Origin of the sequence: Massilia sp. UYP11 (assembly GCF_050434805.1) — a bacterium.
Taxonomy (GTDB): domain Bacteria; phylum Pseudomonadota; class Gammaproteobacteria; order Burkholderiales; family Burkholderiaceae_D; genus Telluria.
This window is the reverse complement of sequence record NZ_JBNDJE010000005.1, coordinates 1-57,671: the sequence shown is the minus strand read 5'-3', so window position 1 is coordinate 57,671 and position 57,671 is coordinate 1. Positions and strand designations below refer to the sequence as shown.

Genomic DNA, 57,671 nt, shown 5'->3' with positions numbered 1-57,671 from the left:
ACACCAGCACGTCGGCCTGCCCGCCGATCCTGGCCGCGCGCAGCTGCGCGTGTTCGGAAGGGTCGAACTCCACGGCGACCGGGAAGCGCTGCGCCTGACGCAGCCAGTCGCGGCTGTTGTCGATCTCGGGCAAGGTGCCGGCCTGGGGCTGCCGGCCCGCATTGACCCCGCTGCCCACGCTGCGCACCCGGCCCTTCAATACCCTGCCCGGCAAGACGTCGAGCACGATGGCGACCTCGTCGCCCGGCGCGATATTGCCGAGGTTATTCTCGGTCATGTCGGCGCTGATCCAGAGGTCGTGGACGGCGATCAGCGTCATCGCCGCCGCACCGGCCTGCAAGACCTGGCCGACATCGGTGCGCAAGTCGGTCACCAGGCCGCGCGCGGGCGCGGTCACGGCCGTACGCTGCAGATCGAGCACGGCCTTCTCGACCGCCGAGCGGGCGCTGAGCAGCTGCGCATTGCGCTCTCCGGGCTCGCCGGCCGCCTCTTCGGCGCGGCGCAGTTCCGCCTCGGCGGCGATTTCCTGGCTGCGCGCCGTGGCCAGCGAAGCGCGCGCATTCTGGACCCGGCGGATCGACAGCGCGCCGGGGTCTTCGGCAAAGATCTGTTCCATCCGGCCCGCATCCTGGCGAGCGAACACATGCACGGCCCTGGCGGCCTGCAGCGCCGCCTCGGCCGCCTTGACCGCCAGCGCCGAGGCATTCACCGAACGCCGCACCGATTCATAGTCCGCCAGGCTGCGCCGCAGGGCGATGTGGTAGGTGCTGGGGTCGATATGGAACAGGAGTTGCCCTTCCTCCACTTCGTCGTTGTTCTTGACGTAGACCTCGTGCACCATGCCCGTCACCTCGGACGCCACCGGCACCACGAAGGCTTGCACCCGGGCCTGCGAGGTGTACGGCGTCAGGCGATCCGCCACCAGATACCAGCCCAGGCTGACCGCGATCAGCACCAGCACGACGATCAACCCCAGCCGGCTTTTCCTGCCCGTCCGCGCCGGCGCCGGCGCGGATGCCGGAACGGGCGCCGGCGCCGCGTCGCCGGGCGGCGCCGCCTGTTCCAGCTTGACCGGATCAAGGTTCATGGCCGGTGCTCCCCGCCCGGCGCGCCCTCGGCGCCGGGCGCCGGCAAGGGCGCGCGCAGGATGTCCTTCCAGTCGCTGCGCCGTTCCATGACGGCGCGGGTCGCCTCATCCACGGGCGGGCGGCGCCTGCCCTGCTCCCAGCCGCCGCCCATGGCTTTATAGAGGGCGATCAGGTTCTGCGCCAGACTGCCCTGGGTCGTGACCAGGAGCTCCTGCTGGCTATACAGGACGCGCTGGGAATCGAGCACGCGCTGGAAATCGGTCAGGCCCTCGCGATACTGAAAGCTGGCGATATCGAGCGAACGCCGGGCGGCCTTGACGCCATCGGCCAGCAGCACGATCTGCGCGCCCGTCCGGACAAAGCCGGCGGCCGTATCGTCGACCTCGCGCGCCGCATTCAGCACCGCTCCCTGGTATTGCTCGTAGAGCTGCTGGAAGCGGGCATCCTGCACCAGCACGCCGTTGCTCAGCCGGCCGTGATCGAACACATTCCACAGCAGGCCCGACCCGAGCGCCCAGTTCAGCACCCGCGGCGCCCCATCCAGCGAGGTGGCCGACAGGCCCACCGATCCCAGCAGCGAGATCGAGGGATAGAGCTCGGCCGCGCTCACGCCGATCAGGGCCGACTGGGCGGCAAGCTGCATCTCCACCGCCCGCACATCCGGCCGGCGCCGCAGCAGATCGGCCGGCAGCTCGGTGATCAGCTCGGCCGCCAGGTCCACGGGCAGCCGGATCATCGTGTGCTGCTCGCCCTGCGCCATCCCGTCTGCGCTCGCGCTCATCTCGGGCAGGGGGCCGGGCGCGCGCGCCAGCAGCGTGCTCAAGGCATTCTGCGCCTGGCGCTGGGCGATCTCGAGCGGCGGGATCGTGGCGAGGGTGCCCAGGTACAAGGTCCGGGCCTGTTGCACATCGAGCTCGGCTTCGTTTCCGCCTCGGAACAGCAGCTCGGTGATCTGCAGGCTGCGCAATTGCAGGGCCGCATTGTCGCGCGCGACCGCCAGCCGCGCCTCGGTGGTGCGGATCGTGCAATACAGGCTGGCCACCTGGGCCGCCATCAAGACCTGCACGTCGTCGTAGCGGGCGATGCTGGCCAGGTAGCCGGCGTCGACCGCCTCGATGCCGCGTTTGAACTTGCCCCAGAAATCGATCTCCCAACTGATGTCGAGATGGGTGTCGAAGTTGCTCAGGCTGCTGTCCGGCCCGCCTGCCCGCCGCTGTCCCGCGCGCAGCAGCTCGCTCCTGAGCTGTTGGCCCTGCGGATAGCGTGTGCTGCCGGCGATCCCGAGCTCGGCGCGTGCTTCCATGATGCGCAGGCCAGCGGCGCGCACCGTCGGGTTCACGCGCTGCGCCTCGGCGATCAGCGCGTCGAGCACGGCGTCATCGAAGCCGCGCCACCATTGCTGGATCGATGCGCTTTCCTGCGCGCCGGCGCGCGGCTTCAGGGAAGCCAGCGAACCGCCGTCCCAGCCAGCCAGCGCGGCCGGCATGGCGGGACGTTCGAAGTCGGGCCCGACCGTCGTGCAAGCACCCAGCAGGGCCGCGCCCGCCAGCGCCAGCGCGCCCCTGCCCGACCGCTTTCCGAGCGCGCCGCACACAATTACTCCGGCGGCGGCGCCGGCGCGGGCGCCGCCACCGCATCGGGGCTGTTCGCCACCCACCACATGAAGGCCTGGTAGCTCAGGGCAAGGAAGACCGCGCCGACGAACATGCCCACCAGGCCGGCGCTGGCCAGGCCGCCCAGGGCGCCGAGCAGGATCACCGGCATCGGGGCATTCACGCCGCGTCCCAGCAGGAGCGGCTTGAGCACATTGTCGAGCGAGCCGGCGAGCAACAGCAGCACGGAATACGTGATCGCCTGCGTGTTGCCGTAGTCCCCGCTGGTCCAGATATAGACAATCACCGGCAAGGTCGCCAGGATGGCCGGCACCTGCACGATGCCCAGCACCAGGACGAGCAGGGACAGCAGGCCGGCAAACGGCACGTCGGCGACGATGAACACCAGGCCGACCACGATGGCCTGGATCAGGGCCACGCCCAGCACGCCCAGGGCCACCGCGCGGATGGTCGCCGTGCACAGCACGACGAACTCTTCGCCGCGCTCGAAGCCCACCATGCGCACGAAGATGGCCCGGATGCCGTTGGCGCTGGCCCGGCCCCAGGCCATGATGATGCCGGCGACGATGAACGAGAACAGCAGCAGCAGCATCGCGCCGGCGATGCTGGCCACCGCCTGCAGCGCCCTCCTGGCCAGGTCGGCCACCTGCTCATGCCTGCTGCGCAGCAGCGCCGGCAAGTCGGCGGAGGCCTCAGCCCACACGTCGTGGATGCGCTTGCCGATCAACGGCCATTCGGCCACGTTGGGTGACGGCGCGGGAATCTTCAGGGTGCCGGCGCGGACGCTGTCGACGGTGTTCTGCAGCGATTCACCGAGCGAGGTCATCAGGATCGCCGTGGGCACCCCGATCGCGACGACGACGACCAGCACCAGCAGGGTCGCCGCCAGTCCCTGCTTGCCCCACAGGCGCTGCGCCAGCTTCTGGTGCGCCGGGTACAAGGTCACCGCCAGGATCACCGACCAGGCCATCAGCGACAGGAAGGGAGAAAAGATGCGGTAGCTCAGCAGCGCCAGCCCGAACACGATGCCGGCCCGGATGAACACATCCAGCAGTTTTCTCGACAGGCGTTCTTCGAGCTGGCTATCGAGCTCGTAGGGTGCGTTCACGGGGCAATCCCTTTCTATCGTGGTCTACTCCATGAACCACCCATGGCTCACGATCAGCGACTGGCCGGTGAGCGCATTCGAGGGGAACGTGGCGAAGAACAGCGCGACCCGGGCAACGTCCTGGACCGTCGTGAACTCGCCATCGACGGTTTCCTTGAGCATCACGTTCCGGATGACCTCTTCCTCGGAAATGCCCAGCTCGCGCGCCTGCTCGGGAATCTGCTTGTCGACCAGCGGCGTGCGCACGAAACCCGGCGCGATCAGGTTGGCGCGCACCCCATGCTTGGCGCCTTCCTTGGCCATGACCTTGGTCAGGCCTTCCAGGCCGTGCTTGGCCGTGACATAGGCCGACTTGAGCACCGACGCTTCTTTCGAGTGCACCGAGCCGATATAGATGATGCTGCCGCCACGGCCGCCCGCGTACATGTGCCGCACGCAGGCGCGCGTGGAGAGGAAGGCGCCGTCGAGGTGAATCGCCAGCATCTTGCGCCAGTCGGCATACGGAAACGCCTCGATCGGATGCACGATCTGGATGCCCGCATTGCTCACCAGGATATCGATGCCGCCCCATTGCGCGACGACCGCGTTGATGCCGGCATCGACCTGCGCCTCATTGGCGACGTCCATGCCCACGCCCAGCGCATCGTGGCCGGCGGCGCGGATCCCGGCCGCGGCCAGCTCGGCGGCATCGAGGTTCAGGTCGGCGATGGCGACGCGCGCGCCTTCGCGCGCATAGGTGAGCGCGATTTCCTTGCCGATGCCGCTGGCGGCGCCGGTGATGACAGCAACTTTTCCTTCGAGCTTCATGACACCTCCCTGGACTATCTGCCAGATGCTCGACCGCCCGCACGGTTCGGACAATTGGACCTTGGTCGCATCAGGCGACGAGACCGGCGCCGCGCGGTGTTCGGCGCCGTGTTCAGCGCCTTGTTTATTGACCGACTGGCGCCATCTGCATGGTTTGCCCCATGTGGGCGCACGATGACCACCGAACACGGAGGCGCCATGGATGACGACATTCTGGTCAGCAAGGCCGGCACCATCGAACGCTGCTGCCGGCGTGCCCGCGACGAGTATGAAAAAGATCCGAATACTTTCTCTGAAGACATCACGCGCCAGGACGCCGCCACCCTGAACGTGATCCGCGCCTGGGAAGCGGCGATCGAGATGGGCGACTATGTGATCGGCAACGCCCGCCTGGGCCTGCCGCGCGACGAACGCGAAGTCATTACCCTGCTGGCCGAACACGGCTGGATCGCGCCCGCCCTGGCCGAAGACCTCAAGCGCACCGGCGAGTTCTGCCGCGCCGAATGGGATCATCAGGCGTCGCCGCTGCCGGCGCTGGTGACCATCGTCAAGCGCGGCCTCGACGATTTCACCGATTATGCGGCGGCCTTGCTGGGCGGCGTACATATCATCGAATAAACTTTTGCCCCGGTTGCCAGCGCGAAAAACAGGCGCCAACTGGTATGATTCGCCTTTTCCCGGGTGGTCCTCTGTTGTCTGACATGACAGGCAGCCATCCCGCACCTGATGATCAAGAAAAAATGAACACACCTTCCAATCTGCCCGGCTTCTTCAGCCGTCTGTCGATCGCCTTCGGCGCCCTGTTCAAGTCGCTCGGCGACGCCGAGTTCGCCGCGCGCGTGCGCGATGACGGCGTCGGCCCTACCGCTGCGCCTGCGCCTGCGCCCGTCCCGACTCCGGCTCCGGCTCCAGCGCCAGCTCCGGCCCCGACGCCACTGCGCGCCCCGACCCCGGATTCGGCCCTGCAACTGCTGAGCCTATTCCAGCGCGAAGCGCGCCTGATCGACTTCGCCCACGAAAACCTCGCCGCCTATTCGGATGCCGATATCGGCGCCGCCGCCCGCGTCGTGCACGAAGGCTGCGCGCGCGTGCTGCGCGAGCATTTCGCCATCGAGCCGGTGCGCCCTGAGTCCGAAGGCAGCCGCGTCACCCTGAACGAAGGCTTCGACGCCGCCAGCGTGCGCCTGACCGGCAACGTGGTCGGCAAGGCGCCGTTCACCGGCACCTTGAGCCATCGCGGCTGGCGCGCGGCCAAGGTCACGCTGCCGCAACTGGCCGAGCGCCACGACGCGCGCGTGCTGGCCCCGGCGGAGGTGGAACTGTGAGCCAGCCGGAAAACCCACGCTACGCCATCGGCATCGACCTGGGCACCACCCACAGCGCCCTTTCGTATGTGGACCTGCAGGCCAGCGACGGCGAGAAGGCCGTCGAGTCGGTGCTGCCTATCCCGCAGCTGACCGCGCCCGGCACGATCGAGGCGCTGCCGCTGCTGCCGTCCTTCCTCTACCTGCCGCACCCGGACGAGATGCCGGCCGGCGACCGCGCCCTGCCCTGGAGCCAGGGCGAGGAAAACGCGGTGGCCGGCGAGATGGCGCGCAGCCGCGGCGCCACGACGCCGATCCGCCTGGTGTCGTCGGCCAAGAGCTGGCTGTGCCACCCAGGCGTGGACCGCCGCGCCGCGATCCTGCCGCAGGATGCGCCGGACGAAGTGCCGCGCGTGTCCCCGCTGGCCGCCTCCGCCCGCTACCTCGAACACCTGCGCCAGGCCTGGAACGCGGCGCACCCGGAAGCGCCGTTCGACCAGCAATCGGTCACGGTCACCATCCCGGCCTCGTTCGATCCCAACGCGCGCGAACTCACTCTTGATGCGGCGCGCCAGGCCGGCTTCGCGCCCACCCTGCTGGAAGAGCCGCAGGCGGCCCTGTACAGCTGGATCCAGGGCAGCGGCGGCCGCTGGCGCAAGCAGGTCCAGCCGGGCGACATCATCCTGGTGGTCGACGTCGGCGGCGGCACCAGCGACTTCTCGCTGATCGCGATCCTGGAACGCGACGGCAAGCTCGAACCGCACCGCGTGGCCGTGGGCGACCACATCCTGCTGGGCGGCGACAATATGGACCTGGCGCTGGCCCACTTCGTGGCGCGCAAGCTCGCCGCCAACGGGACGCAGCTGGACGCCTGGCAGATGCGCGCCCTCACCTACGGCTGCCGCAGCGCCAAGGAAGAACTGCTGGCCAATCCCCATGCCGCCACGCATCCGATCGTGGTGCCGAGCCGCGGCTCGAAGCTGATCGGCGGCTCGATCCGCACCGAACTCACGCGCGAGGAAGTCACGTCGTTCATCACCGACGGCTTCTTCCCGCGCGTGGAAGCTTCCGCCCGTCCGGCCGTGCGCACCCGCGCCGGCCTGACCCAGCTCGGCCTGCCGTATGCGCAGGACGCCGCGATCACGCGCCACCTGGCCGCCTTCCTGGCGCGCCAGGCCGGCGCCACCGCCGACCTCGAAGGTTTCAGCGGCCGCGTGACTGCGGAACATACTTTCCTGCATCCGAGCGCGGTGCTGTTCAACGGCGGCGTGTTCAAGTCCGGCATCCTGGCCCAGCGCGTGATGGACACCATCAACGACTGGCTGTACATGGAAGGCGCAGAGCCCGCGCGCATGCTCGAAGGCGCCGACCTGGACCTGGCGGTGGCGCGCGGCGCGGCCTATTTCAGCTACGCGCGGCGCGGCGGCGGCGTGCGCATCCGCGGCGGCACGGCGCGCTCCTACTACGTCGGCGTCGAATCGTCGATGCCGGCGATTCCCGGCATGGAGCCGCCGCTGGAAGCCCTGTGCGTGGCGCCGTTCGGCATGGAAGAAGGCAGCGAGCTCGAATTGCCCGGCCAGGAGTTCGGCCTGGTGATCGGCGAGCCGGTGACCTTCCGCTTCTTCGGCTCCACCGTGCGCCGCCAGGACCGCATCGGCGACGTGCTCGAATTCTGGGGCCCGGACGAGCTGCAGGAACTGAACGAGATCCAGGCCACCTTGCCGGCCGAAGGCCATGCGGCCGGCGACGTCGTGCAGGTCAAGCTGCATGCGCTGGCCCTCGACACCGGCACGCTGGAACTGGCGGCCGTCGCCCGTGACGGCCAGCGCTGGAAGGTCGAGTTCGACGTTCGCACCGCACCCGACGCACAGTGACGGCGCCAGGCGCTTACCTCGTCGGCATCGACCTCGGCACCACGAATACGGTGCTGGCCTATTCAATGCCGAGCGACAACGGCAAGGGCGCGATCGAGCTGATGTCGATCGACCAGCTGGTGGCGCCCGGCGAAGTCGCCGGCGCTCCGCTGCTGCCGTCGATGCGCTACCACCCGGGCGCGGACGAACTCGCGCCCGGCGAACTGCAACTCCCCTGGAACGTCGCGGACGTGGCCGGCGTCGAACGCGTCGCGCTCGGGCGCCTGGCGCGCGCGCTCGGCGCGGCCACGCCGGGGCGCCTGGTGGCCAGCGCCAAGAGCTGGCTGTCGCATCCCGGCGTCGACCGCATGGCGCCCATCCTGCCCTGGGGTGCCGATGCCGACGTGCCCAGGGTGTCGCCGGTGGCGGCCAGCGCCAGCTACCTGGCCCACCTGCGCGCCGCATGGAACACGCGCTTTCCCAGGCAGCCCCTCGAGCGCCAGCAGATCGTGCTCACGGTGCCCGCCTCGTTCGACGAAGGCGCCCGTGCGCTGACCCTGGAGGCGGCCCGGCAGGCCGGCCTGCCGGACGTGCGCCTGCTGGAAGAACCGCAGGCCGCGCTGTATGACTGGCTGTACCGGCATCGCGCCGACCTCGGCGCGCAGCTTTCCGATACCCGCCTGGTGCTGGTGGCCGACGTCGGCGGCGGCACCACCGACTTCAGCCTGGTCAAGGTCGAGACCAGGGATGGCGAACCATCGCTCACCCGCATCGGCGTGGGCAACCACCTGATCCTGGGCGGCGACAATATGGACCTGGCGCTGGCCCGCCTGGTCGAGGCGCGCATGGCGGAACAGGCCGGCGAAGACGCCGCGCGCACCCGCCTGTCGAGCGCGCGCCTGGCCCAGCTCACCGAACGCTGCCGCGCCGCGAAAGAACGGCTGCTGGCCGACGATGCACCCAGCCACGTCACCGTCACCCTGCTCGGCGCCGGCAGCCGCCTGATCGGCGCCAGCCGCAAGGCGAACCTGGAGCGCGCGGACATCGAGCGCATCGTTCTCGATGGCTTCTTCCCGCTCAACGCGACGCAAGAGGACGCGAAGCGCGCACGCGCCGGCATCGTCGAATTCGGCCTGCCGTATGCGAGCGACCCGGCCATCACGCGCCACCTGGCGGGCTTCCTGCGCCAGCACGCGGCCGCCGCGCGCGAGGCGCTTGGCCTGCCCGACGATGGCGCGCTGCCGGTGCCCGTGCCGGTGCCGGACACCGTGCTGCTCAACGGCGGCGTGTTTCGCGGCGCGGCGCTGGCACAGCGCCTGGTCGACACCCTGGCGGCATGGCGCGGCGCGCCGATGCGCGTGCTGCACAACGACAACCCCGACATCGCCGTCGCCCGCGGCGCCGTGGCCTATACGCTGGCGCGCCAGGGCCTGGCCCCAGGCATCGAAAGCGGCGCCGCGCGCAGTTACTACCTGCTGCTCGACGGCGAAGCGCAAGGCGACAGGCTGCGCACCGTCTGCCTGCTCCCGCGCGGCACGCCGGCAGCGCTCGAGGTGGCGCTGGCGGACCGCAGCTTCGCGCTGCGGGTCGGACGCCCGGTGCGCTTCCACCTGGTCTCGACGGTCGCCGACAGTGGCGCGCCGCCGCAGGCGGGCGACCTGGTCGACCTGGATCCGTCAGGGGTGGTGCGCCTGCCGGCGATCGCCACCGTGCTGCGCGCCGCGCGCGGCGCGCCCGCCGAGATCCCGGTGCGGCTGGTGACGACGCTGAGCGAAGTCGGCACGCTCGACGTGCATTGCGTGGCCGAGGATGGCGGCCAGCGCTGGCAGCTCGCCTTCCAGCTTCGAAGCAACGACAGCGATGACGGCGGCAGCGGTGACGATGGGCAGGAAGAAGCGCTGCCTCTGGAGCTCGATGCCGCCGTCGACAAGATCGAGCGCGTCTTCGGCGCCCGCTCGAAACAGGTCGACCCGAAGGAAGTGAAACAGTTGCGCGCCGGCCTGGAGCACCTGCTGGGCGCGCGCGAGCGCTGGACCACGCCCCTGCTGCGGCGCCTGTTCGACGCCCTGCTGGCGCGCGCGAAGGGTCGACGGCGATCCAGCGAGCACGAGCGCGCCTGGCTGAATCTGGCCGGTTACTGCCTGCGCCCCGGCTTCGGCCATCCGCTCGACGAATGGCGCATGGAACAGCTGTGGGCGATGTTCGAGGGCGGCGTCCAGCACCCAAGGGACAGCCAGGTGCGCGCCGAATGGTGGACGCTGTGGCGCCGGGTGGCGGGCGGCCTCTCGACCGAGTCTCAACTGCGCGTGCTGGACGATTTCGCCTTCAACCTGCAGGCCGACGCCTCGGAGCGCGGACGCCGGCCGCTCACCCTGGTCGACGGCAGCGAGGAAGACATGCTGCGCGTCGGCGCCTCGCTCGAACGCATCCCGTCGGCCTATAAAGCCGAGATCGGCGAATGGCTGCTGGGCCAGATCGACGCCATCCCGTCCGGTGGCAAGCCCGATGCCCGCGCCAGCGCGCGTTACGGCCGCTATCTATGGGCCCTGGGCCGGGTCGGCGCGCGCCAGTCGTTCCAGTCGAGCGCCCACGAAGTGGCGCCGCCCGACGTGGCCGAACGCTGGCTGGAAAAACTGCTGCAACTGGACTGGCGCAAGGTGGAGCCGGCCGGCTTCGCCGCCGCCCACATCGCGCGCATGACGGGCGACCGCTCGCGTGACATCGACGAAGCGGTGCGCGCGGACGTGCTGCGGCGCCTGGCGTCCAGCGGCGCGCCGCCGATGTGGACGGCGATGGTGCGCGAGGTGGTGGAGCTGGACCAGGCCGTCGAGACGCGCTTGCTGGGCGACGCCCTGCCGCCAGGGCTGAAACTGCTGCGCTGAAGGACGGTTGGGGTCGCTTGATGACAACGGCTTGCCATGGTAACTTTTTGGCATCATGTGTTTGTCATCATGCACCGGGAAGCGATTCCAGCATCGACAATGAACCAGCCCATCTCCCCCGACCGGCTGGCGGCGGGAGCCGACGACTGGCACGCCCTGCCGGCCGGCGAAGCACTGGCCAGGCTCGCCTCCTCGCCCGAAGGACTCGCACCGGAAGACGCGGCGCGGCGCCTGGCGCTGCACGGACCCAACACGCTGCCGTCGCCCCCGCGCACGCCCGCCCTCCTGCGCTTTCAGCTGCAATTCAATAACGCGCTGATCCTGTTCCTGCTCGCCGCCGCGGCGCTGGCCGCCGCCCTCGGGCACTGGGTCGACGCGGCCGTGATCGTCGGGGTGGTGACGGTCAACGCCATCGTCGGCTTCGTCCAGGAAGGCAAGGCCGAGCAAGCCCTCGGCGCCCTGCGGGCCATGCTGGCGCCCACTGCGCGCGTGGTGCGCGCCGGCAAGCACGCGACCGTCCCGGTGGCCACGCTGGCGCCGGGCGACGTGGTGCTGCTGGAGGCGGGCGACCGCGTCCCCGCCGACCTGCGGCTGCTGCGTGCCCGCGCCCTGCTGGTCGACGAAGCGATCCTCACCGGCGAATCGGTGGCCAGCGTCAAGACCGGCGACAAGGTCGACGCCGGCGCGGCCCTGGGCGAGCGCGAGGGCATGGCGTATTCCGGCACCCTGGTCGCCGCCGGCCAGGGCCTCGGCCTGGTGGTCGCCACCGGCAGCCACACCGAGATCGGCCGCATCGGCGCCATGCTCGGCAAGGTCGAGCCGCTCACCACGCCCCTGCTGCGCCAGGTCAACGGCTTCGGGCGGCGCCTCACGGTGCTGTCGATCGCCGTCGCCGCCCTGCTGTTCGCCTATGCGGTCGGCCTGAAAGGGATGGACTGGGTCGCGGCGCTGATGGTGGTGGTGGCGATCGCGGTGGCGCTGGTGCCCGAAGGCCTGCCGGCGGTGATCACCATCACCCTCGCCATCGGCGTGCAGCGCATGGCCGCGCGCCACGCCATCGTGCGCCGCCTGCCGGCGGTGGAGACGCTGGGCGCGACCACCGTGATCTGTTCCGACAAGACCGGCACCCTGACCCGCAACGAAATGACGGCCTGCCGCGTGGTGACCGCGACGGGCGGCATCGGCGTGAGCGGCGCCGGCTATGCGCCGCTGGGCGCGTTCGCGCTGCCCGAGGGCGGCGCCGGCCTGCCGGCCAATGCGCGCCGCCTGATCGAAGCCGGGCTGCTGTGCAACGACGCTCACCTGCGCCAGGGCGCGGGCGGCTGGCATGTGGACGGCGATCCGATGGAGGGCGCGCTGGTGACGCTGGCGATGAAGGCCGGGCTCGAGCCGGGCGCCTTGCGCGCCGGCCACCCGCGCGCCGACGAGATCCCGTTCGACGCCCGGCACCGCTTCATGGCCACCCTGCACGGCCTGGCCGACGGCGGCGCCGAGCTGGTCGTCAAGGGCGCGCCGGAGCGCGTGCTGGCCATGAGCGGCAGCCAGCTCGACGCGTCCGGGACCAGCATGCCGCTGGACGCCTCTTACTGGGAAGGCCAGGTCGCCGCGGCAGCCGCCAGCGGCGAGCGCGTGCTGGGCTTCGCCCTGCGCCGCTTTGCGCTCGCGCCGCCGCAGCTGGACTTCGATGCCGTGGACGAGCTGGTGTTCCTGGGCCTGATCGGCTTCATCGACCCGCCCCGTCCCGAGGCGCTGGCCGCGATCGCCGACTGCCGCAGCGCCGGCATCGCGGTCAAGATGATCACCGGCGACCACGGCGCCACCGCCGCCGCCATCGCCGCGCAGCTTGGCCTGGCCGAGCAGCCGGTGGTGGCCACCGGCCAGGACGTCGACGCCGTCTCCGACGCCGGGCTGCGGGCCCTGGCGCGCCGCACCCACGTCTTCGCCCGCACCAATCCCTCCCACAAGCTGCGCGTGGTGCGCGCGCTGCAGGCCGAGGGCGAGGTGGTCGCGATGACGGGCGACGGCGTCAACGACGCCCCGTCGCTCAAGCAGGCCGACGTCGGCATCGCCATGGGCAACAAGGGCACCGAGGCGGCCAAGGAAGCGGCGCAAATCGTGCTGGCCGACGACAACTTCGCGTCCATCGTGGCGGCGGTGAGCGAGGGCCGCACCGTCTACGACAACATCCGCAAGGTCATCGCCTGGACCCTGCCCACCAATGGCGGCGAGGTGCTGGCCATCGTCGCGGCGCTGGCGCTGGGCCTGACCCTGCCGATGACGCCGCCGCAGATCCTGTGGATCAACATGATCCTGACCATCACGCTCGGCCTGGTGCTGGCCTTCGAGCCGGCCGAACCGGGCGTGATGGCGCGCCGGCCGCGCGACCCGCGCTCGCCGCTGCTGTCGCCCTTCATGCTGTGGCGGGCGGCATTCGTGTCGGTGCTGTTTACCGCCTGCGTGTTCGCCGTGATGGCCTGGGCCGAACGGCGCGGCCTGGCCACCGAGGCGGCGCGCACGATGGTGGTCAACGTGCTGTGCGTGCTGGAGATCTTCTACCTGTTCAACGTGCGTTACCTGCACATGCGCTCGTTCACCTGGCGCGGCGCGCGCGGCACGCCGGCGGTGCTGTGGGCGATCGCCGGCGTGGTGGCGGCGCAGCTCGCGTTCACCTACCTGCCGTGGATGCAGGCGCTGTTCGATACCCGCGCCGTGGCGTTGGTGGACGGCGTGGCGATCATCGGCATCGGGCTGGCGTTCATGGCGGTGCTCGAAGCCGAAAAAGCGGTGCTGCGGCGCTGGGGCGTGTTCGTCGACCTGCGCTGAACGCCGGCCCGATGCCCGCGGCGCGCGGCGCGCGAGTCCATGCGCAGCGGATGGCGGTGACAATCGGTGCATCTTTGCCGCGAACCGCTCTCTATGCTCATCTGTTTCAACCGGGAGACACGATGAGAACCCTGCTAGCCGCAATCTGCCTGGCCCTTGGCCTGTTCCTTTCCGCGCCGCAGGCGCAGGCGCAGAACCCTGCCGCCGACAAGCAGCAGATCGAAGCCATCGTCGAGGCCTTCCGCGTGGCGATCATCGACAAGGACGTCGACAGCTTCATGAAGCTGTTCCTGCACGAGGACATCACCTGGGCCGGCGTCACGACCGACGGCAGCCTGGCCCGCATCAATGCCGAGATCAAGGATCCCAACGCGCCGCGGCCCATGAAATACTTCAACAGCAAGCCCCGCAAGTTCATCGAAGGCATCGCCAAGAGCCCGAGCCGGAAAGAAGAGACCTTCGACAGCGTCCACATCGACAGCGATGGCGACGTGGCCCAGGTCTGGTTCGACTACACCTTCGTGGAGAACGGCCACAAGAACAACTGGGGCAAGGAGAGCTGGCAGATGGTGCGCACGGCCAGCGGCTGGAAGATCGCCGCCGTGATCTGGTCGATGGAGCTCAATCCGGTCCCGCCGCCCGCGCGCGCGCAATGAAGGCCGCAATGAAGACTTATCCCGGCAGCCGCCCTGCCAGGATCAGCGACACCGGCTTGCCGGTGCGCGGATCCAGCGGTTCGCGCATCTCGACCACGCGCAGGCCGTGCCGCTCGAACAGCGCGATCCAGCTCGAGATCGTGCGGAAGTACCACGGCGGCGCGTCCTGGAAATCATCGCTGAAGCCGGCCCAGCTGCCGGTGCGCCAGCCGTCGGCGTAGGGCGCGTCGCCGCAGGCCGTCACCGGATGCACGGTCTGCACGACCAGCGTCCCGCCCTTGCGCAGATAGGTGGGCGCGGCGGCCAGCAGGCCATCGACCGCTTCATGCCCGATCAGCGAGAAATTGGCGACCGCGACGTCGGCCGCCAGCGCCAGCGCGCCGGCCGCGATCCGTTCATACGACAGCACGCGAAAGTCGCCGCCGCCGGCGGCGCGCGCCCGTTCGACGAGGCCGTCGATCGCGTCCACGCCGACCATCGTCACTTCGGGCAGCGCGCGTACCAGCCAGCCTTCGCCGCAGCCAAGGTCGACGCCAGTGCGCGGCGCATGCGCACGGACGGCATCGACGATGGCGGCGTTGGTCACCAGCGTGCGGCTCTCGATTTCTCCGCTACGCACTGCGCTGGTCCAGGCAGCCGCATTGCGCGACCAGGACGCGAGGATTGCTGCATCGGTCTGACTCGACATATTCCCTCCTTGACGCCGATTATGCACCAATCGGGGCGCACCGTCCCGGCATGGCGGCCGTGGTTTTCAGTGAGCCTTTTTCGGCTCCGGCACGACATAATGCAGGATCGATTCCGGATGACGCCTGCCCCATGCCCCGATCACGATACGCTTGCCTGCTTGCCCTGCCCTTCTTCACCTTCTGCGCCGCCACCGCGGCCAGCGCCGCCGACGCCACCCGGGTGTTCGTCGAGAACGGCGAGCTGCATTATTCGGGCTACCTGGACGACGACGCCAACCGCCGCCTGTTCTCTTTGTACGACAGCCTGGCCATCAAGCCGACGGTGCTCGCCATCGAGAGCAAGGGCGGCATCGTCGACTTCGGCCTCGACCTGGGTGACTGGGTGTACCGCAAGGGCATGGACGTGAAGGTCAGCGGATACTGCCTGTCTTCCTGCGCGAACTATGTGTTTACCGCCGCGCCGCGCAGGACCGTCGGCAACGTGGCGGTCATTGGCTTTCACGGCGGTATCAGCAGCGCGACGTTCAACCTCGGGGGCGAGCGCAAAGCCGCCTACGATGCCATGACCCCGGAGCAGCAGCACGCATTCCGGGCCGACCAACGGAAGCACATCCAGCCGCTGCTTCAGCGCGAGACCGATTTCTTCAGGAAGATCGGCGTCAGGCAGGACATCACGACCTATGGGCAGGCGAGCCGCTTCGCCCTGCCCGACACGGACGGATGGACCTTCACCAGGGAAGACTTCGCCCGCTTCGGCGTCGATCGCATCGAGGTGATCGATGGACCATGGCGGCCGGCGATGCCCGGCAACGCCATCACGATCACCACGATCGAGGTCGACTAAGCGCCGGCGCTGGGCGGCGTCGGCCATCGGCGGGATCGGTTAGACTGGCCGCCGTCGATTCCACGCACCTGCCAGCGCCCATGAAATCACCGCAACGCCTGCCGATCCTGCTCGTCGCCGTCACGGCCGCCGCCATCACCTTCGCCTTCATCAAGAAGCCGCCCGGCCAGGAGGCGCCGCCACCGCCGCTGGTGGCGCTGGAAAAAATGGGCCACCTGGTCTCGCTCAGGATGAATTATTCGGACGTCATCGAGTTCACGCAGCCGAACGCGGTCGACATCCCCTGGTCGCAATGGGAAGTACGGCTGGGCAGCACCCGCGTGCTGCTGGTCGCGCGCGGCGACTGCACGGTGGCGACCGACCTGCGCCAGGCGCGCTACGAAGACATCGACGAGCGCGCGCGCACCCTCACCGTGGTGCTGCCGCCGCCCGCCCCGCTGCAGGCGCGCATCAGCCACGAGGCGCGCAACCGGGGCGGCTCCTATTTCTATGCGGTCACCGAACAGGGCCTGCAAGCCTTCATCCCTTCCGCCCAGACCCGCACCAATGCGATGAACAATGCGCTGCAGACGGCGCAGAAGGCGGTGCAGGCGGCCTGCCGCCAGAGCGCCGTGCTCGATACGGCGAAGGAAAATGCCGCCAACGTCATGCAGGCCACCCTGGCGGCCACCGGATGGATGCCGACCGTCCTCTGGGAGCCGCCGGCGCCTGCGCGGCCCTGAGCGAGCCGGCCCACGGCGAGAGAGCGCCGCCGAAGGCCGCGCCGCCGCGCCGTAAAGACAACACCCGCGCCAGGCCCGTACCACTACTTACGCAATCCGCATGGGCATTCGTGTAAAATTGTTTCAGCAGGTTATCAAAACAACTGCGCAAAACAACTGCGCAAAGCAACCGCGCAAAGCAACCGTGCAGAACAACTGCGCGACACAACCGCGAAATAATTCAACTATATAGGTGACAAAACCATGCGAGTCTTCCCGTCCAAAGGAAAATCCCTCGTGTTCGCTCTCGCAGCAACCGTCCTTTCCGCCAGCGCCGTCGCCCAGAACTGGCCGACCGGCACCGTGACCGTGGTCGTGCCATGGCCGGCCGGCGGCCCGTCCGACATCGCGGCGCGTCCGCTGGCGAAAGGCCTGACCGAGAGCCTGAAACAGTCCTTCGTCATCGATAACCGCGGCGGCGGCGGCGGCAACATCGGCAGCGCGGCCGTGACCCGCTCGAAGCCGGACGGCCAGACCCTCCTGATCACCTCGAGCGCGCCGATCGTGATCAACCCGAGCCTGTACAAGAAGATGGCGTTCGATCCGGCCAAGGACCTGACCCCGGTCACCAACCTGCTGCGCGCGCCGCTGGTGCTGGTCGCCCACCCATCGGTGCCGGCCAAGAACGTCAAGGAACTGCTGGCCCACATCCAGTCGAAGAAAGGCCAGTTCTCGTACGCGTCGGCCGGCAACGGCACCCCGCAGCACCTGACCGGTGAACTGTTCCGCGGCGTGACCAAGCTCGACATGGTGCACGTGCCGTACAAGGGCTCGGCGCCGGCGATTTCCGACCTGCTGGGCGGCCACATCCCGATCATGTTCGACTCGACCATCGCGATCATGCCGCACATCAAGAGCGGCAAGGTCAAGCCGATCGCCATCTCGGGCAACAAGCGCTCGCCGCTGCTGCCGGACGTGCCGACCTTCGCCGAAGCGGGCCTGAACATCGAGTCCTACGCCTGGTATGGCCTGTTCGTGCCGGCCAAGACCCCGAAAGCCATCGTCGACAAGATCAACGCCGAGTCGCAGAAAGTCATGAAGCATCCCGACTTCCAGCGCGTGCTGGCCGACACCGGCACCGAGTACGTGGGCGATACGCCGGAGAACTTCGCCAAGTTCGTGCAGGCGGAAAGCGCGAAATGGTCGAAGATCGTGAAGGACAGCGGCGCGACCGTCGACTGATCCACACGATCCTGTAGTACCCGCTGAAACGGGTGACGCGGCAATGCCGGGTCACCCGTTTTTTTATGGCGCTGTACCCATTAGCTGTTGATGACCCCGAATGCAATGCGCAGCAATTGCTCGATAGATGGTACCCGCCCGCCATCGAGCGCCCAATGCCAGCCCAGGTAGTTGGGCAGCCAGCGCGACGCCACGCCATGAAAGCGCGACAGCCATTCCTTGAAGCGCCGGTGATAGGCGTTGACATGTTGAACATCGATGGCGCCCTCGGCACCCTTGCGCACCCGTTCGCCGGCACTGACATTGACCGCTTGATGCGCGACGCCGTGGGCGCGGGCGAAGGCGGCATAGGCGGCGTTGGCGTCCGTGACCAGCAGCGCCTGCGGGTCGAGTTTCGGCCGCAGGTGCCTGACCAGCTGCGCCGCTTTCAGGGCGCCGCGTCCGGTCAAGGCGTCGACGGTCTGGCCGCCGCGGTCGCGCGCCACCAGGATGCAGTCGAGGTGGTGCGAGATTCCGCGCAGGGCGGCCCTGCCGCCGCGCTTGCGCGGTTGGCGATCGAGCTTGCGCGAACCCTTTTGCGATTCGAGCAGGAACATTTCGTCGGCCTCGACAATGCCTGAGAGACGCGCCGGTCGGTCGTCCTTGACCCGATCGAGAAAGCGATGACGCCAGCGAAAGGCCGTATTGCGGTGCACGCCGACACGCTTGGCCGCAGAGCGGACCGAGCGGGAATCGAGCACCACTTCCAGATAGGCGAGCCACTTGCCCTTGAGCCTGAGCCGCGCCAGCGGCGTGCCGGTCAGGTCGTTGAAGGTGCGGCCGCACGCGCAGCAGCGGTAGCGTTGCAGGCCGTTGGCCTGGCCATGCCGGTGGCAGCGCTCGCAGGCGCAGTGCGGGCAGCGCCGCCCTGTTGACCGGATCTCGCCGATGAGGGCGATCACCCGGTCCAGCCCGGCTGCCGGATGCAGGGCCGCGAGCACCTTCTGACGCTGCGGCTGGTTCAGCTTTGGCAGCTGGGCGAACAGCTGCGCAAACTGCGGCGCTTTCATCCTACGCTCCCGATCGATGACGACCGGGATTGGACCCCGGGTCAGCTCAGCAGTTCAATGCTCATCCACAGCTAGCGATGACAGCGCCTTTTTTATTGGGCCGCCAAAAGCTGATGCCCCCTGGTCCGCGCCGGTTCTTGCCCACGAGCTACCGTGTTCCGTATCTTTTCGATAACGACTAACATCTTCGTCACTACTTGGCTGCGGTTGCAGCCCCACCCCATCAAGGAGCAAGCATGAGTTCGGAAGACCAGAAGCCAGAAGGCGTGACGCCGTCGCGTCGCCGCTTCGTCAGCACCATGAGCACCGTTGCCGCGGGCGTGGCCGCGTCGGCCGCCGCCGTCCCGGCCCTGGCCCAGCAGGCGGGCGGCGCCAACCAGCCGGCGCCGGGCGCGGCGCGCGAAGCGGCCAAGCGCTATCCGCGTCCGCCCTTCCCCAAGCAGGACCAGCCGTGGCCGGCCCTGGCGAGCAAGATGACGCCGCGTCCCGACCACGGTGAAACCACGTATCGCGGCAGCGGCCGCCTGGCGGGACGCAAGGCCCTGATCACCGGCGGCGACTCGGGCATCGGCCGCGCCGCCGCGATCGCCTACGCACGCGAAGGCGCCGACGTCGCCATCGGCTATCTGCCGGCCGAGGAACCGGATGCGCGCGAAGTCATGCAGCTGATCCGCGACGCCGGCCGCAAGGCGGTCGCCATTCCCGGCGACATCCGCGACGAAGCCTTCTGCAAGAAACTGGTGGAAACGGCGGTGCGCGAGCTGGGCGGCCTGGACATCCTGGTCAACAATGCCGCGCGCCAGCAGAACAACGCGTCGATCCTCGACATCACCAGCGAGCAGTTCGACTGGACCGTCAAGACCAATGTCTACGCGGTGTTCTGGATCACCAAGGCGGCGATTCCGCACATGTCGGCCGGCAGCGTCATCATCAATACCTCGTCGCAGACGGCGTACGACCCGCCGGAAAAACTGCTCGACTATGCAGCCACCAAGGCCTTCGAGGTGGCGTTCACGAAGTCGCTGGCCAAGCAGATGGCGTCGAAGGGAATCCGCGTGAATGCGGTGGCGCCGGGGCCGGTGTGGACGCCACTGCAACTGGCGGGCGGCAATTCGCCGGAAGGGCGCGAACAGTTCGGGGCAAATACGCCGATGAAGCGTCCGGGCCAGCCGGCCGAACTGGCGACGATCTATGTCACGCTGGCGTCGGACGAGGCCAGCTATACCACCGGCCACGTGTATGGCGCGGCGGGCGGCGGCGGGCAGCCGTAAGTGCTTGCCATGAGCGCTTGCCGGGAGCGCTTGCTGTAAGCGGCCATCTTGCGCTCACTGCGCTCCGCCCGGCGTTGCCGGGCGGGACAGTGATTGCCGTCAGCCGCGGCGCAGCAGACGCGCCAGCAGCGAGCCGAAAGAACGGGTACGAATCAGTTGGCCCAGGGGGCCGGCGTTGGTGCAGCGCGAAATGACGGTCATTTCTTTTTCCTCCTAGACATAACTTGGCAGATTAGTCATACCACGCGTCCTCATCTGTGCGCTGGTTCGCATAACGCTGCAGCCTGTCCGGCCCTAGCGCGCGCGCCCCGATTCCGTAGCGTTCTATCATGCACCCTTCGTAGGGCGAGGGTCTGCTCCAATCGGAGTGACCGTCGCATGTTCGCAACGTCAATAGACAAGGAGGAACATATGGGCTACGCAGACCGCGATAAATACGGCATGTACAAGGACAGCGAGAACCTGGGTCCGGGACCGTCGCTGATGGGCGCTGACACCTTGATTGGCGACAGCGTCGTCAATTCCGCCGAGGAAGACCTGGGCGACATCAAGGAAATCATGCTCGACATGCAGACCGGCCAGGTGGCCTACGCCGTGCTGGCCTTCGGCGGCTTCCTGGGCATGGGAGAAAAACTGTTCGCCGTGCCCTGGCAGGCGCTGCACCTCGACACCGTCAATAAACGCTTCGTCCTCAACGTCGACAAGGACCGCCTCAAGACCGCACCGGGCTTCGACAAGGATGCCTGGCCGGACATGAGCGACCTGAGCTGGGCCAGCGGCATCCACAGCTTCTATGGCACCGACCCGAACCGTTCGGGCGCACCGACCATGGGGCCGGGCGTGACGATGGGCGGCCTGGTCGGCGGCGCCGGCAGCGCAAGCGGCGCCCATGCGGGCGGCGCGATGGGTTCCAGCGTGGGCGCCGGCCACGCCGGTTCGAGCAGCCTGGGCAGCGCGGGCGCCGGCATGGGCGATTCGCGGGCGAACCAGGGGCCGGGCCACAGCATCGATCCGCGCTCCGGCAACCAGGGCGACGACAAGGATATCAGCCGCATCCGCGGCAGCAATATCGGCTGAGGCCGGCCCGTCATGGCGGGCTGAGGCAGGAGGGACGGCGGCTTGTCCGCCGTCCTTTCTGTCTACGCCACAACGCCGCTTCGTCAGCAGAACACGAAATCCTCGTTCGACCGGGGAAGCCCACGCAGCACGTCGCGCACCACATACCCTGCCAGTCCGGCCAGGGACATCACCAGCAACCACCATCCAGACATGATCGACTCCTTATGCACAGCACGCTTTCGCACAGTCATGCGAAATTAGTGCAAAAAAAGGGAGGATGAGGCCCTCCCGGCCCGACCTCAGGGCGCCTCGAAAAACCGTCGCGAGCGGCAGCAGTTTCGGTCGAGAAGCGCAGCTGTACCTGCGTACAGCGAGCATCGCAGACCGAAAATGCAACGCGCAGCAGGTTTTTCGAGGTGCCCCTCATTCGAGGTCACTGAAGCTCCTGTAGGTGGAGATCAGGCGGTTGAACGCCCGCTGCGCCCGCCTGGGCGCGTCTGCGTCGTGCAGGAAGCGCGCGTCGTGCATCACGCCGATCACGAGACTGTAGATCTCGAACACCAGCTGTTCGGGTTCGGTGTCGGGCCGCAGATGCCCTGCATCCATCGCCTGCAGCACCGTCTTGCGCAGCGTTGCGCGCCAGCGCAGTACGCCCGCCTCGATGCGCTCGCGCAGCGGATGCGGCACGGGAATGTCGTCGAATTCGAAAGCGCCCGCAGTGTAGAGACACGCGCCGCGCGCGGTTTCGCCGGCGATCTTCCTGAGCCACAGATTGACCATCAGGGACAGGCGCGGCAAGCCGCGCGGCGCGGCCAGCGCCGGCAAAAAGATCTCTTCGGAAAAGCGGCGATCGTATTCGTCCAGCACGGCCGCCTGCAGGGCCTCGAGCGAGCCGACGCGCGAGAAGACGCCGCTCTTGCTGATGCCGGTACGCTTGGACAGCTCGCCCAGCGACAGCTGGCCGATGCCCTCGGTCGACGCCATCCCGACCGCCGCATCGAGGATGGTGGCGTAGGTGGCTTCGCTTTTGGCCGTGGTGTTCATGCACCCACTTTAGCACAGGTGTGCGAAAGAACAAGGGATTTGTGCTGGCCGCGGCAATGCGACCGGGCTGGCCGACGACGATCATTTCAGCCCGCAGCCCCAATACGTCATTCCCGCGCAGGCGGGAATCCAAGTCTCATGCGCTGCCACTAAAGGTAAATCTTGTGGTTTGGCACGCAAACCTGGATTCCCGCCTGCGCGGGAATGACGTGACCTTAACAGGGTACGGGGCGAAGTAGAAAGTAGCGAGGCGATACCGCTTTACCGCTTACCGCTTATCGCTTACCGCAGCATCGACTCCCACACCTTCTGCAGCCGCTTGGCCGACACCGGCATCGGCGTCCTCAGCTCCTGCGCGAACAGCGACACCCGCAGCTCTTCGAGCATCCACCTGAACTCGACCATGCGCGGGTCGTTGTTCTTGCCCGCCATATTCTTGAGCGTGCGCTGGAACTGGCTGGCCGCGGTCTGCCACTCGGCCATCAGCTGCGCATCGCGCGTGGGATTGCCGCGCAGCTTCTCGAGACGCACATTGATCGCCTTCAGGTAGCGCGGGAAGTGCGCCAGCTGGCTGTATTCGTTGTCCGCGATGAAGCGCTTGTGCACCAGCGCCTGCAGCTGCGCCTGGATGTCGGACGCCACGGCCGGCGGCAGGCCCTGTACGCGCTTGGGCAGGCCGTGGTACTCGCCCAGCACCTGTCCGGCCAGGCGCGCCACCTCGTTGATGAGCAGGCCAATGCGGCCCTTGCCCTGGTCACGGCGCTGGTTGAACGAGGCGGCGTCGACCGGCAGCGGATCCTGCAGGCAGGCGATGTCGATCGCCTTGGCCACGATCTGGTCGCGCAAGTCTTCCTGCGAGCCGATGTTCATGAACTGCATGCCCATGCCCTGCAGGCCGGGAATATTCTTCTCGGCGAACTTGAGCTGCTCCTTGAACTGCAGCGCGAACAGCCGGCGCAGGCCCACGCGGTGGGTGCGCGCCGCCACGTTCGGATCGTCGAACACTTCCAGGTCGCAGTAGGCGCCCTTGTCGACCAGCGCCGGGAAGCCGATCAGGGTCAGCTTGCCCTGGTTGATCTCCAGCAGTTCGGGCAGCTCGCCGAAGGTCCAGCCGGTCAGATTCGTGTGCTGGCGGCCCGATGCCGCTTCTTGCGCCGCTTCTTGCGCCGCTGCTTGCGCCCCATCTTTCCCTACCGCGGCGGCCGGCGCGGTCTGCGGCGCGCCCCCCTTGCCTTTGCCGGCAGGCGCGGACGGCGCCGTCGGCGCAGGCGCCACCGGCCGCGCCGCCTGCGCACGCGCATTGGCCGCGGCGGGCGTCGCTTCGGCCATCTTCTGGAAGCTCTGGCGCGCCTGTCCGCCCAGCTCGGCCTGGAGCGTCGAGAGATTGCGCCCCATGTCCAGCTGGCGGCCATGCTCGTCGATGACCTTGAAGTTCATGAACATGTGCGCCGGCAGGGTCTCGAGCTTGAAGTCGGCGGTCTTCACCGCCACGCTGGTCTGCGCGCGCACGTCCATGATCAGGACGTCGACCAGGTCGCCGCGCCCGAAGGCGTTCGCCGCATGGATGCGGTCCACGAACCTGGCCGCGTATTCCGGCAACGGCACGCAGTGGCGGCGCAGCTTCTGCGGCAGCGATTTGAGCAGCAGGTGCACCTTTTCCTTGATCATGCCCGGCACCAGCCAGGCCGGACGCTCCTGCGGAATCTGGTTCAGCGCGAACAGCGGCACGGCGAGCGTGACGCCGTCGCGCACGCTGCCCGGCTCGAAGTGATACGTCAGGCCCATCTCGATGCCGGTGACGACCATCGTCTTCGGGAACAGCTCGGTGGTGACGCCGGCCGCCTCGTGCCGCATCAGCTCTTCGCGGTTCAGGTAGAGCAGCTTCGGATTGTCGCTTGCCTCGTCCTTGTACCACTTCTCGAAACCGGCGCCATTGACGACGTCGCGCGGGATCTCCTTGTCGTAGAAGGCCGCGATCAGCTGGTCGTCCACCAGCACGTCCTGGCGGCGCGACTTGTGCTCGAGGTTCTCGATGTCCTTGACCAGCTTGTGGTTGTGGATGTAGAACGGCAGGCGCGTCTCGTAGTCGCCCGCCACCAGCGCGTCGCGGATGAAGATCTCGCGCGCTTCGACCGGATTGCGCTGGCCGTAGTTGATGCGCCGGCCGCCGTAGATGACGATGCCGTACAGGGTCGCGCGCTCGAGCGCCGTGACCTGCGCCTGTTTCTTTTCCCAGCGCGGCTCGCCCCAGGATTTCTTGAGCAGGTGGCCGCCGATCTTCTCCACCCACTCGGGCTGGATCTGGGCGATGGTGCGCGCGTACAGGCGCGTGGTCTCGACCAGCTCGGCCGCCATCACCCAGCGCCCCGCCTTCTTGCCGAGCGTCGAGCCGGGCCAGATATGGAACTTGATGCCGCGCGCGCCAAGATACACGCCGCCCTGCTCGTCCTCGGACTTGAAGCCGATATTGCCGAGTAAACCTGTGAGCAGCGCCAGGTGCAGCTGTTCATAGGTGGCGGGGCTGTCGTTCAGGCGCCAGCCCTGCTCGCGCACGATCGTCAAAAGCTGTGAGTGAACATCGCGCCACTCGCGCAACCGCAGCTGCGACAGGAAGTTGGCGCGGCAGTTGTCCTGCAACTGGCGATTGGTCTTCTTGTGCGCGATCGCGTCCTCGAACCAGGCCCAGATCTTCAGGTAACTGAGGAATTCGGATTTCTCGTCCGCGAACTTCTTGTGCTTCTCGTCGGCCTGCTGCTGGTATTCGATCGGCCGGTCGCGCGGGTCTTGCGTCGACAGGGCCGAGGCCACGATCAGCATCTCGGTCAGGCAGTGATTGTCGAGCGCGGCCAGGATCATGCGGCCCACGCGCGGGTCGAGCGGCAGCTTGGCCAGCTTGCGGCCCAGCGGGGTCAGCTCGTTGCTGTCGTCGACCGCGCCGACTTCCTGCAGCAGCTGGTAGCCGTCGGCGATCGCGCGGCCCTGCGGCGCCTCGATGAAGGGGAAGGTCTCGACGTCGGCCAGGCGCAGGGACTTCATGCGCAGGATGACGGCCGCCAGCGACGAACGCAGGATCTCCGGCTCGGTGAACCTGGGGCGCTTGAGGAAATCGTCTTCCTCGAACAATCGGATGCAGACGCCGTCGGCCACGCGGCCGCAACGGCCGGCGCGCTGGTTGGCCGCCGATTGCGCGATCGGCTCGACCTGCAGCTGTTCGACCTTGTTCCTGAAGCTATAACGTTTGACCCGCGCCAGGCCGGTATCGACCACGTAGCGGATGCCCGGCACGGTCAGCGACGTCTCGGCCACGTTGGTGGCCAGGACGATGCGGCGCGCGTTGCCGCTCGGGCGGAACACGCGGTCCTGCTCCTCGACCGACAGGCGCGCGAACAACGGCAGGATGTCGACGTGCGGCGGATGGTGCTTGCGCAGCGCCTCGGCGCAATCGCGGATCTCGCGCTCGCCCGGCAGGAACACCAGCACGTCGCCCGAGCCGATGCGGCACAGCTCATCGACCGCGTCGACCACGCCATCCATCAGGTCGCGCTTCTCGCGCGCGGCCTGGGCCTTCGGCAGCGGCTTGGTCGGATCGACGGCGGCGGCGCCCGCGACGGGATCGCGGTCGATCGGGCGGTAACGCACCTCGACCTGGTACAGGCGGCCCGAGACCTCGATCACCGGCGCCGGCTTGTCGTTGGCGGCGAAGTGCCGCGCGAAGCGCTCGGCGTCGATCGTCGCCGAGGTGATGATCACTTTCAGATCGGGCCGGCGCGGCAGCAGCTGCTTGAGGTAGCCGAGCAGGAAGTCGATGTTCAGGCTGCGCTCGTGCGCCTCGTCGATGATGATCGTGTCGTAGTTGCGCAGCAGCGGATCGGTCTGGGTCTCGGCCAGCAGGATACCGTCGGTCATCAGCTTGACCGAGGCGCCCTTTTGCAGGGTGTCGTTGAAGCGCACCTTGAAGCCCACGTGCTCGCCCAGCGGCGAACCGAGTTCCTGCGCGATGCGCTTGGCGGTCGACGAGGCCGCGATCCGGCGCGGCTGCGTGTGGCCGATCAGGCCACTGCTTCCCCGCCCCAGTTCCAGGCAGATCTTCGGCAGCTGCGTCGTCTTGCCCGAACCGGTCTCGCCCGAGACGATGACCACCTGGTTCTCGAGAATGGCTTGCGCGATCTCGGCGCGCCGGCCCGACACCGGCAGGTCTTCGGGAAAGGTAATCGGGGGCAGCGGATTGCGTGGCACAAGCCGCGCCACCGGCGCTTCTTCGCGCGGCGCACGCTCCTGGCGTGGACGCGGTTCACCGCGCTCGCCCGGCGCACGACGGGGACGACGGAGGGCGGAGGTGGCATTGGCGCTGGGCGCCGGCTGTGGCGAAGGCTTGTTACTCTGATCAGACATTGATTTTTACAAGGATTTGGTGCGCACAACGCGCAGCGAATTATAATGCGGCAAATGGAAACTCCTACCCAATTCGTCCAGTGGCTGCGCTCGGTCGCGCCGTATATTCACGCCTTCGGAGGCAAGACCTTCGTGGTCGCCTTCCCGGGCGAACTGGTTGCTTCGGGCGCCCTGCCGGTGCTGGCGCAAGACTTGTCGCTGCTGGTCGGCCTTGGCATCCGCATCGTGCTGGTGCACGGATCGCGACCGCAGGTGGCCGAGCAGCTGGCGCTGCGCAACGTCGAGGGCCGTTTCCACAATGGCGTGCGCATCACCGACACCGCCGCGCTGGAATGCGCGAAGGAAGCCGCCGGCGAACTGCGCCTCGATATCGAGGCCGCCTTCAGCCAGGGCCTGCCCAACACGCCGATGTCGAACGCCCAGATCAGCATCGTCTCGGGCAACTTCGTGGTGGCCCGCCCGCTGGGCGTGATCGACGGCATCGACTTCGAACTCACCGGCGTCACCCGCAAGATCGCCGCCGAAAAAATCCACCCGATCCTGCAGACCGAGGACAACCTGGTGCTGCTGTCGCCGCTGGGCTTCTCGCCGACCGGCGAGATCTTCAACCTGACCATGGAAGACGTGGCCGCGTCGGCCGCGATCGCCCTGCACGCCGACAAGCTGATCTTCATCACCGAATCGCCGATGATGAAGGATGCCGGCGGCGCCGAACTGCGCGAATTGTCGTCGCATATGGCCGAAGCCGTGCTGCAGGCGGGCTTCCTGTCCGACTCCGCCGCTTTCTACCTGCAGCACGCGATCAAGGCCTGCAACGCCGGCGTCGACCGCGCCCACATCATCCCCTACGAGATGGACGGTTCGGCCCTGCTCGAGGTGTTCACCCACGACGGCGTGGGCACCATGATCAGCCACGAGAACCTGGAAAGCCTGCGCCAGGCCACAATTGAGGACGTCGGCGGAATTATCAAGCTCATCGAGCCACTGGAGGCCGATGGCACCCTGGTCTACCGCGGCCGCGAGCTGATCGAGCGCGAGATCGACCAGTTCTCGGTGATCGACCACGACGGCGTGATCTTCGGCTGCGCGGCGCTGTATCCCTTCCCCGAGTCGAAGATGGGCGAGATGGCCTGCCTGACGGTGAGCCCCGATGCGCAGACCCAGGGCGATGGCGAGCGCATTCTCAAGCACATGGAAAACCGCGCCCGCGCGGCGGGATTGAGCAAGCTGTTCGTGCTGACCACGCGTACGTCGCACTGGTTCAAGAAGCGCGGCTTCGTGCCGGCCACGGTGGACGACCTGCCAAAGGACCGGCAACACATGTACAACTGGCAGCGCAGGTCACAGGTCCTGATCAAGACCTTATAATAGCGGTCTTACCCGGAAAACGCATAACAGGAGCACACAATGGCCCGCACCGTCCACTGCATCAAACTGAACAAGGAAGCCGAAGGCCTGGATTTCCCGCCTGTCCCAGGCGAGATGGGCAAGAAGCTGTATATGTCGGTCTCGAAAGAGGCATGGCAGCAATGGCTCAAGCATCAAACGATGCTGATCAACGAAAACCGCCTGAACCTGGCCGACGACCGCGCGCGCAAGTACCTGGCGACGCAGCTGGAGAAGCATTTCTTCGGCGAAGGCGCCGACCAGGCGATGGGCTACGTGCCACCGCCGGCGTAATCAGTTCAGCACCACTGCGGCAAGCACGTCATTCCCGCGCAGGCGGGAATCCAAGTCATCCGCAGACCACTTGATTCAATCATAGTGGAACACCGGAGAACTTGGATTCCCGCCTTCGCGGGAAGTCATTTCTGCCAGTGGCAGGAATGACGTTTACAGGCCCCGGATTCACATCTTCCGGCACTGACGCAATTCACAGCGCGCCATGAACACCTTGCCATCCTGGCAGTGCATCCGGTAGACCTCGATCGGCCCCGGATCGGTGATCAGGCCCGCGCCCTGCTCGCTGGCACAGGCCTGCTCCCTGGCCAGTTTCTCGACCGTGGTCGACGACACACCGACCTTGAAAGGCACGCGCTGGATCTCGACGACGTCGGGCGACCGCGTCACGGCCGGCTCCGACAGATCCACCCCGCTGCCAACGACCGAACAACCGCCCAGCAGGACGGCCGCCGCAATCCACGCGCGCTTCATGGCCGCCCTCAGAGCGAAAGGGTCTTGACGCCGTCGGCCGTGCCCAGCAGGCAGACGTCGGCGCCGGCCCTGGCGAACAGGCCCACGGCGATCACGCCGGTGATCTGGTTGATCGTCTCTTCCAGCGCCACCGGGTCGGTGATCGACAGGCCGGCCACGTCGATCAGCTCACCGCCGTTGTCGGTGATGAAAGGCTGGTCGGTGCCGGGCTTGAGGCGCAGCGTCGGCTGGCCGCCAAGCGCCGCCAACTTGCGCATCACGACCGCACGCGCCATCGGGATCACCTCGACCGGCAGCGGGAACTTGCCCAGCGTGTCGACCAGCTTCGAACCGTCGGCGATGCAGACGAACTTCTTCGACACCGACGCCACGATCTTCTCGCGCGTGAGCGCCGCGCCGCCGCCCTTGATCATCGCGCCTTGCGCGTTGATCTCGTCGGCGCCGTCGATGTAGACGGCCATCGACTCGACGTCGTTCAGGTCGAACACCGGAATGCCGTGGCCGCGCAGGCGGGCGGCGGTGGCTTCGGACGAGGCCACGGTGCCCTTGATGCGGTCCTTGATCTTGGCCAGTTCATCGATGAAGAAATTGGCGGTCGAGCCGGTGCCGACGCCGATGATTTCACCGTCGACCACGTAATCGATGGCGGCGCGCGCCACTGCTTGTTTCAGTTCGTCTTGAGTCATGATGCGGTTGGTAGAGGAAAGGGAATCCGCCATTTTAGCGGATTACCAGGCCCCATTCTCCGAAAAAACAGGGGCGCTCATTGACAACTGCATGCCACGATCATGCAGTCCGCATTCGCCAGGCAGGTCGGACACCGACCTGCGAAAACTCTGCGCGGTGTAATCTGGTGCCGTTGATGAAAGCGGCGAAACCCACGCGCATTTGTCATCAATTGTCGAATATTTGTTAAAAGTAAATATATGCAATATATATGATGGCACTATAAATACCTGCCCGAATATATTTAATGCAGATAATTCTAATGTCTAATTTTTATTAAACTTTAGCAACCAAACATTATTTCGTTTCCTGTTCGCAACATCAAAGGTAAAAAACCTCTTTTAGGTTTCCCTGGCACAGCTACAACGTGTACTTTTGACCGGCCCGATGACGTTTCTCTGACGTCACCTTCCTCGATTTAACAAGTCGCAAGCCGGCCTTTTGTTCTCGGAACTGGAAACCATGAAAATCAACGATCTCAATATCGGCATTCGCCTAGGCGGCGCCTTTGCCGTCATCCTGGCCATGATGGTCGCCATGCTGGGCACCGCCCTCTGGCAGCTGAACGACATCACCAGCGCCAAGGCAGAGATGGCGTCGGCCACCGAGAAAGCCAAGCTGGCTCAGGAAATGCGCGCCGGTATCGTCACCAACGCCGTCAGCGCGTTGGCGAAAATCCGGGCCACCGACCCGGCCGAAGAGCAGTCCTACGAAGCGGGAATGACGGCGATCAGCAAGCGCGCCGGCGAGCTGCAAAAAATCTTCGAAGAAGTGATCGTCAGCGCCGACGGCAAGGTGCTGCTGACGGCGCTGGTCGAACAGCGCGCCAGGTACAGCGCGGCGCGCAACCAGGCCTACAAGATGAAGGCCGAACTCGGGGCCGGCAATCCGGAACTGCTGGCGTTCCTCGATACCAAGGTGATGCCCGAGATGCGCGCGTATACCGTGGCCGCCGGCAAGCTGGCCGACTTCCAGGAAAAGCTGGCCGCCGATGCCAACGCGAGCATCGACGCCATCAGCGCATCGGTGCAGCGCACCCTGATCCTGATCGGCGTCGCCGCGGTCGCCATCGGCGCCGCATTCGGCTGGCTGCTCACCCGCAGCATCACCCGCCCGCTGGCGCACGCCGTCGGCCTGGCCCAGCAAGTGGCCTCGGGCGACCTGACCGCCGACATCCACGTCGATTCGCGCGACGAACTCGGCGCCCTGATTGCGGCGCTCAAGACCATGAACGACAGCCTGCTCAAGACCGTCACCGCGGTACGCGGCGGCACCGAGACCATCGTCACCGCATCGCAGGAAATCGCCAGCGGCAACCTCGACCTGTCGTCGCGCACCGAGCAGCAGGCCAGCTCGCTGGAAGAAACCGCCTCATCGATGGAGGAACTGACCGGCACCGTGCGCCAGAACGCCGACAATGCGCGCCAGGCCAATGTGCTGGCCAAGAACGCTTCCCAGATCGCCGCGCATGGCGGCGAAGTGGTGTCGCAGGTGGTGTCGACCATGGCCTCGATCAATGAATCGTCGAAGAAGATCGGCGACATCATCGCCGTCATCGACGGCATCGCCTTCCAGACCAATATCCTGGCGCTCAACGCCGCGGTGGAAGCGGCGCGCGCCGGCGAGCAGGGCCGCGGCTTCGCGGTGGTGGCGAGCGAAGTGCGCAACCTGGCGCAGCGCTCGGCCGGCGCGGCCAAGGAGATCCGCGGCCTGATCGCCGACTCGGTGGCCAAGGTCGACGCCGGCGGCCGCCTGGTCGATGAAGCCGGTTCGACCATGCAGGAAATCGTCGAAGGCATCACGCGCGTGACCGACATCATGTCCGAGATCGCCACGGCCAGCGCCGAGCAGACCGTCGGCATCGAGCAGGTCAACGAAGCCATCACCCAGATGGACAGTGTGACCCAGCAGAATGCCGCGCTGGTGGAAGAAGCGGCTGCGGCGGCCGGCTCGCTGCAGGAACAGGCGGCCGCGCTGGCGCAGATTGTGAGCGTGTTCAAGGTCGGCGACGGGAATGCGGCCCGCAGCGCGGTCCACAGCGCCCGGCGCGCACCAGGCGGCCATGCGCTGGTCGTGCGCACGCCGGCCCCTGCCCGTGCGGGGCGCACCGCGCCGGCGGAAGCGGAAGAAGCCGTGGTCGCCTGATCCTCCCCGGCCTGCCCTACCTGGCGCGGCGACCCACATGCTACGTGGTCGCCGTGCCCACGAACGATATCAAGCACTTACCGCCTCATATCGTTCCGTTAACTTTGTGTTTCCTGAGAGCAACGATTATGGGAATATGTGGACGTCCGGTGGTCCACACCCCACGATCCATGCTTATCCTTGATGCAGAGCACTGAAATCTCACGCAATATCACCCGGTGACCTTGTATGGGATGACCGGCCACCTCGTCATTCGAACAGGAGACACCATGAAAATCAGCAACCTCAAGATCGGAATCCGGCTCGGCGGCGCATTCGCCGCCGTTCTCGCCCTCGTGGCCGTGATGCTGGTCAGCGCGCTGTGGCAACTCAACCGCATCGCCGAGGCCAAGACCGTCATGGCCGACGCTGCGCTCAGCGTCAACCTTGCCCAGCAGTGGTTGCGGGGCATCGAGGGCAACGCGGTGCGCACCCGCGCCAAGGCCGCCAGCACCGATCCGGCCGAGGACGCGCACTACGATGCCGAGATGAAGAAGACCAGCGCCGGCGTGAGCGTCACGCAGAAGCGCCTCGCGTCGATGGTCGACACCAGCCAGGGCAAGGCGCTGATGGACGCCGTCGCCAGCCAGCGCAGCCGCTATACCGGCTTGCGCGACGACGGTTTCCAGCGCAAGGCGGCGCTGGGCGCAGGCCACCCCGAAGTCCACGATTTCTTTCGCGACAAGGTGATGCCCGAGGTCGACAAGTACGTCGCCGCGGTCCAGGCGGTCGTCGCCTACGAAGAATCGTTGTCGGCCGAGGCGCAGGCCAATATCGACGCGCTCAACGCCACGGCCAGGCAGGTGCTGACGGCGCTCGGCGTGGGCGCGCTCGCGCTCGGCGCCGTGTTCGGCTGGCTGCTCACCCGCAGCATCACGGTGCCGCTGGGCCAGGCCGTGGGACTGGCCCGGCAGGTCGCCGCCGGCGACCTGACCGCCCGCATCGACGTGGCCTCGCGCGATGAAGTCGGCCAGCTCCTCGCGGCCCTCAAGACCATGAACGACAGCCTGCTCAAGACCGTCACCGCGGTACGCGGCGGCACCGAGACCATCGTCACCGCATCGCAGGAAATCGCCAGCGGCAACCTCGACCTGTCGTCGCGCACCGAGCAGCAGGCCAGCGCGCTGGAAGAAACCGCCTCGTCGATGGAGGAACTGACCGGCACCGTGCGCCAGAACGCCGACAATGCGCGCCAGGCCAATGTGCTGGCCAAGAACGCTTCCCGGATCGCCGCGCACGGTGGCGAAGTGGTGTCGAAGGTAGTGTCGACCATGGCCTCGATCAATGAATCGTCGAAGAAGATCGGCGACATCATCGCCGTCATCGACGGCATCGCCTTCCAGACCAATATCCTGGCGCTCAACGCCGCGGTGGAAGCGGCGCGCGCCGGCGAGCAGGGCCGCGGCTTCGCGGTGGTGGCGAGCGAAGTGCGCAACCTGGCGCAGCGCTCGGCCGGCGCGGCCAAGGAGATCCGCGGCCTGATCGCCGACTCGGTGGCCAAGGTCGACGCCGGCGGCCGCCTGGTCGATGAAGCCGGTTCGACCATGCAGGAAATCGTCGAAGGCATCACGCGCGTGACCGGCATCATGTCCGAGATCGCCACGGCCAGCGCCGAGCAGACCGTCGGCATCGAGCAGATCAACGAAGCCATCACCCAGATGGATGGCGTGACCCAGCAGAATGCCGCGCTGGTGGAGGAAGCGGCGGCCGCGGCCGGCTCGCTGCAGGAACAGGCGGCCGCGCTGGCGCAGATCGTGAGCGTGTTCCAGGTCGGCGACGGGAATGCGGCCGGCAGCGCGGTCCACAACGCCCGGCGCGCACCAAGCGACGACGCGCTGGTCGTGCGCAAGCCGGCCCCTGCCCGTGCCGGGCGCACCGCGCCGGTGGAAGTGGAAGAAGCCGCGATCGCCTGAGTCTCCCTGGCCTGCCCTACCTGGCGCGGCGATCCACCATCTGCATGGTCGCCGCATCCACGAACGATATCGAGCACTTACCGCCTCATATCGTTCCGCTACGTTTTTGCTACCCATGAGCCACAAGCATGGAAATTTGTGCACTTGCGGTGGTCCACACCCCGCGATCCATGCTTATCCCTGTTGAAATGCTGACCCGCGACAATTCGTTCCAAGTAGGTTCGGTCAAGAATCGTTGTCACTTCCCCAGCAAAGAACGGAGACGACTATGCCAGGCCGCGAGCATCCCAAGATCGTGGGCAAGGTGTTGTAATGGGCAGGGCCACGAACAGCGCGATTCAAGCGAACGCGAACAAGCCCAAGCCTTCGGCCTACATTGGCGAAATGATGTACAACTGCTTCATCAAGCCGTCAAACTTCAATCACACCTGTGTCGTCGTCGTGTCCGGCGACAGCATCAACTTCTGCGGTCATGCGCTGCTCCATATCGGCGGAACTGGCTGGTACTTCCACGTGGCAGGGTTCAACGAAGTACCGCGATTCATGAACGAAGCCGGATACAAACGCTACCTGAAGGAAGGGGGTAAGCATGAAATCCGCCGCTGGACCGTCCCCATCCGTAACCCACTCGGGGCGCATCGAAAGCTGGAAGAACTGCTGTCCAAGCGATGGCAATGGCTACTCTTACCCAACAACTGCGTGTCGTTCGTGGAAGAGATTGTGTTTGCCGGCGGCTCCAATGCCCACTTGCATTACAACTGCCCGACGCTGGAAGCCTTCAAATGAAAACCACGCTCATCTCGCTTGCCGCCGCTTTCGTAACGGCCGTGCTTGTTTACATCGCCATGCTCATGTTTGCAACGGGCATGTACGTGGAGACTGTCGGGAACATCATCGTCCTTTCATCCATCGGGGCGGGCATCGCCACGGCACTCATCCTGAGACTTCGGAACCGTCGCCAGTAAGCAGCGGCCCCAATCACGAGGCAGATTCGCCACGCTGCCGGGATCGGCCAGGAAGCCCGCAAGCACCTCTTCATACAGTAATAGACTGCCCGCGTAACGCCGCTGGCGCATCGCTGCCGGAGCACGTAAGTGCTTGAGCGCAAAGTAATCCGCCAACAGGTCACCCTGGGCCTCCATGTTGTAGTCTGCAAGCGTTTTACCCGGTTCCAGTTCGTAGTGGTATGGCAGGCCTACACGCACTGCACCGCGTAGACGCACCGCGTATCCAAGCTGATGCTGCCAAACATGCACCATCTCATGAAGATACCAGTGCACCGCCGGCGGGTCGCCCCGGGTGTAATCGGGCAGGAAACAGGAACGGTGAAAGTACATGCTGCCGTTGGGCGTCATGCAGCAGTTCTTCGGCTGGAAAGGCATGTAGCGCCGGTTGTACACGCGTACCCGGCGGTAGTCGATGGCGTCGCCGAACAATAGCGACGCCATCGCGATCTCGCCTTCGCTCATGGAGCGAAAGCGGGGGCGCAGGCGCAGTTGCATCATGCGACCCTCGCGATGCCCAGACGGATGCGCAGCCCGATGTTCAGGCGCGCAGCGCGGCCGCCGCTTTCGCCAGCTCGGTGATGTGCGCCCAGTCGCCGGCCGCGATCGCGTCCTTCGGGGTCAGCCACGAGCCGCCCACGCAGGCCACGTTCTTGCAGGCCAGGAATTTCGGCGCGGTCTCGATCGAGATGCCGCCGGTCGGGCAGAACGTCACGTCCGGCAGCGGGCCGCCGATGGCGTTGAGCATGCCGACGCCGCCCGCCGGCACCGCCGGGAACAGCTTCAGCTGCCTGAATCCCTGCTCGCGCGCCGCCATCACTTCGGACGGCGTCATCACGCCCGGCAGCAGCGGCAGGCCGCTCGATCTGGCGGCGTCGATCAGCGACTGGGTCAGGCCCGGCGAAACGCCGAACACGGCGCCCGCGTCGCGCGATGCGGCGAATTCTTCGGGCTGGGTGAGCGTGCCGACGCCGACGATGGCGCCTTCGACCTGGCTCATGGCGCGGATCGCGCCAAGGCCGTGCTCGGTGCGCAGGGTCACTTCCAGCACCCGGATGCCGCCCGCCACCAGGGCCTTGGCCAACGGCACGGCGTGGGCGGGGTCGTCGATGGCGATGACGGGGATGACGCTCGCCGAGCGCATGATCTCAAGTAGGGTCATTGGTTGGCTCATTGGTTGGCTCTCACGTGGTGGTCCTGAAAAGATGGTCTTCGTCGGAGCCGGGCATGATTTCGCCGGCATCGATGCCTTCGTGCAGCGGCACGACGGTCTGTTTCGGCGACGGCAGCGGGAAGGTGGCGGCACCCTCCTCCGCCGCGCTGATCGAGTTGCGGAACATGGAGAACAGCTCGCGGCCCATGCCGATGTGGCTCGAGCTCAGATCGGCCGTCGCCTGCTTGCGCTGCGCCCAGACGTGGTCCGGCACCAGCGCTTCCATGGTGCCGGCATTGGCGTCGACGCGGATCAGGTCGCCGTCGCGCACCAGGCCGAGCGGGCCGCCGGCCAGGATCTCGGGCGAGACGTGGATCGCCGCCGGCACCTTGCCGGACGCGCCCGACATGCGGCCGTCGGTGACCATCGCGACCTTGTAGCCGGCATCCTGCAGATTGGCCAGCGCCGGGGTCAGCGCGTGCAGTTCCGGCATGCCGTTGGCGCGCGGGCCCTGGAAGCGGATCACGGCCACGAAGTCGCGGTTCAGCTTGCCGTCTTTATAGGCGTGCATGAAGGCTTCCTGCGAGTCGAACGTCAGTGCCGGCGCTTCGACCGTGTAGTGTTCTTTCTTGACCGCCGAGACTTTCATCACCGCGCGGCCCAGGTTGCCCTTCACCAGCACCATGCCGCCGTTGTTGTTGAACGGGTTGGTGGCCGGACGCAGCACGTTCTCGTCGCCGCTTTCCAAAGCGGCGTCGCGGAACACGACCTTGCCGTCTTCGCCCAGGAACGGCTCTTTGCAGTGATTGCGCAAGCCGTGGCCGAGGATGGTGTTGACGTCCTCGTGCGCCAGGCCGGCGTCGAGCAGCTCGCGGATCACGAAGCCCGGGCCGCCCGCGGCCTGGAAGTGATTCACGTCGGCATCGCCGTTCGGATAGATGCGGGTGAGCAGCGGCACCACTTTCGACATCTCGTCGAAATCGTTCCAGTCGATCACGATGCCGGCCGCGCGCGCGATGGCCACCAGGTGCAGCGTGTGGTTGGTCGAGCCGCCGGTGGCGTGCAGCGCGGCGATGGCGTTGACGATGCTTTTCTCGTCGACGATGTGGCCGATCGGCATGTAATCGCCGCCCTGCTGCGAAATCGCGACCGCACGCTGCGCCGCGGCGGCGGTGAGCGCATCGCGCAGCGGCGTGCCCGGCGTGATGAAGGCCGAGCCCGGCAAGTGCAGGCCCATGACTTCCATCAGCATCTGGTTGCTGTTGGCGGTGCCGTAGAAGGTACAGGTGCCGGCGCCGTGGTACGACGCCGACTCGCCTTCGAGCAGCTCTTCGCGGGTGGCCTCGCCCTTGGCGTAGCGCTGGCGGATCGCGGCTTTTTCCTTGTTCGAGATGCCGGTGGTCATCGGGCCGCCCGGCACGAAGATGCCCGGGATGTGGCCGAAGTGCAGCGCGCCGATGAGCAGGCCCGGCACGATCTTGTCGCAGATGCCCAGGTACAGGGCGGCGTCGAACATATTGTGCGACAGGCCGACCGCGGTCGCCATGGCGATGGCGTCGCGCGAGAACAGCGACAGCTCCATGCCCGGCTGGCCTTGCGTCACGCCATCGCACATGGCCGGCACGCCGCTGGCGAACTGGGCCACGGCGCCGACTTCGCGCACGGCTTCCTTGATCACTTTCGGGAAATACTCGAACGGCTGGTGCGCCGACAGCATATCGTTGTAGGAAGAAACGATGGCGACCGACGGGTCCTTGTGCTCGCGCAGCTTCAGCTTGTCGCTGGCCGGGAAGGCGGCAAAGCCGTGGGCCAGGTTGGTGCACGACAGCGCGCCGCGCTGGACGCCCTTGATGCGGGCGGCTTCCAGATGCTCGAGATAGGCTGCGCGCGAGCGCTTGCTGCGCTGAATGATGCGGTGAGTGACCTGTTCTACTACGGGGTGGAGCGCCATGTTCGTTCCTTCCTGAATTTAGTATCTGAAATTTTACTACAGATTAGTCCGCTGCGCTCATTTCCAGACCGCTTCTCTATGAGGATGGCATGCCCGAGCGGCGTCGAATGACGGAGAAAAGCACCTGCCAAATTGGGTTCGCGACGTTTTTTGTAGTGAATTTACGCGCAGATGCTTGTATTATTCGATAATCTATTATTGCCAACATTGTGCCACGCACTCCGACCCCATGCGCCAGCCATCTTTGACCAGCACCGCCAGCTTCCAGGCCCTCGCCCAACATGCCGATACCGCCAAATCGTGGCAGATGCGCGACCTGTTCGCCGCCGATCCCGACCGCTTCGAGCGATTCTCCGACGAGGCCGCGGGCCTGTTCCTAGACTATTCAAAAAATCGCCTCGACGGGCGCACGCTTGAACTGCTCGTCGCGCTGGCGCGCGAGCGCGGCCTCGAGGCGCGCCGCGATGCGATGTTCGCCGGCGAAAAGATCAACAACACCGAGAACCGCGCGGTGCTGCACACCGCCCTGCGCGCGCCGCGCGGCGCCACGCTGGTGGTCGACGGCCAGGAAGTCAATGCCGACATCCACGCCGTGCTCGACCGCGTGAAAACCTTCACCGACGCCGTGCGCAGCGGCGACTGGCTGGGCCATACCGGCAAGCCGATCACCGATATCGTGAACATCGGCATCGGCGGCTCGGACCTCGGTCCCAAGATGGCGGTGCTGGCCCTGCGCCACTACGCCCATCCGCGCCTCTCCATGCACTTCGTGTCGAACGTCGACGGCCACGACATGGATGCCGCGCTGGGGCAGGTCGATCCCGAGACCACGCTGTTCATCGTGGCCTCCAAGACCTTTACCACGGCGGAAACCATGATGAACGCGCAGACCGCGCGCGCCTGGTTCCTGCAGCATGCGCCTGAAGATGCGCTGGCGAAGCACTTCGTCGCCGTGTCCACGAATCTTGAGGCAATCAAGACGTTCGGCATCGACCCTGCGAACATGTTCCCGTTCTGGGACTGGGTCGGCGGCCGTTATTCGGTGTGGTCGGCGATCGGCCTGCCGGTCGCGCTGGCGGTGGGCTTCGGCTACTTCAAGGACTTCCTGGCGGGCGCGCACGAACTGGATGAACACTTCCGCAGCGCCCCGCTCGAGCAGAACCTGCCGACGCTGCTGGCCCTGATCGGCTTCTGGAACCGCCAGTTCCTCGACTGCGCCTCGGTGTCGATCGCGCCGTATCACCAGGACCTGAACCGCTTCCCGGCCTACCTGCAGCAACTCGACATGGAGAGCAACGGCAAGCGCGTGACCCGTGACGGCCAGCCGGTCGACACGCCGACCTGCCCGGCGATCTGGGGCGAGTGCGGCACCAATGGCCAGCACGCCTATTTCCAGCTGCTGCACCAGGGCACCGACGTGACGCCGATGGATTTCATCGCCGCCCTGCGCCCGGCCCACGAGATGGACAACCACCACACCGCCCTGCTGGCCAACTGCTTCGCCCAGTCCGAAGCCTTCATGAAGGGCAAGACGGCGGATGAAGTGCGCGCCGACCTGCAGGCCCAGGGCCTGGCGCCAGCAGAAATCGAGCGCCTCACCCCGCACAAGACCTTCCCGGGCAACCGTCCGAGCAACACCATCCTGATGGAACGCCTGACGCCGTCGACCCTGGGCGCCCTGATCGCGCTGTACGAGCACAAGACCTTCGTGCAGGGCGTGCTGTGGGATGTCAACAGTTTCGACCAGTGGGGCGTTGAGTTAGGTAAAGTGCTGGCGAAGAAGATCGAAGCCGAGCTGGCCGGCGAGCCCGCACCCGGCCAGCACGACAGTTCCACCAACGGCCTGATCGCCCGCGCCAAGGCTGCTTTCTGACCTGTCCACCACCTGACTCATTTAAATATGGCAACGGAAAAATTTGAAGTAGTACACGATGCGCCGATGCTGGTCGGCGAGTCCGCGCTCTGGCACGAAGTCGAATCGGCGCTGTACTGGGTCGACATCGAGGGCTACACCGTTAACCGCCTGCATGCGGCGAGCGGCAAGTTCACCTCGTGGAAGATGGGGTCGAACCCGTCTGCGCTGGCGATCGACGACAACAACTTCCTGGTCGTGGCCACCCGCCACGGCCTGCTGCGCCTGAACACCACCGACGGTTCGGAGTCGCCCGTCGCGGACGCGCCCTACGATCCGTCGAAGGTGCGCTTCAACGACGGCCGGGTCGACCCGGCAGGCCGGTTCTGGATCGGCACCATGTACGAGCCGCGCGACCAGCCGGCCGCCGAGATGTACGTGCTGGACAAGGATCGATTGCGGCGCGCCTGGAGCGGCGGCATGACCAACTCGAACGGCCTGGCCTGGAGCCTGGACGGCCGCACGATGTACCACGCCGACACCACCACGCACCGCATCGACTGCTACGACTTCGACCCGGCCCTTGGTGAGCAGAGCAACCGCCGCACCATCGTGACCTTCCCGAGCGACAAGTCGGCGCCGGACTACGGCGGCCGTCCGGACGGCGCCACGATCGATGCCGAAGGCATGTACTGGGTAGCGATGTTCGAGGGCGCGCGCATCCTGCGCATCGGGCCGAACGGCGAAGTCAATCGCGAGATCAAGCTGCCGGTAAAGTGCCCGACCTCGGTCGCCTTCGGCGGGCCGGACCTGCGCACCCTGTACATCACCAGCGCCAGCCATGGCAGGTCGAAAGAAGAGCTCGAGCAGTATCCGCTCAGCGGCAAGGTGCTGAGCCTGAAGATGGACGTGGCGGGACGCGAAGAGCCGGAATACCGCACCTGACGCCGGCGCGAGCGGCGTGAACCAGCGCACCGAACAAGTCTGACTCCACGGTTATATTGCACTGCAACATAACCGTGGAGGCGGCAGTGGCAAAAATTACCCCGACGACCCGCTTGCTGCGCGACCTGGCGCGCGCCGCGAAATCGCAGCGCAAGCTGGCTGCCAAACTGTTCGATCTCCATGGTGCGCAGCCGGCCAGGCGTTCCGTGGCGAGGCCCACCACGCCAGCGCGGCCAAAGACGGCGCCCCCGGCGCAAGCGCGCCTGCCAGCCGCCTCGGGACGCTGGCTCGAGGGACATCATCTGCTTCCCTACTGGCTGTACCTTCCGCAACGCGCACCCGAGCACCCCACCCAGGGCGGCTGGCCGCTGGTCGTCATGCTGCACGGCTGCCACCAGAGCGCGCTCGAATTCGCGCAGGGTACGCGCATGAACCAGCTGGCGCAGGCCAAGGGTTACGCCGTGCTGTACCCGCAACAACCGGCGGCCGCACAGGCACAGCGCTGCTGGCGCTGGTTCGATCGCGCCGCCCAGGAGGGCCGCGGCGAAACCGGCGCGCTGGCCGCGCTCATCGAACACGTATGCGCACGGCACCGCATCGACCGGCGCCGCATCTATGCGGGCGGCCTGTCGGCCGGCGCCGGCATGGCCGCCGTGCTGGCTCTGAACCACCCGGGACTGATCGCAGCGGTCGGCCTGCATTCCGGCCCCGTGTTCGGCGCCTGCCACTCGCCGTTCGGCGCCCTGCACGTGATGCGCGGCGGCGCCGGGACGCAGGCGGATGCGGCCATCCACGCCCTGCTCGATCGCCACGCCATGGCAGCGCCGGGAACGCTGGCCGGGCCACTGCCGCCCATGCCGGCCCTGTTGATCCACGGTGAAGACGATCCGGTGGTCAGCCAGCTCAACCAGCAACAGCTGGCGCGCCAGTGGCTGCGCCTGAATGGCATTCCGCTTGCCACGGCCAGCCGCGTCACCGCGAAACCCGCCGGACGCGGCGGCGCCAGCAACGCGCACGAGATCCATGATTTCACGGTGCGCCGCAAGGTCGTGGTGCGCGTGGTGCGCATTGCGGGCCTGCGGCATGCTTGGAGCGGCGGCGATCCGACGCTCAGGTTCAACGCCCGGGCCAGGCCCGACGCAAGCCGCATGATGCTGGCGTTTTTCGGCGCGCACCGGCGCTGAGGCGTCGTCGACCCGGACCGGCCAGTCGTGGGGCGGCGCCCGGACGGCACCGGTTCTGCCGAGGTCAATGCCCGGCTCGCCCCATCATCCGGGCCGAGTCGTAGCCGATCCGCACGGCGCCCCAGTGCTTGCCCTGGAACACGATCGGCATCGACAGGTCGTTGATCACCTCTCCGGTATCGCGCAGGTAGGTCTGCAGCAGGAACGGCTCGCGGTTCGTGGCGAGCCTGATCCCCACCGGATCATTGAAGATCCGCTTGTTGCGGCAGTACACCAGGTCGTGCTCGCGCTGCCCGGTCGACGGCCGCGAGAACTTGGTGTTGTGGGTCGGCGCATAACCGCGGTTGTCGACCGCCAGCGCATAGGCGGCGCCCGGCAGGTCGGTCAGCACGCGGTCGAACAGCTGCTGCAGGTCGCGCTCCACCGCGCGGTCGTACGAGGTCGTGAAACGCGGAGGATCGGATCGGTCGATCGGCCGGTACTGCTGGTCGAAGATGTTCGCGCCGCCGGACGCGTGCCCGCTCAGGCAGGCCAGCACCTGGTCGCGCAGCGCGGTGGTGCCGTCCACCAGCGCATCGAAAGCCGTGCCGCCGGTGCGAAAGCCGGCCAGCACGCCCTGCAGTTCCTCGGTGGCCACCCGCACTTCGTCCACGCGGCGCGAAGCGTCCTGCATCGTGGCTTCGGAGCTGGACGCATTCTGCGCCACCTCTTCCACCTTCGCATTGATCTGCTGGTTGACGCCGTCGAGCGACTGCATCGCGGCCGCCATCTGGTCCACGGTGGCGGTCATGCGCTCGAAGTCGGCGACGAAAGCCGTCAGGTGGCTGGCCGCGCTGCCGGCTTCGCGCGCCGACACGTTCACGCCGTCGAGGATGCCGGCAGTGGCGCCGGAGGTCGACGTCACCAGCTCGCGCATGGCGTTGCTGGCGGTCGCGATCTTGACCGCTTCGGCATTGACCACCTGCGACAGGCGCCGCACTTCGGAGGCGACCACCGCGAAACCGCGCCCGGCCGGGCCGGCGCGCGCCGCCTCGATCGCGGCGTTGATCGCCAGCAGATTGGTCTGGTTGGCCACGTTCTCGATCACTGTGCCGAACTCGCCGATCTCGCGCAGGTGGCCAACCAGCAGGGTCACGGTGTCCGAGAACCCCTGCACCTGTTCCTCGATGTGCCGCATGCGCCGCTCGAGGCTTGCCAGCTCTTCCATCGATTCGCGCGCCGCCGCCAGGTTACGCTGGGCAGTGTCGGCGATGCGCACCGTGCCGGCATTGACGTCGGCCGACAGCTCGGCCACTTCGCGCGCGCTGGCCGCCAGCGCATCGGCGGCCTGGTGCTGGCGCGCCGCCTGGGCCTGGGCCTGGTCGACTTCCTTGCGCAAACGCGCGGCATTGATCGCCGTGCGGATGCTGCCGTCGCGCGCCTTGACCACCAGCGTGCGCACGCTCCCCGTGACGCCATGGCCGGCGAGCGGCACCATGGCGCGCGCCCTGCGCACCACCGCATTCATCCACATCTTCATGTCCCCTCCGTCGCCATCTTCGTGATGGTGTGTATTTATCTATGGAAACTATATGCGTAATCCTTCACGGTGTCATTCATACCTTGCACCTGGCGCACTTTTCGTCGCTTTCGCACCACCGATTCCCGACGGCGGTGTCGAAATGGAATTCACCGACAACGCCATTTGAAAATATCGAGCGCGCGGGTTTTACTTCGAAACTTATCGATATGCTACTCGTCACGGAAGCGAATCGACATGGCCAGGTGCTGCCTCGGCATGAATAAAGAAATTGATCAATGAGCGCAAAAAATTATATTTTCGTTTAAAAACATATACTTGAAGTTAACGGAAAACATATGCGCGCTCCGGATTTTTTCACTGAAATTTTTCCGAATGTCAAATTAATTTTCCGAACGCTGTTATGATGACTTCACCGATGCTCGCGGTTTTCGCGAAAACGACAACCAGGACCAAAATGACGAATCATCGGTTAAGCGAATTCATTCGCAGTAATATGGAACAAATTCTGCAAACCTGGGAAGACTTCGCACGCACCATCGAGCCGCCCGCCTTGACCATGGATGACGTCGAGCTCCGTGACCATGCCAGTCAAATGCTGCACGCGATCGCCGACGACCTGGCCACGACGCAGACGGACGAAGAACGAACCGCCAAGTCGCAGGGCCTGGGCAAACGCGAACGTCCGGATACGGCCGCCGAAACGAATGCCGAGGCGCGCTTGCTGTCGGGTTATACCGTCGTACAACTGGTTTCCGAGTACCGCGCGCTCAGGTCGAGCGTCCTTACCCTCTGGATCGGCGACGAGCGCAAGGAATATGCAACAGACGTGGGCGACATCACCCGGTTCAACGAGGCGATCGACCAGGCGCTCGCGGAGTCTGTCGCACGTTACGAGGCCATGGTGAAACGATCTCAAAATATGTTCCTGGCCATCCTCGGACACGACCTGAGGAACCCGTTGAGCACGGTCGTCACCGGTTCCCAATTCATCATGGCCGCAGTGGATATTTCGCCAAGGTACATCCTGGCAGCAACCCGCATGTACAACAGCGCCAATCGCATGAGCAAGTTGATCAGTGACCTGATCGACTTCACGCGTACGCACCTGGGGCCGGGAATTCCGATTCACGTGCGGCAGGGCGACCTGGTCAAGGTGTGCGAGGAAGTCGCCAACGAATTGCGCATCTCGCAGCCGGAAATGCAGATTGATTTCCTTGCACCGGACCGCATCGAGGCGATCTTCGACGGTGCGCGGATCGGGCAGATGCTGTCCAACCTGGCGGGCAACGCCATTCAGTATGGAAATGCAGACAAGCCGATCACCATCAGGCTGCAACGCGACGCCGAAACTGTTGTCATCTCCGTCAACAACCATGGCGCGACGATCGACGCCGACAAGCTGGCGCGCATCTTCGATCCCCTGGTGCGCATTGCCGCGGCTTCCGGCGCTGACGAACACACCAGTCTCGGCATCGGTTTGTTCATTTCGCGCGAGATCGTTCAGGCCCATTCCGGTCGCATCGAGGTGACCTCCAGCGCGCAGGCGGGGACGACCTTCACGGTCACCATGCCGCGCCTTCCCGCCGGGTTCACATCTCCCGGGATCGAGCGTGACCGCACCGGCGAAAGAGCCGTGTGGTAAGGGCCGCCGCCGACCCGGGCGACGGGCTGCCACGCAAGGTGCTCGTCGTCGACGACGAGCCCGACCTTGTCGAACTGGCGCGTATCCTGCTGGGCTACTACGGCATGAGCGTGTGTGTCGCCCACGGTGGCGTCAAAGCGCTGGAGATGCTGGCAGGCGATCCCGACATCGACGCCCTGTTTTCCGACGTAATGATGCCCGGAATGAACGGGCTGGAACTGGCGGACGCCACCCACCTGCGTTACCCGCACATCCATATCCTTCTCACATCGGGCTACACGGCGCCCGAACTGGCCGGGCCGTACAGCCGGCGCTACGCGTACATCCCAAAACCGTACCGGATCGAGGATGTGATCGCGCGCCTGCGCCGCTGAGCCGGAGCGCGGCATCGACCACCGTGAGAACGCTGCCGCCGCGCCGGCGGACCGTCGGAACCCGCAAGCTCTGCGCCCCGACATGACTGGTTATGGCACACTGGCCCCACGGTGCACGTGTAGTAGATTTACTTGATCGAGAACAAATTATGTAGTAAATTTACATCACCATCCGATTGTCCCGTTACTAGCGCAGACCTATTCCTTATGGCTATTTCTGATTTCGACCTCGTTTTCTTTGGCGGCAGCGGCGACCTTGCGATGCGCAAGCTGCTGCCTGCGATGTACGCGCGCGACGTCTGCAACGACTTGCCGGAGAGCAGTCGCATCATTTGCGTCGGCCGTGACGACGCGACGCAGGAAGAATTCCTGCGCATGGTCGAAAACAACTCGAAACCGCACATCAAGGACACGGTCCACGAGCCGAGCTGGGCGCGCTTCCTGCAGCGCATCACGTACGTGGCGCTCAACGCCACCGACGTGTCGACCTACCAGGCGCTGGTCGAGGCCCTGCGCGACGACCCGTCGCTCACCCGGGTCTATTACCTGGCCACGCCGCCGCAGCTGTTCGCCACGATCTGCGACAACCTGGCCGCGACGGGCCTGGCCACCCCGAACTCGCGCGTGGTGCTCGAAAAACCGCTGGGCCGCGACCTGGCCTCGGCCAAGCAGATCAACCTCGACGTCGGCAAGGTGTTCGCCGAATCGCAGATCTACCGCATCGACCACTACCTGGGCAAGGAGACCGTGCAGAACCTGCTGGCGCTGCGCTTCGGGAACATCCTGTTCGAGCCGCTGTGGCGCCGCGAATGGATCTCGGACGTACAGATCACGATCGCCGAAAAGATCGGCGTGGGCAACCGCCTGGGTTACTACGACCATTCCGGCGCGCTGCGCGACATGCTGCAGAACCACCTGCTGCAGCTGCTGTGCATCGTGGCGATGGAACCGCCGACCTCGATCGCGCCGGACGCCGTGCGCGACGCCAAGCTGCAGGTGCTCAGGTCCCTCAAGCGCTTCACCCCGACCACGCTGTCGCAGAACATCATCCGCGGCCAGTACCGCGCCGGCTACATCGACGGCCAGCCGGTGCCGGGCTACCGCGAGGAACCCGGTGCGCCGAAGAGCTCGCGCACCGAGACCTTCGTGGCCATGAAGGCCGAGATCGACACCTGGCGCTGGGCCGGCGTGCCGTTCTACCTGCGCACCGGCAAGCGCATGGCCGACCGCCTGGCCGAGATCGTGGTGCGCTTCAAGCCGATCCCGCACTCGATCTTCAACCAGCCGACGTCGAGCTTCCAGCCCAACAGCCTGGTGATCCGCCTGCAGCCGGACGAGGGCCTCTCGATGAACCTGATGGCCAAGACCCCGGGCGACTCGATGCGCCTGAAGCAGGCCGAGCTCGAGCTCGATTTCCGCGAGCAGTTCAAGGCGCCGCGCATGGAGGCCTATGAACGCCTGCTGCTCGACGTGCTGCGCGGCCAGCTGACCCTGTTCATGCGCGGCGACGAGCTGGAAGCGGCCTGGGAATGGGTCGAGCCGATCCTCGAGCACTGGGAACAGGACGACAGCGCGCCGGCGCCGTACACCTCGGGCACCTGGGGCCCGGCAGCGGCCAGCGCCCTGATCGGCCGCGACGGCCTGCAGTGGCGCGAAGAAGCGCTGCCGGAAGACTGACCGACGCTCATTACCCGCCCGAGGCCCACCATGCTGCTCGACTCGATCCGCACCCAGCTCGACACGCTCTCCAAGTCGGAGCGCAAGGTCGCGCTCGCGGTGCTGGCCGCGCCTTCCGCGACCGTGAGCCAGAACATCACCGCCCTGGCGCGCAACGCCCAGGTGTCGGAGCCGACCGTGGTGCGCTTTTGCCGCACGCTCGGCTACGACGGCTGGCACGAGTTCAAGCTCAAGCTGGCGCAAGGCCTGGCGCTGGCGCTGCCCGGCGCCAGCGAGGCGCCGCACCAGGACGACCTGGCGTCGGACCTGATCAACAAGATCTGCAGCCGCTCGATCAACACCCTGCTCGACCTGCGCAACAACCTCAAGCCGGAACTCGTCCAGCAGGCGCTCGAGATCCTGGCGCGCGCCAACAAGATCGAGTTCTACGGCCAGGGCACGTCCGGCTTCGTGGCGGCCGACGCCCAGCACAAGTTCTTCCGCTCGGGCGTGCCGACGGTGGCCTACACCGACCCGGCGATCCACTCGATCGCGGCGGCCCTGCTGCGCGAAGGCGACGCGGTGGTGGCGATCTCGCAGCGCGGCAACAACCCGGCGCTGACCCGTTCGGCCAAGCTGGCCAAGGCCGGCGGCGCCGACGTGATCGTGCTGGCGCCATCGGGCACGCCGCTGGCCGAGATGGCCACCCTCCTGATCCCGATCGACCTGGTGTTCGCCACCGACCCGTACACGCCCATTTCGGCGCGCCTGGCCTACCTGGTGGTGATCGACGTGCTGGCGGTGGGCCTGGCCTTGCGCCGCGGGCCGGAATTTCGCAAGAAGATGCAGAACGCGCAGAAGGCGCTGCAGGAATTCGACATGCAGTTCGATTCGTTCATCGGCTGATCACGCGCTGGAAAGGCGATCCGGTCCCGCGACGGATCCTCGCCCATTTGAAGGACGTGCGCTGACGGCAAGCAACGCATTTGGTCTAGAATGGGCGGTTCCTGCCCTTGCCAATCAACCCATGGACATCGATCCCTCAATGGGTGATCGGTCCTGACTAGCCAATGCCGACGTTCTACAAGCTACTCCTGTCGTCCCTTGTTGCGGCCGGCGCCCTGACGATGTGCATGACCAGGTCCGAGTTGCAGCTGCCCGATCCGATCGTGATGCGCAGCGTGAGCGGCGTCGAGGGCGTCGAATTGCGCCACACCGGCTTCGACCGGCCCGGCGCGGGCCCGTTCCAGCCGCTGTTCGGCCTTGACGACGCGTTGCGGGCCAGCTATCCGTTCGTGCTCCATCGTGACAAGGTCTATCGCCGCGCCGGCCCGGGCAGCTTCGTCGTGCAGCCCCGCGGCGACGTACGCGCGCACTACGTGGTCGAGGAACACGCGGACCGGTCCGAAGACCGGCCCGATCGCATCACCAGCCTGTCCATCCGCGAGCACGACAGTCACGAACTGCTCGGCCTGCGGTACTTGCGCGCCCGGCAGGACGAAGCCGGACGCGGCCGGGTGGGCGACGATGCGACGGCGTTCGTGCGCAAGATACTGCGGACGGCGGCCCCGGCCGGCGGCCGGCTCGACGAGCCGCCGTATGGCGCCGCGCCCGTCACGCACACGCCGCTTCGGGCCGGCCGCATCGACCCTCCCGTCGATGGCGGCGATGGCTGTCCGCCTACCTATGAAATCGGGATGGCGGCGTCGCCCCGGCAGTTCGATGCCGGCGCGTGGTCGTTCCGGCCCTGGTCCGACGTCGACAGCTTTGCCTGCACCGGCAACTTCATCCTGGTGGCGTCGGGCGACGGCGCGCGCATGCTGCTCGACCTGCTGGACCCGACCGGCAAACACCTGTTCCAGACCGAGGTGGCGATGCCGCTCGACGCGCGCGCCGAGGCGACGGTGCAACGCCTGCGGGTGAACGGCGAGCGCCTGCAGGTCGACGTGCATTATCGTCCTGGCAAGCTCCCCGACGGCAAGCCGAGCCCACGCCAGCGGTTCAGGCTGGTTATTTCGATGGCGCCGCCCGAGGCCGACCCGCCTGCGGCAGCGCTGGCTGTAAAATAGCGTTTTTGGACCAGCATTTTCGACTGACATGCATATCAATCCCGAACGCAGCGCCCGTCCCGACTACGACCTGCTGGTGCGCCAGGTCACCAGCGTCCTCGAGGGCGAGCGCGACCTGACCGCCAATGCATCCCAGTTCTCGGCCCTGGTCTACGACACGCTGTCCGATCTTAACTGGGCCGGCTTCTACTTCACCGTGCCGTCGAAGAAGGGCGAAGGCCAGGATTTGCTGGTCGGCCCGTTCCAGGGCAAGCCCGCCTGCGCCCGCATCCCGTTCGGCCGCGGCGTGTGCGGCGCCACCGCCGTCAAGCGCGAGACCATCGTGGTGCCGGACGTGCATGCCTTCCCGGGCCACATCGCCTGCGATTCGGCATCCGCCTCGGAAATCGTCATTCCGGTGATCAAGGACGACAAGCTCATTGGCGTGTTCGATATCGACAGCCCGCGGGCGGACCGTTTTTCGGAAGAAGACCGCGCTGGCCTGGAAGCCATGCTCGCCGCCTTCATCGCCGCCACCGACTTCTGACTGCCTCACGCTCCACCCTTCACGAGACCACCATGAACCAACTCGAACAGCTCAAGCAGTACACCACCGTGGTCGCCGACACCGGTGACTTCCAGTCGATCAAGGCCTACTCGCCGAAAGACGCGACCACCAATCCCTCCCTGATCCTGAAGGCCGTGCAAAAGCCGGAATACCGTCCGCTGCTGGAAAAAGCCATCGCCGACGCCCCCGGCGCCTCGATCGAAGCGATCGTCGACAGCCTCTTGATCGCCTTCGGCGTCGAGATCCTGAAGTACGTGCCGGGCCGCGTCTCGACCGAGATCGACGCCGCGCTGTCGTTCGATACCGAAGCCACCGTCGCCAAGGGCCGCGAGCTGATCGCCCTGTATGAAAAGAACGGCGTGTCGCGCGAGCGCGTGCTGATCAAGATCGCCTCGACCTGGGAAGGCATCCGCGCCGCCGAGATCCTGGAGAAGGATGGCATCCACTGCAACCTGACCCTGCTGTTCTCGCTGTGCCAGGCGGTGGCCTGCGCCGAAGCCGGCGTCAAGCTGATCTCGCCGTTCGTCGGCCGCATCTACGACTGGTACAAGAAGTCGACCGGCCTCGAATACCAGGGCGCCGACGATCCGGGCGTGCAGTCGGTCAAGCGCATCTACCAGTACTACCGCAAGTTCGGCTACGACACCGAAGTGATGGGCGCGAGCTTCCGCAACACCTCGCAGATCCTGGAGCTGGCCGGTTGCGACCTGCTCACCATCTCGCCCGACCTGCTGCAAAAGCTGGCCGACAGCGATGCGCCGGTCGAGCGCAAGCTGAGCAAGGACGAGAGCATCGATATCGACAAGATCGCGATCGACGAAAAGACCTTCCGTTTCATGCTGAACGAAGACGCGATGGGCACCGAGAAGCTGGCCGAAGGCATCCGCGCCTTCGTCGCCGATTCGCTCAAGCTCAAGCAGATGATCGAAGGCATGCGTTAATTCCTTTGTTGGCCATAGCATGTCGTCCCCGCGCAGGCGGGGACCCAAGTATTGCTTGCGTTACCGAGACGCTCGCACCTTAGGTCCCCGCCTGCGCGGGGACGACGTTTTGGGGCTGACGAAAGAAGGTAGTTTTTGGGCTTTGGCTCTCAGCGCGCCTTCAGCCCCGCCAGGAAGGTATCGATCAGCTCCCCGCCCAGCGCCATCAGGTCGAACGATTCCAGGTCGAACAGCCAGTTGCGCAGCAGGCCGTCGATGATGACCCACATGCAGGTCGCGGCATTGTGCGGATCCACGCCGGCAGGCAGCTGGCCGTTGGCGCGCGCCTCGGCCAGGTTCGTTTCCATGCGCCCGCGCCACTCGGCCACCGCTTCGCGCTTGCGCACGCGCGCCGAGTCCACTTCTTCGGTGAACTCGGTCTTGAGGGTGGCGATCTCGAACACCCGGCGCGCCTTCTCATCGCTGACGACGATGTGCAGCACCGCCATCAGCTCGTCGCGCAAGCGCTGCAGCGGGTCGGCGATTTCGCGCTCGCCCAGCTGCTGGATCGCCGTGTCCATCGGCATCTTGGCGCGATCCATCATCGCGCTGAACACCGCCCCCTTGTCGACAAAATGCCAGTAAATCGCGCCGCGTGTCACACCCGCCGCTGACGCGATATGCTGTAATGTCGTTCGCGAGACACCCTGTTTTGCGAACAAGACCTCTGCTGCATCAAGAATGCTGTCGCGGGTCGCCGCTGCTTCTTCCTTCGTCCTGCGAACCATTTCTTTTGAGTTACCTTCGAATAAAAACCGCTTAAAAACATTTTACATACAGTCGTGATAGTATATAAAACTATTTGCAAAAGCCAGCGCTGATCTTACACCCATGCATATGTTGTCGACGGGGTGTGACATCGCCGCAATTATTAATTAGAAGGATGCACACGTAATGCGCTCTGCCCACTCCTCATCCCTGTCCCTCACCCGGGTCGCGGCGGCCACCCTGGCTGCGGTGGTCCTGCTGTCCGCCTGCGGCAAGAAAGACGAACCGGCCAAGGCCGGCGCCCCCGCCGGCCAGCAGATGCCGGCGCCCGAAGTCGGCGTCGTCACCACCGTCTTCCAGACCGTCGCGCTGCAGAACGAGCTGCCGGCGCGGGTGGAGCCGATCCGCACCGCCCAGGTTCGCGCTCGCGTCGACGGCGTGGTGCTCAAGCGTTCCTTCACCGAGGGCAGCGTCGTCAAGCAGGGCCAGTCGCTGTTCACCATCGATCCGGCGCCTTACCAGGCCCAGCTCGCCGCCGCCCGCGCCGACGTCGCGCGCGCCGAAGCCAACCTGGTGGCGTCGCGCGCCATCGCCGAGCGCTACAAGCCGCTGGTCGAGGCCAACGCCGTCAGCAAGCAGGAATTCGACAACGCCGTCGCTGCCCAGAAGCAAGGTGAGGCCGAAGTCGCCGCAGCCAAGGCCCAATTGCGCGTTGCCCAGATTAATCTTGGCTACACCAATGTGAACGCCCCCATCACGGGCCGCATCGGCCGCGCGCTGGTGACCGAAGGCGCGCTGGTGTCAAGCACCCAATCGACCGAGCTGGCCCTGATCCAGCAGACCGACACCATGTACCTCAACATCACCCAGTCGGCCACCGAGCTGCAGCGCCTGAAGAAGCAGGGCGGCGGCGCCAGCGACGTGCCGGTCACCGTGCTGCTGGAAGACGGCTCCGTCCTGCCGCAGCGCGGCAAGCTGCTGTTCTCGGATGTGACGGTCGACCAGGGCACCGGCCAGGTCACGCTGCGCGCCACCGTGGCGAACCCGGACAATGCCCTGCTCCCGGGACAGTACGTGCGCGTGCGCGTCGCCCAGGCTTCGCTGCCGAACGGCATTCTGATTCCTCAGCAGGCGGTCACCCGCGGCGGCCAGAACGGCGACATCGTGACCGTCATCGGCGCCGACAACAAGCCGGTTCCGCGCCAGATCCAGATCGCTTCGCAGCAGGACGAGAGCTGGGTCGTCACCGGCGGCCTGAAGGAAGGCGAAAAAGTCATGGTCGACGGCTTCCAGAAGTTGCAGATGCTGCCGCCGGGCACCCCGGTCAAGCCGGTGGCGTGGACGCCGGCCGGTGCGCAGCAGGCGCCGGCCCAGGCGGGCGCACCGGCGGCCCAGCCGAACGCGGCTGCCGCCGCCGGCGATACCCGCACCCCGGATGCCGGCTCGCCGGTCGCGGGCGCGACCACGCCAGCCGACAGCAGCCGATAAGAACAAAGAAATAGGACTTTCCAATGGCACGTTTTTTTATTGACCGCCCGATTTTTGCATGGGTGATCGCGCTATTCATCATGGTGCTCGGTGGCGTCGCCATCAAGCAGCTGCCGATCGCGCAATACCCGACTGTGGCGCCCCCCTCGATCGTCATCAACGTCGCTTACCCGGGCGCATCGGCGCAGACGCTCGAAGACTCCGTCATCTCGATCATCGAACGCGAGATGAACGGTGCGCAAGGCATGATTTACATGGAATCGACCAGCCAGGCCAACGGCAGCGGCTCGATCACCATCTCGTTCGAGACCGGCACCGACCCGAACCTGGCGCAGGTCGACGTCCAGAACCGCCTGTCGCGCGCCACCCCGCGCCTGCCGCCGGCGGTCACGCAGCAAGGCGTGCGCGTCGACCAGGCGCGCTCGAACTTCCTGCTGTTTACGATCCTGTCGTCGGATGACCCGAACATCACCAGCATCGAGCTGGGCGACTATGCCTCGCGCAACGTGCTGCCGGAAATCCAGCGCATCACCGGCGTCGGCCAGGCCCAGCTGTTCGGCACCGAGAAGGCGATGCGCGTCTGGATCGATCCGACCAAGCTGGTCGGCCTGAACCTGTCGCCGGCCGACGTCACCGCCGCGATCTCGCAGCAGAATGCCCAGGTCGCTTCCGGCACCATCGGCGACCTGCCGGTCGCCAAGGGCCAGCAGATCAGCGCCACCGTGATCGTCACCGGCCAGTTGTCGAACGTCGAACAGTTCGGCAACATCGTGCTGCGCGCGAATCCGGACGGCTCCACCGTGCGCCTGAAGGACGTGGCGCGCATCGAGATCGGCGGCCAGGCCTATTCCACCACGGCGCGCCTGAACGGCAATCCGTCGGCCGGTATCGGCGTGCAGCTGGCGCCGTCGGGCAACGCCCTGCAGACCGCCGAGCTGATCAAGGCGCGCATGGCGGAACTGCAGAAGTACTTCCCGAAAGGCATGAAGTACTCGATTCCCTACGACTCGACCACCTTCATCGACATCTCGATCGAGCAAGTGGTGCACACCCTGATCGAAGCGATCGTGCTGGTGTTCCTGGTGATGTACCTGTTCCTGCAGAACATCCGCTATACCCTGATCCCGACCATCGTGGTGCCGATCGCGCTGCTCGGCTCGTTCGCCTGCCTGCTGGCGCTGGGCTTCTCGATCAACGTGCTGACCATGTTCGGCATGGTGCTGGTGATCGGCATCGTGGTCGACGACGCCATCGTGGTGGTGGAGAACGTCGAGCGCATCATGAGCGAGGAAGGCTTGCCGCCGCTGGAAGCCACCCGCAAGGCGATGGGCCAGATCTCGGGCGCCATCATCGGCGTGACCGTCGTCCTGATCGCCGTGTTCGTGCCGCTGGCGTTCTTCGCCGGCGCGGTCGGCAACATCTACCGCCAGTTCTCGGTGGTGATGGTGACCTCGATCGGCTTCTCGGCCTTCCTGGCGCTGACCCTGACCCCGGCGCTGTGCGCGCACCTGCTCAAGCCCGTCGAGGCCGGCCATCACATGGAAAAGAAGGGCTTCTTCGGCTGGTTCAACCGCAACTTCACCGCCGGCGCCAAGAAATATGAAGGCTTCGTCGGCGCCATCCTCAAGCGCGCCGGCCGCTGGATGGTCGTGTTCGCGCTGCTGGTCGCCGTCGTCGCCCTGATGTTCACCCGCATGCCCAACGCCTTCCTGCCGAACGAAGACCAGGGCTACGTGATCGCCAACATCCAGCTGCCGCCCGGCGCCACCGCCGAGCGCACCGGCGCCGTGCTGCGCTCGCTGGAAGAGTATGTGATGAAGCAGCCCGAGACCGCCAACATCGTGGCCGTGACCGGCTTCTCGTTCTCGGGCCAGGGCCAGAACATGGGCCTCGCGTTCATCCCGATGAAGCCATGGGACGAGCGCACCGGAGAAGGCCAGGACGCGCAATCGTTCGCCGGCCGCATCACCGGCCACATGGGCGCGGTGCGCGACTCCTTCATCTTCGTGGTGAGCCCGCCACCGATCCCGGAACTGGGCACCGGCACCGGCTTCTCGTTCCGCCTGCAGGATCGTGGCGGCAATGGCCACAACGCCCTGCTCGCAGCGCGTAACCAGCTGCTGGGCATGGCAATGCAGAGCAAGGTCTTGACCGGCATGCGTCCGGAAGGCCTGGAAGACGCGCCGCAGCTCAAGCTGAACATCGACCGCGACAAGGCGCAAGCCCTGGGCGTGACCTTCGCCGCGATCAATACCGCATTGTCGACCTCGCTGGGTTCGTCGTACGTGAACGACTTCCCGAACGCCGGCCGCCTGCAGCGCGTGATCGTGCAGGCCGATGCGCCCCAGCGCATGCAGCCGAACGACCTGCTGCGCATCAATGCCCTGAACAGGAATGGCCAACCGGTGCCGCTGTCGTCGTTCGCGACCACCGAATGGACCACCGGCCCGATGCAGACCAACCGCTACAACGGCTATCCGGCGATGAAGCTCACCGGCGAACCTGCTCCGGGTTACTCGAGCGGCGACGCGCTGGAAGAAATGCAGCGCCTGGCGGCCCAGCTGCCGGCCGGCTTCGCCTTCGAATGGACGGGCCAGTCGCGCGAAGAGATCCTGTCCGGCTCGACCGCGGGAATCCTGATTGCCTTCTCGCTGCTGGCGGTGTTCCTGGCCCTGGCCGCACTGTATGAAAGTTGGACGATCCCGGTGTCGGTGATGCTGGTGGTGCCGCTGGGCGTGCTCGGCTCGCTGATCGCGGCCAATATGCGGGGCTTGCCGAACGACGTGTACTTCAAGGTCGGCCTGATCACCATCATCGGCCTGGCGGCGAAGAATGCGATCCTGATCGTCGAATTCGCCAAGGACCTGCAGGCCGAGGGCAAGACGCCGTACGAAGCGGCGCTGGAAGCGGCGCACCTGCGCTTCCGCCCGATTATCATGACCTCGCTGGCCTTCATCCTCGGCGTGCTGCCGCTGGTGATCGCGGGCGGCGCCGGCTCGGCCTCGCAGCGCGCCATCGGTACCGGCGTGATGGGCGGCATGATTACCGCGACCGTGCTGGGCGTGATTTTCGTGCCGGTCTTCTTCGTGGTGGTACGCACGCTCTTCAAGGGCAGCGAGCGCCAGAAGAAGATGTACACGCAACAACATGAACATGCGCTAGAACAAGGAAAGTAACGATGATCAAGCACATCAAATTCGCCACGCCGCTGGCGCTGTCAATGGCGCTGGCAGGCTGCATCTCGCTGGCCCCCGACTACGAACGCCCGGCCGCCCCGGTGGCCGCCGCCTTCCCGGAAACGCCGAAAGCGGCGACCGAGTCGACCAGCCCGGTGCTGAACGCGGCCCCGGCCACGGTGGCCTGGCAGTCGTTCTTTGCCGATACGCGCCTGCGTTCGCTGATCGACGCCGCGCTGGTCAACAACCGCGACCTGCGCGTGGCGATCGCCAACATCGAGCAGGCGCGCGCGCAATACCGCATCACCCGCGCCGACCGCCTGCCGACCGTGGGCGTAGGCATCAGCGGCAGCCGCCAGACCACCGGCGAAGACCAGCCGATCAACAGCGTGTACCAGTCGGGCCTGTCGGTCTCGCAGTTCGAGCTGGACCTGTTCGGCCGCGTGCGCAACCTGTCCGAAGCGGCGCTGGCGCAATACCTGGCCACCGAAGAGGCGCGCAAGGCGACGCAGATCAGCCTGATCTCGTCGGTCGCCAGCGCCTGGCTGCAACTGCTGGCCGACGAAGAGCTGCTGCGCATCACGCAGGATACGCTGAACACCCGCCTGGAATCGGACAAGCTGACCCAGCTGCGCTTCGAGAACGGCGTGGCCTCGCGCCTGGAACTGCAGCAATCGCGTTCGCTGGTCGAGACGGCCCGCGCGACCCTGGCCCAGCAGCAGCGCCTGCGCGCCCAGGACATCAATCTCTTGACCCTGCTGGTCGGCGGCCCGCTGCCGGCCGACGTGAGCGCCGGCGCCACCCTGGCCAAGACCGAGCTGCCCGACATCCCGGCCGGCCTGCCGTCCGACCTGCTGGCCAACCGTCCGGACATCCGTTCGGCCGAGCAGCAGCTGATCGCGGCCAACGCCAACATCGGCGCGGCGCGCGCGAACTTCTTCCCGCGCATCACGCTGACCGGCAGCGCCGGCAGCGCCAGCAACGAGCTGTCGGGCCTGTTCGACAGCGGCACCTGGGGCTGGACCTTCGCGCCGCAGGCGATCCTGCCGATCTTCGACTACGGCCGCAACAGCGCCACGCTGGGCAGCGCCCGCGCCCAGCGCGACATCGCGGTGGCGCAATACGAGCAGTCGATCCAGACCGCGTTCCGCGAAGTGGCGGATGCGCTGGCCGGCCAGGCGACCTTCAGCGAACAGCTGCGCGCACAAAACGCGGTGACCGAGGCCGAAGCCGACCGCTTCAACCTGTCCGACCTGCGTTACCGCAGCGGCGCGGCCAGCTACCTGGACCTGCTCGATGCACAGCGCTCGCTGTTCCAGTCGCAGCAGTTGTCGGTGCAGGCGAATCTGCTCAGGTTGCAGAATCAGGTGGCCTTGTATCGCGTGCTGGGTGGGGGGTGGATGGAGCCGGTCGTGCCTGCCGACGGCGCCACGCCGGTGGCGGCGCGGTAAGCGTACGCCAGGCACTTGCCGAACGAGAGCCGGGCCTTGCGGCCCGGCTTTCTTTATTCTACTGAAATCAAGCTAACTTGAGCGGTACCCAAGTCGTGGTAACCCTGCACCATCAACGAATACTGAAATTATCAACTGTGGACGTCAAAGTAGCTCCGCAGCTGGTTCGGTGTCCATCGTAGGCGACAGAAGCGCCGCCTATGGTATGGCGGGAATTCCCTTCTACGATTGTTCCCTCCCCGTGTATCGGACAAACACATTTGTCCCCGACACAAGCGACCGCAATCCCGCCAACTGTGAAATGGGTGGCCTCGACTCGAGTAACCTTGCCTCCGTGGCTGGTTGGATCGTTGAGGCGAATGACGTTAGGCATGATTACCTGCCTTGCCGTCGGCTTGGCTCGGAACGTTCGCCGGTTCCCCCACTCCATCGTTTTTGTGACTTTCGTCTTCGTACGCAACCAGCCTCCAGGTGAATCGCCACGAGTTTCCTAGACACTCGCGAGCCGCTTGAAATACTGCTTTTCATACTCGACCGGCGACAAGTCATTGCTGGAGCTGTGCCGGC

At 66.4% G+C, this 57,671-nt stretch carries 45 protein-coding genes and 1 pseudogene (1 of these 46 running past the window's edge); 29 read left to right on the top strand and 17 right to left on the bottom strand.

Annotated elements, in window-relative coordinates:
* The 4 genes in view from ABIB38_RS10730 to ABIB38_RS10715 are tightly spaced (at most 24 nt apart) and all read right to left on the bottom strand, a layout consistent with a single transcriptional unit that may run on beyond the window.
* Nucleotides 1-1,087, bottom strand: the 5' portion of a protein-coding gene (locus tag ABIB38_RS10730) for an HlyD family secretion protein (protein WP_429203752.1). Its footprint begins 80 nt before the window's first position; only the first 1,087 of its 1,167 coding nucleotides appear in the window; it begins with the start codon at nucleotides 1,085-1,087; the stop codon falls past the left edge of the window.
* Nucleotides 1,084-2,682: an efflux transporter outer membrane subunit gene (locus tag ABIB38_RS10725; protein ID WP_429203751.1), complete on the bottom strand. Its 1,599-nt coding sequence runs from the start codon at nucleotides 2,680-2,682 to the stop codon at nucleotides 1,084-1,086. Before ABIB38_RS10725 ends, ABIB38_RS10730 begins: the two co-directional genes overlap by 4 nt.
* A 2-nt stretch (nucleotides 2,683-2,684) precedes the next feature.
* Complete coding sequence (locus ABIB38_RS10720) at nucleotides 2,685-3,809, bottom strand: AI-2E family transporter (protein ID WP_429203750.1); 1,125 nt, start codon at nucleotides 3,807-3,809, stop codon at nucleotides 2,685-2,687.
* Between the two features lie 24 nt (nucleotides 3,810-3,833).
* Nucleotides 3,834-4,616 (bottom strand): 3-hydroxybutyrate dehydrogenase, encoded by a 783-nt coding sequence (locus tag ABIB38_RS10715; RefSeq protein ID WP_429203749.1) that lies wholly within the window; start codon nucleotides 4,614-4,616, stop codon nucleotides 3,834-3,836.
* A 198-nt stretch (nucleotides 4,617-4,814) separates the two neighbouring features.
* Here ABIB38_RS10715 and hepT point away from each other — a divergent pair, with 198 nt between their 5' ends.
* The 6 genes from hepT to ABIB38_RS10685 all read left to right on the top strand — a co-directional run bounded on the left by hepT (nucleotide 4,815) and on the right by ABIB38_RS10685 (nucleotide 14,134).
* A complete protein-coding gene (gene hepT / locus ABIB38_RS10710; RefSeq protein WP_429203748.1) occupies nucleotides 4,815-5,234 on the top strand; it encodes a type VII toxin-antitoxin system HepT family RNase toxin in 420 nt (139 codons plus the stop codon).
* A 122-nt stretch (nucleotides 5,235-5,356) separates the two neighbouring features.
* Nucleotides 5,357-5,941, top strand: a complete 585-nt coding sequence (locus ABIB38_RS10705) for a DUF2760 domain-containing protein (RefSeq protein ID WP_429203747.1) — start codon at nucleotides 5,357-5,359, stop codon at nucleotides 5,939-5,941.
* Nucleotides 5,938-7,794 (top strand): Hsp70 family protein, encoded by a 1,857-nt coding sequence (locus ABIB38_RS10700; RefSeq protein WP_429203746.1) that lies wholly within the window; start codon nucleotides 5,938-5,940, stop codon nucleotides 7,792-7,794. Before ABIB38_RS10705 ends, ABIB38_RS10700 begins: the two co-directional genes overlap by 4 nt.
* A gap of 65 nt (nucleotides 7,795-7,859) precedes the next feature.
* On the top strand, nucleotides 7,860-10,655 hold the full coding sequence (locus ABIB38_RS10695; protein WP_429203935.1) for an Hsp70 family protein: 2,796 nt from the start codon (nucleotides 7,860-7,862) through the stop codon (nucleotides 10,653-10,655).
* A 99-nt stretch (nucleotides 10,656-10,754) separates the two neighbouring features.
* On the top strand, nucleotides 10,755-13,478 hold the full coding sequence (locus tag ABIB38_RS10690) for an HAD-IC family P-type ATPase (protein ID WP_429203745.1): 2,724 nt from the start codon (nucleotides 10,755-10,757) through the stop codon (nucleotides 13,476-13,478).
* 122 nt (nucleotides 13,479-13,600) lie between these two features.
* Nucleotides 13,601-14,134: a YybH family protein gene (locus tag ABIB38_RS10685; RefSeq protein WP_429203744.1), complete on the top strand. Its 534-nt coding sequence runs from the start codon at nucleotides 13,601-13,603 to the stop codon at nucleotides 14,132-14,134.
* A 16-nt stretch (nucleotides 14,135-14,150) separates the two neighbouring features.
* Here ABIB38_RS10685 and ABIB38_RS10680 read toward each other — a convergent pair whose 3' ends face one another.
* A complete protein-coding gene (locus tag ABIB38_RS10680; protein ID WP_429203743.1) occupies nucleotides 14,151-14,822 on the bottom strand; it encodes a methyltransferase domain-containing protein in 672 nt (223 codons plus the stop codon).
* Between the two features lie 131 nt (nucleotides 14,823-14,953).
* On the opposite strand from ABIB38_RS10680, the gene ABIB38_RS10675 reads away from it, so the two are divergent.
* The 3 genes from ABIB38_RS10675 to ABIB38_RS10665 all read left to right on the top strand — a co-directional run bounded on the left by ABIB38_RS10675 (nucleotide 14,954) and on the right by ABIB38_RS10665 (nucleotide 17,610).
* Nucleotides 14,954-15,667, top strand: coding sequence for a hypothetical protein (locus ABIB38_RS10675; RefSeq protein ID WP_429203742.1), 714 nt, complete (start codon nucleotides 14,954-14,956; stop codon nucleotides 15,665-15,667).
* A gap of 80 nt (nucleotides 15,668-15,747) precedes the next feature.
* Nucleotides 15,748-16,389 carry a DUF4230 domain-containing protein gene (locus ABIB38_RS10670; RefSeq protein WP_429203741.1) on the top strand — a complete coding sequence of 214 codons (642 nt, stop codon included), beginning with the start codon at nucleotides 15,748-15,750 and terminating at the stop codon, nucleotides 16,387-16,389.
* Nucleotides 16,390-16,665: 276 nt separating this feature from the next.
* Nucleotides 16,666-17,610 carry a Bug family tripartite tricarboxylate transporter substrate binding protein gene (locus ABIB38_RS10665; protein WP_429203740.1) on the top strand — a complete coding sequence of 315 codons (945 nt, stop codon included), beginning with the start codon at nucleotides 16,666-16,668 and terminating at the stop codon, nucleotides 17,608-17,610.
* Between the two features lie 80 nt (nucleotides 17,611-17,690).
* On the opposite strand, the gene ABIB38_RS10660 is transcribed toward ABIB38_RS10665, so the two are convergent.
* Complete coding sequence (locus ABIB38_RS10660) at nucleotides 17,691-18,659, bottom strand: IS1595 family transposase (RefSeq protein WP_429203739.1); 969 nt, start codon at nucleotides 18,657-18,659, stop codon at nucleotides 17,691-17,693.
* Nucleotides 18,660-18,895: 236 nt separating this feature from the next.
* Here ABIB38_RS10660 and ABIB38_RS10655 point away from each other — a divergent pair, with 236 nt between their 5' ends.
* Entirely contained in the window at nucleotides 18,896-19,930 is a 1,035-nt protein-coding gene (locus tag ABIB38_RS10655) for an SDR family oxidoreductase (protein WP_429203738.1), read from the top strand.
* 411 nt (nucleotides 19,931-20,341) lie between these two features.
* Nucleotides 20,342-21,007, top strand: coding sequence for a PRC-barrel domain-containing protein (locus ABIB38_RS10650; RefSeq protein WP_429203737.1), 666 nt, complete (start codon nucleotides 20,342-20,344; stop codon nucleotides 21,005-21,007).
* A gap of 405 nt (nucleotides 21,008-21,412) precedes the next feature.
* On the opposite strand, the gene ABIB38_RS10645 is transcribed toward ABIB38_RS10650, so the two are convergent.
* Nucleotides 21,413-22,033, bottom strand: coding sequence for a TetR/AcrR family transcriptional regulator (locus tag ABIB38_RS10645; RefSeq protein WP_429203736.1), 621 nt, complete (start codon nucleotides 22,031-22,033; stop codon nucleotides 21,413-21,415).
* A gap of 282 nt (nucleotides 22,034-22,315) precedes the next feature.
* Nucleotides 22,316-26,425, bottom strand: a complete 4,110-nt coding sequence (gene hrpA, locus ABIB38_RS10640; RefSeq protein WP_429203735.1) for an ATP-dependent RNA helicase HrpA — start codon at nucleotides 26,423-26,425, stop codon at nucleotides 22,316-22,318.
* A 54-nt stretch (nucleotides 26,426-26,479) separates the two neighbouring features.
* Here hrpA and argA point away from each other — a divergent pair, with 54 nt between their 5' ends.
* Together argA and ABIB38_RS10630 are read left to right on the top strand one after the other, a co-directional pair.
* Entirely contained in the window at nucleotides 26,480-27,793 is a 1,314-nt protein-coding gene (gene argA, locus ABIB38_RS10635) for an amino-acid N-acetyltransferase (RefSeq protein WP_429203734.1), read from the top strand.
* Between the two features lie 39 nt (nucleotides 27,794-27,832).
* Nucleotides 27,833-28,105, top strand: coding sequence for an oxidative damage protection protein (locus ABIB38_RS10630; protein ID WP_429203733.1), 273 nt, complete (start codon nucleotides 27,833-27,835; stop codon nucleotides 28,103-28,105).
* A gap of 168 nt (nucleotides 28,106-28,273) precedes the next feature.
* On the opposite strand, the gene ABIB38_RS10625 is transcribed toward ABIB38_RS10630, so the two are convergent.
* Both ABIB38_RS10625 and rpiA read right to left on the bottom strand, forming a co-directional pair.
* Nucleotides 28,274-28,579, bottom strand: coding sequence for a hypothetical protein (locus tag ABIB38_RS10625; RefSeq protein ID WP_429203732.1), 306 nt, complete (start codon nucleotides 28,577-28,579; stop codon nucleotides 28,274-28,276).
* 8 nt (nucleotides 28,580-28,587) lie between these two features.
* Entirely contained in the window at nucleotides 28,588-29,265 is a 678-nt protein-coding gene (gene rpiA / locus ABIB38_RS10620; protein ID WP_429203731.1) for a ribose-5-phosphate isomerase RpiA, read from the bottom strand.
* Between the two features lie 502 nt (nucleotides 29,266-29,767).
* On the opposite strand from rpiA, the gene ABIB38_RS10615 reads away from it, so the two are divergent.
* From ABIB38_RS10615 to ABIB38_RS10605, 3 genes are all read left to right on the top strand, one after another.
* Nucleotides 29,768-31,450 carry a methyl-accepting chemotaxis protein gene (locus ABIB38_RS10615; protein ID WP_429203730.1) on the top strand — a complete coding sequence of 561 codons (1,683 nt, stop codon included), beginning with the start codon at nucleotides 29,768-29,770 and terminating at the stop codon, nucleotides 31,448-31,450.
* Between the two features lie 269 nt (nucleotides 31,451-31,719).
* Nucleotides 31,720-33,402, top strand: a complete 1,683-nt coding sequence (locus tag ABIB38_RS10610) for a methyl-accepting chemotaxis protein (protein ID WP_429203729.1) — start codon at nucleotides 31,720-31,722, stop codon at nucleotides 33,400-33,402.
* A gap of 312 nt (nucleotides 33,403-33,714) precedes the next feature.
* The gene (locus ABIB38_RS10605) at nucleotides 33,715-34,188 is read left to right on the top strand and encodes a hypothetical protein (protein WP_429203728.1); all 474 of its coding nucleotides are present in this window, start codon (nucleotides 33,715-33,717) and stop codon (nucleotides 34,186-34,188) included.
* Nucleotides 34,189-34,304: 116 nt separating this feature from the next.
* On the opposite strand, the gene ABIB38_RS10600 is transcribed toward ABIB38_RS10605, so the two are convergent.
* From ABIB38_RS10600 to edd, 3 genes are read right to left on the bottom strand one after another with little or no spacing between them, the layout of a single operon-like run.
* Complete coding sequence (locus tag ABIB38_RS10600; protein WP_429203727.1) at nucleotides 34,305-34,907, bottom strand: Rhs element Vgr protein; 603 nt, start codon at nucleotides 34,905-34,907, stop codon at nucleotides 34,305-34,307.
* A 40-nt stretch (nucleotides 34,908-34,947) separates the two neighbouring features.
* Nucleotides 34,948-35,568, bottom strand: a complete 621-nt coding sequence (gene eda, locus ABIB38_RS10595; protein ID WP_429203726.1) for a bifunctional 4-hydroxy-2-oxoglutarate aldolase/2-dehydro-3-deoxy-phosphogluconate aldolase — start codon at nucleotides 35,566-35,568, stop codon at nucleotides 34,948-34,950.
* A 22-nt stretch (nucleotides 35,569-35,590) separates the two neighbouring features.
* A complete protein-coding gene (gene edd, locus ABIB38_RS10590) occupies nucleotides 35,591-37,510 on the bottom strand; it encodes a phosphogluconate dehydratase (RefSeq protein WP_429203725.1) in 1,920 nt (639 codons plus the stop codon).
* Nucleotides 37,511-37,739: 229 nt separating this feature from the next.
* Here edd and pgi point away from each other — a divergent pair, with 229 nt between their 5' ends.
* The 3 genes from pgi to ABIB38_RS10575 all read left to right on the top strand — a co-directional run bounded on the left by pgi (nucleotide 37,740) and on the right by ABIB38_RS10575 (nucleotide 41,491).
* The gene (pgi, locus tag ABIB38_RS10585; RefSeq protein ID WP_429203724.1) at nucleotides 37,740-39,383 is read left to right on the top strand and encodes a glucose-6-phosphate isomerase; all 1,644 of its coding nucleotides are present in this window, start codon (nucleotides 37,740-37,742) and stop codon (nucleotides 39,381-39,383) included.
* Nucleotides 39,384-39,410: 27 nt separating this feature from the next.
* Entirely contained in the window at nucleotides 39,411-40,307 is an 897-nt protein-coding gene (locus ABIB38_RS10580; RefSeq protein WP_429203723.1) for an SMP-30/gluconolactonase/LRE family protein, read from the top strand.
* A gap of 86 nt (nucleotides 40,308-40,393) precedes the next feature.
* Entirely contained in the window at nucleotides 40,394-41,491 is a 1,098-nt protein-coding gene (locus ABIB38_RS10575; RefSeq protein ID WP_429203722.1) for an extracellular catalytic domain type 1 short-chain-length polyhydroxyalkanoate depolymerase, read from the top strand.
* A gap of 64 nt (nucleotides 41,492-41,555) precedes the next feature.
* On the opposite strand, the gene ABIB38_RS10570 is transcribed toward ABIB38_RS10575, so the two are convergent.
* Entirely contained in the window at nucleotides 41,556-43,010 is a 1,455-nt protein-coding gene (locus ABIB38_RS10570; protein ID WP_429203721.1) for a methyl-accepting chemotaxis protein, read from the bottom strand.
* Between the two features lie 496 nt (nucleotides 43,011-43,506).
* On the opposite strand from ABIB38_RS10570, the gene ABIB38_RS10565 reads away from it, so the two are divergent.
* The 7 genes from ABIB38_RS10565 to tal all read left to right on the top strand — a co-directional run bounded on the left by ABIB38_RS10565 (nucleotide 43,507) and on the right by tal (nucleotide 50,242).
* Nucleotides 43,507-44,655, top strand: coding sequence for a sensor histidine kinase (locus ABIB38_RS10565; RefSeq protein ID WP_429203720.1), 1,149 nt, complete (start codon nucleotides 43,507-43,509; stop codon nucleotides 44,653-44,655).
* On the top strand, nucleotides 44,649-45,029 hold the full coding sequence (locus ABIB38_RS10560; RefSeq protein WP_429203719.1) for a response regulator: 381 nt from the start codon (nucleotides 44,649-44,651) through the stop codon (nucleotides 45,027-45,029). Before ABIB38_RS10565 ends, ABIB38_RS10560 begins: the two co-directional genes overlap by 7 nt.
* Nucleotides 45,030-45,236: 207 nt before the next feature.
* Entirely contained in the window at nucleotides 45,237-46,706 is a 1,470-nt protein-coding gene (zwf, locus tag ABIB38_RS10555; RefSeq protein WP_429203718.1) for a glucose-6-phosphate dehydrogenase, read from the top strand.
* Nucleotides 46,707-46,736: 30 nt separating this feature from the next.
* Nucleotides 46,737-47,591, top strand: a complete 855-nt coding sequence (locus tag ABIB38_RS10550) for an SIS domain-containing protein (RefSeq protein WP_429203717.1) — start codon at nucleotides 46,737-46,739, stop codon at nucleotides 47,589-47,591.
* Between the two features lie 164 nt (nucleotides 47,592-47,755).
* On the top strand, nucleotides 47,756-48,754 hold the full coding sequence (locus tag ABIB38_RS10545; protein ID WP_429203716.1) for a hypothetical protein: 999 nt from the start codon (nucleotides 47,756-47,758) through the stop codon (nucleotides 48,752-48,754).
* Nucleotides 48,755-48,782: 28 nt separating this feature from the next.
* Nucleotides 48,783-49,280 (top strand): GAF domain-containing protein, encoded by a 498-nt coding sequence (locus tag ABIB38_RS10540; protein ID WP_429203715.1) that lies wholly within the window; start codon nucleotides 48,783-48,785, stop codon nucleotides 49,278-49,280.
* Nucleotides 49,281-49,312: 32 nt separating this feature from the next.
* Nucleotides 49,313-50,242, top strand: a complete 930-nt coding sequence (gene tal, locus ABIB38_RS10535; RefSeq protein ID WP_429203714.1) for a transaldolase — start codon at nucleotides 49,313-49,315, stop codon at nucleotides 50,240-50,242.
* A 149-nt stretch (nucleotides 50,243-50,391) separates the two neighbouring features.
* Here tal and ABIB38_RS10530 read toward each other — a convergent pair whose 3' ends face one another.
* Nucleotides 50,392-50,826 carry a TetR family transcriptional regulator C-terminal domain-containing protein gene (locus ABIB38_RS10530; RefSeq protein WP_429203933.1) on the bottom strand — a complete coding sequence of 145 codons (435 nt, stop codon included), beginning with the start codon at nucleotides 50,824-50,826 and terminating at the stop codon, nucleotides 50,392-50,394.
* 9 nt (nucleotides 50,827-50,835) lie between these two features.
* Nucleotides 50,836-51,009: pseudogene (locus ABIB38_RS10525) on the bottom strand (TetR family transcriptional regulator); the annotation flags it as partial.
* Nucleotides 51,010-51,175: 166 nt separating this feature from the next.
* Here ABIB38_RS10525 and ABIB38_RS10520 point away from each other — a divergent pair.
* Genes ABIB38_RS10520 through ABIB38_RS10510 form a run of 3 tightly spaced genes read left to right on the top strand, consistent with a single transcriptional unit; the run spans nucleotide 51,176 to nucleotide 57,104 of the window.
* Nucleotides 51,176-52,477 carry an efflux RND transporter periplasmic adaptor subunit gene (locus ABIB38_RS10520; protein WP_429203713.1) on the top strand — a complete coding sequence of 434 codons (1,302 nt, stop codon included), beginning with the start codon at nucleotides 51,176-51,178 and terminating at the stop codon, nucleotides 52,475-52,477.
* A 23-nt stretch (nucleotides 52,478-52,500) separates the two neighbouring features.
* A complete protein-coding gene (locus tag ABIB38_RS10515; protein ID WP_429203712.1) occupies nucleotides 52,501-55,653 on the top strand; it encodes an efflux RND transporter permease subunit in 3,153 nt (1,050 codons plus the stop codon).
* Nucleotides 55,654-55,655: 2 nt separating this feature from the next.
* Nucleotides 55,656-57,104 carry an efflux transporter outer membrane subunit gene (locus ABIB38_RS10510; protein ID WP_429203711.1) on the top strand — a complete coding sequence of 483 codons (1,449 nt, stop codon included), beginning with the start codon at nucleotides 55,656-55,658 and terminating at the stop codon, nucleotides 57,102-57,104.
* Between the two features lie 112 nt (nucleotides 57,105-57,216).
* Here ABIB38_RS10510 and ABIB38_RS10505 read toward each other — a convergent pair whose 3' ends face one another.
* The gene (locus ABIB38_RS10505) at nucleotides 57,217-57,477 is read right to left on the bottom strand and encodes a PAAR domain-containing protein (RefSeq protein ID WP_429203710.1); all 261 of its coding nucleotides are present in this window, start codon (nucleotides 57,475-57,477) and stop codon (nucleotides 57,217-57,219) included.
* Nucleotides 57,478-57,671 lie beyond the last annotated feature (194 nt).

Excerpts from the sequence above, each read along its gene's own strand:
- ABIB38_RS10715 (WP_429203749.1), bottom strand. The coding sequence starts at position 4,616 with ATGAAGCTCGAAGGAAAAGTTGCTGTCATCACCGGCGCCGCCAGCGGC.
- hepT (WP_429203748.1), top strand. The coding sequence starts at position 4,815 with ATGGATGACGACATTCTGGTCAGCAAGGCCGGCACCATCGAACGCTGC.
- ABIB38_RS10705 (WP_429203747.1), top strand. The coding sequence starts at position 5,357 with ATGAACACACCTTCCAATCTGCCCGGCTTCTTCAGCCGTCTGTCGATC.
- ABIB38_RS10695 (WP_429203935.1), top strand. The coding sequence starts at position 7,860 with ATGCCGAGCGACAACGGCAAGGGCGCGATCGAGCTGATGTCGATCGAC.
- ABIB38_RS10690 (WP_429203745.1), top strand. The coding sequence starts at position 10,755 with ATGAACCAGCCCATCTCCCCCGACCGGCTGGCGGCGGGAGCCGACGAC.
- ABIB38_RS10685 (WP_429203744.1), top strand. The coding sequence starts at position 13,601 with ATGAGAACCCTGCTAGCCGCAATCTGCCTGGCCCTTGGCCTGTTCCTT.
- ABIB38_RS10680 (WP_429203743.1), bottom strand. The coding sequence starts at position 14,822 with ATGTCGAGTCAGACCGATGCAGCAATCCTCGCGTCCTGGTCGCGCAAT.
- ABIB38_RS10675 (WP_429203742.1), top strand. The coding sequence starts at position 14,954 with ATGCCCCGATCACGATACGCTTGCCTGCTTGCCCTGCCCTTCTTCACC.
- ABIB38_RS10670 (WP_429203741.1), top strand. The coding sequence starts at position 15,748 with ATGAAATCACCGCAACGCCTGCCGATCCTGCTCGTCGCCGTCACGGCC.
- ABIB38_RS10660 (WP_429203739.1), bottom strand. The coding sequence starts at position 18,659 with ATGAAAGCGCCGCAGTTTGCGCAGCTGTTCGCCCAGCTGCCAAAGCTG.
- ABIB38_RS10655 (WP_429203738.1), top strand. The coding sequence starts at position 18,896 with ATGAGTTCGGAAGACCAGAAGCCAGAAGGCGTGACGCCGTCGCGTCGC.
- ABIB38_RS10650 (WP_429203737.1), top strand. The coding sequence starts at position 20,342 with ATGGGCTACGCAGACCGCGATAAATACGGCATGTACAAGGACAGCGAG.
- ABIB38_RS10645 (WP_429203736.1), bottom strand. The coding sequence starts at position 22,033 with ATGAACACCACGGCCAAAAGCGAAGCCACCTACGCCACCATCCTCGAT.
- hrpA (WP_429203735.1), bottom strand. The coding sequence starts at position 26,425 with ATGTCTGATCAGAGTAACAAGCCTTCGCCACAGCCGGCGCCCAGCGCC.
- argA (WP_429203734.1), top strand. The coding sequence starts at position 26,480 with ATGGAAACTCCTACCCAATTCGTCCAGTGGCTGCGCTCGGTCGCGCCG.
- ABIB38_RS10630 (WP_429203733.1), top strand. The coding sequence starts at position 27,833 with ATGGCCCGCACCGTCCACTGCATCAAACTGAACAAGGAAGCCGAAGGC.
- ABIB38_RS10625 (WP_429203732.1), bottom strand. The coding sequence starts at position 28,579 with ATGAAGCGCGCGTGGATTGCGGCGGCCGTCCTGCTGGGCGGTTGTTCG.
- rpiA (WP_429203731.1), bottom strand. The coding sequence starts at position 29,265 with ATGACTCAAGACGAACTGAAACAAGCAGTGGCGCGCGCCGCCATCGAT.
- ABIB38_RS10615 (WP_429203730.1), top strand. The coding sequence starts at position 29,768 with ATGAAAATCAACGATCTCAATATCGGCATTCGCCTAGGCGGCGCCTTT.
- ABIB38_RS10610 (WP_429203729.1), top strand. The coding sequence starts at position 31,720 with ATGAAAATCAGCAACCTCAAGATCGGAATCCGGCTCGGCGGCGCATTC.
- ABIB38_RS10605 (WP_429203728.1), top strand. The coding sequence starts at position 33,715 with ATGGGCAGGGCCACGAACAGCGCGATTCAAGCGAACGCGAACAAGCCC.
- ABIB38_RS10600 (WP_429203727.1), bottom strand. The coding sequence starts at position 34,907 with ATGATGCAACTGCGCCTGCGCCCCCGCTTTCGCTCCATGAGCGAAGGC.
- eda (WP_429203726.1), bottom strand. The coding sequence starts at position 35,568 with ATGACCCTACTTGAGATCATGCGCTCGGCGAGCGTCATCCCCGTCATC.
- edd (WP_429203725.1), bottom strand. The coding sequence starts at position 37,510 with ATGGCGCTCCACCCCGTAGTAGAACAGGTCACTCACCGCATCATTCAG.
- pgi (WP_429203724.1), top strand. The coding sequence starts at position 37,740 with ATGCGCCAGCCATCTTTGACCAGCACCGCCAGCTTCCAGGCCCTCGCC.
- ABIB38_RS10580 (WP_429203723.1), top strand. The coding sequence starts at position 39,411 with ATGGCAACGGAAAAATTTGAAGTAGTACACGATGCGCCGATGCTGGTC.
- ABIB38_RS10570 (WP_429203721.1), bottom strand. The coding sequence starts at position 43,010 with ATGAAGATGTGGATGAATGCGGTGGTGCGCAGGGCGCGCGCCATGGTG.
- ABIB38_RS10565 (WP_429203720.1), top strand. The coding sequence starts at position 43,507 with ATGGAACAAATTCTGCAAACCTGGGAAGACTTCGCACGCACCATCGAG.
- zwf (WP_429203718.1), top strand. The coding sequence starts at position 45,237 with ATGGCTATTTCTGATTTCGACCTCGTTTTCTTTGGCGGCAGCGGCGAC.
- ABIB38_RS10550 (WP_429203717.1), top strand. The coding sequence starts at position 46,737 with ATGCTGCTCGACTCGATCCGCACCCAGCTCGACACGCTCTCCAAGTCG.
- ABIB38_RS10545 (WP_429203716.1), top strand. The coding sequence starts at position 47,756 with ATGCCGACGTTCTACAAGCTACTCCTGTCGTCCCTTGTTGCGGCCGGC.
- ABIB38_RS10540 (WP_429203715.1), top strand. The coding sequence starts at position 48,783 with ATGCATATCAATCCCGAACGCAGCGCCCGTCCCGACTACGACCTGCTG.
- tal (WP_429203714.1), top strand. The coding sequence starts at position 49,313 with ATGAACCAACTCGAACAGCTCAAGCAGTACACCACCGTGGTCGCCGAC.
- ABIB38_RS10530 (WP_429203933.1), bottom strand. The coding sequence starts at position 50,826 with ATGATGGATCGCGCCAAGATGCCGATGGACACGGCGATCCAGCAGCTG.
- ABIB38_RS10520 (WP_429203713.1), top strand. The coding sequence starts at position 51,176 with ATGCGCTCTGCCCACTCCTCATCCCTGTCCCTCACCCGGGTCGCGGCG.
- ABIB38_RS10515 (WP_429203712.1), top strand. The coding sequence starts at position 52,501 with ATGGCACGTTTTTTTATTGACCGCCCGATTTTTGCATGGGTGATCGCG.
- ABIB38_RS10510 (WP_429203711.1), top strand. The coding sequence starts at position 55,656 with ATGATCAAGCACATCAAATTCGCCACGCCGCTGGCGCTGTCAATGGCG.
- ABIB38_RS10505 (WP_429203710.1), bottom strand. The coding sequence starts at position 57,477 with ATGCCTAACGTCATTCGCCTCAACGATCCAACCAGCCACGGAGGCAAG.